This is a genomic window from Deltaproteobacteria bacterium (assembly GCA_016219225.1).
Classification (GTDB): domain Bacteria; phylum Desulfobacterota; class RBG-13-43-22; order RBG-13-43-22; family RBG-13-43-22; genus RBG-13-43-22.
This window is the reverse complement of sequence record JACRBX010000152.1, coordinates 1-57,127: the sequence shown is the minus strand read 5'-3', so window position 1 is coordinate 57,127 and position 57,127 is coordinate 1. Positions and strand designations below refer to the sequence as shown.

The following is a 57,127-nucleotide window of genomic DNA, read 5'->3' as shown; positions in this document are numbered from 1 at the left end:
CCTGTTCCCGGCGAATCCTAATCCTGATTTCAGCGGGGTGGATAGTTGCGCCAAATCGTTTGGCTCGTGGCATCGGTATTCTCCTTAGAGGCACCTTTTCAGGGGTAAAAAGGTTCGTTTAATGCCCTTTTTCTCTATCCGTTTTGATAAGATTTACTGAGAATTCAATCAGTAGGTCTGGTACGGCCCCCGTCTACCCGTCTAGAAGGCAAGCCCCCCTTTTTGAAAGTTTTGTGACATGGATGCTGCCTCTTGCCTCCCTTGCGGCGAATAACAGCTATTTTCGACGCAATAAATGCGGAGAATGTTCTTGATTTTGCGGTGGATAAGCAGCATAATAATCCGCCAGGAGTGCGGAGAATGATGGACTATATCCACGATAGGAAGAATTGGCCAAAACTGACTTGGAGTCCGGAGAGAATTGCAGGGCAGCTTGCCGGTGTACGTCATCGTCAGGGACGGCTCATCGGGCGCATGGAGGGGTTGGGGTTTTCGTTTCGCAACGAAGCCGTTCTACAAACCTTGACTGAGGATGTTCTCAAATCCAGCGAAATCGAAGGTGAAATGTTGGACAGGGACCAGGTGCGCTCTTCTATCGCACGTAGACTGGGACTCGATATCGGCGGACTTTTACCAGTTGACCGGCACGTCGAGGGCGTTGTTGAAATAATGCTCGATGCCACCGGGCATTACGCCAATCCGTTGACTGAAGAACGTCTATTTGCCTGGCACTCCGCTCTGTTCCCAACCGGGCGCAGTGGTATGACGAAAATCGTGGTCGGCGGCTGGCGTGACAATAAATCCGACCCCATGCAGGTGGTTTCCGGCCCAATCGGCCGGGAGAAGGTGCATTATCAAGCCCCTGAGGCTAATCGTGTTCCCAGGGAAATGCGCGCTTTCCTGAAATGGTTTAATGGTTCCCAATCTATAGATCCGGTACTGACGGCAGGTCTGGCGCATCTCTGGTTTGTGACGATCCATCCTTTTGAGGACGGCAACGGCCGGATTGCCCGGGCGATTGCCGATATGGCGCTGGCGCGTTCGGAAAATAGCCGGCAGCGTTTTTATAGCCTGTCGGCGCAAGTTCGCCTGGAGCGAAACGCCTATTACGACCTGCTGGAAAAAACCCAGAAAGGCGGCCTGGACGTAACCCCCTGGCTGGAATGGTTACCCGTTTTACTTTAGATTTGGAGAGTTCTTACGGTTGACATATTTCTCATATTTTTCCGAAAGAGTGTAGACATAATCAAAAATTGCGATGGTAAAATCTATGATATCTTGTGCATTCTCTTTGGTGGTATCCTCTTCGGAGGCATGGGCGCCTATATTCCGTTCCTTTCTCAACGCCTCGGCCCAATCGTAGAGTCGCTGATCAATGACCCCTTTCGCTTTCAACTCCCCAAGCCCCTTACCTATCATGTGATTGCCAGCTTTTGCTTTAATCAGTCTTTCCAAGGCACGACCGCAAAGAACTGCTGCCGCCGAATAGATTCCATGTAAGAGACATTTCTGCGCGTCCTTTATATCACGGCGTGCAGCTTCAGGAATTGCGGGACCCACATCGGCCAGTGATGGCGATGGCCATAGCCGCTCCGCGGTTGTCCAACCCCAATTATTATATTCGTCTTGACACTCGAAGGCAGAACCGAACAGGGCATTCTGACAAGACGGGCATCGGACGAGAAAGTAGGTTTCCCCGTTCTCCCTTCCAACCCAAGTTTTGGCTTCCGCCTTGACTCTTACTGCGCAATGCGGGCAGTCAATCACTATTTCATTTGACACAGGGATCCCCCTTTGTAAGGTTAATAAGAGGATTAGCAAAATTTCGGATTCATCGGCGATTGGCAACATCCAGTTTTTAATCGGTCATTTATAATATTGGCTCTCCCGGATTAACATCCGGATTGCATTGAGGGCATCGTCGCTCATGGGCGTCACAGCCATTGCAACCATACTCATGATTACATCTACTGCAGCGCATCACCCAAATTAATGCGAAAGGATGTGTTGTACTCTTTTGGGGCGTTTTTCGCATCAGTATTTGCTTGTTCTTATTTTGTTCCCCGATCTCAATTTGGTTAAACCTCATCAAAAGACAACTCCTAACTAACACTATCCTTGTTTATTCGGCGAACTAACGGGCGTTTTGCCAGATAAATATGGCTCACCCTTTCTTGTTTGTCTATGTGAAAGGGTTGTCTTCTTAGCCATTTATGAACGAAATCCATCCTCCGGTCCGCTCCAAGCCTCTGGGACCCCCATCATAAGAATTGCATTTCTTGCTTCCTGAAATGCTTGAGTGTCCGCAGAGTTCATTGTGGCCTTTTCAACAAAAATATCATTCCCAATCTTTTCTTGCGTGTCTCGCCGAAAAATGTATGCTCTTGCCCGAAATTGTCGTGCCCCCACTTTTTCTCCATGGATGACGGTCACACCATAATACCCATCGACATTTTTTGTCATTTCTTCCGCTTTTTGGGCTAACATTACTCTAATGCATATGCAATATTTATTTCATGATCTCTGGTCAACTAATTATTATTGTTCATAATTCACACAAACCTCGTCTATAATTTTGACCGCCCTAACTATTTCATTATAAAAATTTTTCATTCGAGACAAAGTAATCCCGACTGAACGGCCATGGGCGATCAGATGCCTGTTGGCTACGACACTGTCGATAGCATCCTTTTGCTCTGATGTCCGAGTTTGGAGATACTTTTCACGCCAATTTGGGTTAAATGATCCAAGCAATTGTGCAATTTTGTCGTCGTTCAAATTAGTTAATCCTTCGATCCGCTTGTCAACAAAGTTAACGACAGGTGAATTTGCATGTCTCTTCACGTAATCCTGAAGAATCATTCGCATTGAGTTTTCTACAAAACCAGACGTTAGGACACAAACATATTTTGCCCAATGGGCAAGAATTTCTTCGTCTAAATTCATTTGTCCCACAAGTGAAAAAATGTGATTTAAACGTTGGTTTTCTTTGGAAACTGAGAGAATCATCAGCGCAATTCGGCAAAGGCCTTGACTGCCTTATCGATTCGTAATGTGACATTGGGTTCATCTGATGTTCCTGCTCGCACCGCAGACATATATTCCTTGGCACCCAACAAGCTTTCGTAGACGGGAATAATTTTCTTTTCGTCTTTAATGCTACTGCGTTGAAGGCGTCGAGCTATTCCAACCATAACAGAGTCAAGGACCGCCGCGTTAAGAGCACGTTCGGGGCGGAATGCTCGTTGCGAAAGTGTGGCAGCAATGAGTCTAACTGTTGGTAAAAAGGCTTCAGTCAGAGATTTCCGTGAAACCTTTTGAAGCATTTTGTTTGAGCCCATGAACGTGTTTAGAAATTCTTTCATGGGTCGGCTGTACTTTTTTTTATCAAAGAAAAGGGCCAAAAATCTCAGGATCAATTCTTGATCCTTTAATCTCTTGCTGGGAGGGCCATAGATTGTTCTCCAATCAGGACAATCATTGAATTCTTTCAGTAACTCTGCAAAAGGGCCATGAAATATACATGCCCTTATTTCCTGAGGTTGCAATAAAGTGCCACCTGTGTTCAAACGTTCAAAAATATGGTAAACGCTGCTTTGGTCATCTGAGGGTTCCTCTTGCTTTATGATTGTTGCGTGGATAACCGAATCGTTGAGGCGAAGTTGGTCTTCTATTCCAAGTTTCTTAAAAGAAAGCCCTTCATACCGTACTTGGACATCTTTCAAAGCAAATTCCTTCCCCATAAACAATCCATCGTAAAAGTATTGAAGTGTCCGTAGTCTTTGTTGGCCGTCTATGATTAGGAGTTTTCCTGTGTCGGCTTCTTTTGCAAAAAAAACCCCAGGAACGGGGAGTCCAAGCAAAAGGGATTCAATAAAACGCGAGGCTTGTTTGAGAGACCAAACGTACTTCCTTTGGAATTCGGGAACAAATATAACTTCCCTTTCAAGCCGATGAACTAAGCTGTCTACCGGGTAATCTGCACCATAACTCAATATAGCATATCGAAAAGGCATTAACTCGTTTTCAGTCTCATCTTGGACTTTCGTCTCTTGCATTATGTCTCCTTTCTCTTCTACCTAACTATCAACCCGAGAAATATAAAAGGAACCCCCAGTCATTCTTAAAAAAATGGAGTCTGGGAGCCAGTACCGGTGATCCTCTAAGTGCCGTTAATGGGTATTTCATTATTCATTTTTTAGCCAGTACCGAAATGATTATTGTAGCAATTGCACTAATAGCCGCTATTATCGCTGCGTATTTGGCCCATCGAGCCGAACGTGCCGCATCAGCAGCCTCTATGCGGGCGATTGAATTAGCTTCGGATGCCAGCCGATTAGCTTCTTTGGCAATTGCAAGGGTCTCTTTTTCTCGTGCATCACGCGCGGATACGTGTGCGGCGTCTGTGGTGACCTGTTTAGACCGCACCCATGCCTCAACACCGTCTCTCGTTCGTGAGCCTGGATCACCATGAAGCCCCCTTGCCGTTTCAGACAAAACAGTTTCAGGCCCTTTGGCCTCAAGGCTTTCGAATTCGGATTTGTTCATATCTTATCCCATAACGGAAGAAGCGGGGCTGGCGCGGCGGAGATCTCGCCGAGTCCAAGTTCACGCGATTGTTATCTCCTCTTCTTTATCACCTATTCGGCGACTGATACAGAAGTTGAAACTATATCAAGATCGACATAAATAACGGCTTCCACCTTGGAGGCGGAATTATCGAGTTTTACTTTTGCAAGCCCTGATGTGTAATCAGTGGAAAAAATATGCCTTTTTCTGCGAAGATACCCTACAGGCTCTCCATCATATGCGTAGTCCATCTCATTTTCGTCTTCATAATCAGCATACACTGTAAAGCTTACTTCGGCTTCAAATGAAACGGTGCACTCTTTGTCAGCAACAGCAACCACATAAAAATCAGTTATTTTTACTTCGTCAACTTGTTGGTCGTTTAAATCACCTTTCCAACCCTCTTCAATTTCAAAGTCGATTTTGACAAATGCATCAGCAATCCATTCATCAAGGGAATCTGGCTTTTCCTCAAACCATGCTTGTACAAGCTTTACTCGTTCAGATTCCCCTTGGTAAACTTGAAGATACGCAGCAAGAGAAGAGAAATATAAAAGGTTTGTTCTTTCTGCACATGCGCGCTCAAAATCTTCGTCTCTCGAGACTACGGCAATCTCGCACTTGTTTGTTTGCGCATAACGATCAAGTATAGCTACAGCTAATGCATCAGGGAACTCTTTGCTTTTCTTACCCTTTCCAAAAGGTGCCCGGCCATGGTCAAACCAAGTCATGACTCTATGCATATCTATCCCGTCATAACCTACTTTGACATGCTTCATTGGTTTGAGAAATTCCTCCAACGACTTGTTGACCAACCGTCGGATTTCCCACTCTCTAATGCTCGACGCTTTCGGCCACTTTTCAAGTTTCGTGATAATAGGAAGGCTCTTCTCTATTTTCTCCAAGGATTTAACAGCTTCTTCAACTCGTTCTCGCAAATGGCGGGCTCGCTCACGAAAAGTGGGATCAGGATCAATAAAAGTCAACTTCATCCCATTTAATGCATCACGGAATGGTTTCAGCTTCGCTGATTCGAAGTTAAAACCTGTTTGCTCAAAAATACACGTGTCTATGAATATGTTGTTTGGAACAGCCACTCCAAGCTCCTATGAGACAACAAATTATTAAACAGTTTCTTGGATAATATCAGAAAGTTTCAGAATTTCAGAATAAAATGGTACGTTGTCCACTTATATTTGTCCCTCCTATATCTCTTTGGTAAAGTTATCTGCCTTTGGAGGGCCTTATTATAGAATTTATTACGTCCAGCAGGTTTTCCCTGGTAGTGACAAGTCTGCAAATTATTTTGTCCCTATTGGATTTATCTTTTGTCATTACTCTCAATAGGATTAATTCACCGTCCTTGAAGTGTCCAGAGGATACTGGTGGGAATTCCAGCCACCGGCAGGATGCCACACAGGGAACGGCCTCTTTACCCAGTCTGTTTTTTGAGCGGGTAAGGTATGAAATCGGAATCCCAATGATTTTGCTTTTCAAGTTCCCCTCTCCAAATCTTTTGAATAAAAAACCCCACCTCTCACTTGAGAAATAGGGTCTATTATTCTTCCATCGACACTCCTTGGTAAAAAGGTTGCCAACAAGAAAACTTCGTAAATTTACTACAGATTTCCTACCCTTAAATTAATAAAAAGTCAATAAATTTTAAATTTTTGGTATGGGCAGGTTGGTGGCCAATTTTAATCGGCCGAATGGGTAAAAAAATCAGATCCAGGTTAAAGGGCGATCTAAAGAAAGATTATTTTCGTGGTCAATGATGATCTTATCGGGGAATTGGCTGTCTCTAAGATGCTTCTCTTTCATTTTCATATGAAAGTCACACTCTTCTTTTAGTTCTTCTGCCCGGCGGCCTATAGGGATTAGAAGCCCGATCTTTTTCATTGGGAAGGTCCTCTTTATGGCTTTGACGGCGGGAATAATATCGCTATCCCCAGTTACTAATATGGCCGTGTCAAAAGTGTCATTGTGGGCATTTTGGAACAATTGGATGGAAATATTTACATCTGTTTGTTTCTCCTCATGTGCTTTATAATTTTTAAAGCAAACCCGGCAGTGTTTATCTCTCAGCTTGAATTTCCCTAATATAATTTTTACTCCTTTCATTTTTAAGGCGTTAATAAAGATACGGTGACGCTCCACCTTACCTTGATCCCAATCCGTATAAGCCGAAAAATAATAAATATCTGCTATCTTATCCTTAGACACAATAAAACATTTAGCCAAAGAGGAATAGTCAAGCCATTTATATTTATGGAAGGATTTCCGGTCTTCGAGAGCATGGTAGACATTAAAACCATCGATAAAAAAAGAAATACGATTTTTGGGGGAGGATTTTTCCATATTTTAAAGTGGGCATAAAAAAACCCGCGTCCACCGGGAGCGCGGGGCCAATGTGGCACGAGACCACAAAGGGATGATATTTAAATTTTAACCTTTCTTTATATCTTGTCAAGCACTATTTTTATCGGCAGTATTTTCTCTTCTTTAATTCCTCTAATAATAATTCCACCAGGCAGGTGGAAAAATGGTTCTCCGGGCTATTTTTTATATATCCTCAGCCATAAATCGTAATATTGCGATATTTTTCTTGACAAGACATCACAATATTGCTATATTGATAAATCAAATCGAGTGTAATATGCCAAAAACTGACGTATTATTATACCAAGAAGATGATGGGAGATGCCCGCTGAGCGATTGGCTGGATGGTTTGCCGCCAAAGGCTCAAGATAAGTGTATAGTCCGCATTGAGCTGTTAGCCGATAACGGCCATGAATTACGACGGCCGTTTGCAGATTATCTCAGAGACAAAATATATGAGCTGCGAGCGGCCTTAAATAGAATCCAATACCGGATGTTATATTTTTTCTATAAAAATCAGTGTATTATAGTAAGCTGATTAACCAAGGAAGGCAATGAAGTACCGCCGAAAGAGATCGATCTTGCCATCCTTCGAAAGGAGAAATTTGAAAGCAATCCCATGAAGCATACAGTGAGGGGGTGAAAATCATGGGGAAAAAGAACCAATCAACGAATGCTGTTGAAATTCTGCACCGGCGCTACATAAGAGACGACGCAGGAAGAAAGGCTTCACTACAAGCCGAAAGGGTCAATGCCGAGGTCGCCCAGATGATCTATGATCTGCGCCAGGAAACCGGTATGACCCAAAAAGAACTTGCCGATTTGGTCGGCACAACGCAGTCGGTAATCAGCCGCCTGGAAGACGCGGATTATAACGGCCATTCATTATCAATGCTGAGCCGTATAGCCAAAGCGCTGAATAAGCACCTTACAGTCCACGTGACATCGGAAGACGAACAGCGGCAGACCATTCAGTACGTGTTTCGTGAAGTCATGAAAGGATTGAGACTCAGGTTCGGTCTGTCACCGGATCAGATCGCCCAAAAGACGGAAATAGACAAAAGAGATATCCTTTCTATGGAACGAAGCATCAATTATCGTCCGACTCCGTTGATCTTACATAAATTAAGCAAATTCTATGGAATATCTCAGCGCAAACTTGCTGCGCTGGCCGGGGCGATCAAAGAAATCCCGCCGGAGTTTCAGGCAGAGGCGTCAAGGTTTGCCGCGAAATCAGAGTCATTTTCCAATCTGACGGATGAGGAGAAAGTGACACTTGATGAATTTGTAAAATTCCTTAAAGATGAGAGAAAAAAAATTGCCTGATGAAGCCACCCGTCTGGAGATTGATAAAGTCATCAACAGGGTTCTCAAAGACGCCGGCCTGAGAAAACCGCCTTTTTTGATAGAAGATGTCTTGGAATACCTTGATATCGATAGAAATTTCTATGACCTTGAAGATGTCACCCTCCTTAGACGCTTTTGGCACAAGGTAAAAGTCAACGGACAAAAACTCGTTAATATTGCAAAGAAAATAGATCTTCACGCCATCTGGCTCCCGGACGAAGCTCAAATCCTTGTTGATTCTTCTCTCCCGCCCCCAAAAAAAGACTGGGCTTCCTTCCACGACTCGGTACATACCTTCTTGAATGGCATCGCCCCTATTTTCTTGGAGATACGGCACAGACCTTGGACCCTGATTTCCAGGAAATGCTGGAAGCCGAAGCAAACTATGGCGCATCAGGCCTTATGTTTGGAGGAAAAAAATTCACGGAAGAAGCTCTCGATACCACACCTGAATGGGAAAGTATTGTTCTGTTAAAAAACAGAAACAAAAAATCGTGGGTCACAACGGGACGTAGGTATGTCCAATTCAGCCATGATCTTCCGATGGCATTGGTCGTAAGCACCCCTTGGTGGATGAATAAGCCTGATGATCAGGAAAACAGATGCCGCCATTTTATAAGATCAGGAAAATTTATGATAAATTTCGCCCTGGTCTCACCGGATATGGTCTTGCAGGAGATTGATAGCAATACGAACAAGAGGAGGGGCGGCCCGGTTGGAGAGTTCGGCCTTGGTCTCCCGGATGTGAACGGCGGAATGCATGAATTTCGTGCTGAATCATTTTTCAATCAACACGACATAATAACTTTTCTTGCCTATCAGAAGAAACTGAACTTTCGACTTTAAAAACTCTGTGACGAATGGCCCTAAAAAACTCCCTCCCGGAAATTATCTATCTAACAATTATCTAACAGAAATTAAGGAATTTATAAATATAAAATCAATAACTTAATGGCGGAGAGGGTGGGATTCGAACCAACAATAGATTCATTATTGAGTATTCTATTAAAGAAAACTTGACATAATGTCAACTTTTCTATTGACAATAGCCGAAGACAAGATTATTTAAATGAAATGGTCGATATAACGGCTGAAGAGCTTGAGTCTAAAATCCGGGAAATTTTGGACCACGGATTATTGATTTATTCCGGCCATGTTAAAGCAAGAATGGTCGAGAGAAATTATACGATGGGCGATGTCCGGCATATACTGAAAAATGGCAAGATTATTAAGTTTAACCAAGAAGGAACCGAAAAGTACCATTGTGAAATTCATGGCGAGGACCTTGAAGGATATATGGGTGGTGTTATTACAATCGTCATTAAGAACACAAAATTGATCATCGTGACCGTCCTTGGAGGAATATAAAATGGAAAGATGCCCTAAATGCGACAATATATTGGGAACTCTTAAAAATCGTCCTTATCATTATAAGGAAAGCGGATTAGATCATATCTGGCTGGCCGGGATTTCTCAATATAAGTGCGAAAAGTGTGGGGAAATTTACGTTGAAATACCACACCTTAATGAGCTTCATCTACTGATCGGAAAAAATATTGTTTGCAGGAAGGAATTATTAACCGGACTGGAGGTCAGGTTTTTACGTAAAGAAATCGGGATGAAGAGCAAGGATATGGCCGCCGCACTGTCCATGGAGCCGGAGACTTATTCGAGGTGGGAGAACGGAAAACAAATAATCGCGGCTCCCCATGATAAAAATTTGCGGATGCTCTATGTTATGAATGCATCAGAAAGCACGGGGAAAGTCCTGTCCCAAAATTCCCGATCTATTCTTCATGATATCGCCGCCAAAAAGGCCCCCAAGAAAGTCAAAAAAGTCGAATTTAAGCTGTCAGAATGGATGAACAGACTGGATGAACCTATATTCGGTATCCAAACCTGCAACGCATAATCATTCCTTAAATTAGGATATCCTCAATCTCCCAAAGCTTTTCCATTACCCCCGCTACCATGGCGGGAGTCACCCTTAAAGTCTGGTGACTTTCGATCCTCTCCACTGAAATCTTTGTATAGCTCCGAATGAGCGATTAAAAAATAGGCCGAAGGGGTGCCTGAATAAGCCCCGGATTCAAATGGGAACAAAATGACCCAGGTATTGTGTCCTAACTGTAGTGACTGGAGGGTCAGGCCGGAAAAGGATCCCGGGGGATCTGAAAATTTTGCTCTTGCGGTTACCGGTGGAAGCCCAGGGGGGATATATGGTTGTACCTGATTTTATGGTGCCCCCGGCGAGACTTGAACTCACGGCCTACAGATTAGGAATCTGCCGCTCTATCCTACTGAGCTACGGGGGCATGAAGGAAAATATACTTAATTTTGGGTAAGAACACAATAAGAATTTAGAATTTAGAATTCAGAATAAAAAAACAGGCGATAGGCAAGAGGCAAAAGGCTATAGGCTATAGGTAAAAGAAATCAGGAGAGCTTTCTAACCTATTGCCCATTGCTCATCGCCTGACTTTTTAAATAGCCCACAAACCCGGCGATACTGTTGGCCATAAAAAAGCGTTCCCTTTCCTGGGAGAAGGGATCCATTTGTTGAAAACAGTTCAACAGGGGATCTTGTTCCAGAAGGACCTCTGTGGCTCGTTCTACCGGGTCCTTGGGATCGGACTTGAGAACCCCGGCGATAAGATCCTTCCAGAAAAAAAGCTGGTCACGATATAGCCTGAGCATTTCATGACTGCTCGGGTGGCTCCCGGCATGGGCGAAATAGAGGGGCAGGTCTTTCAAGGCCAGCATGAGGTCTACACTGGCTACGGCCTGGTCCAGGAAAAACCGGGGCGGGGTAGGGGGGCGAAGATATTTTTTTTCCCCAAAAGGCAGATAGATCCCGGCCGCTTCTCCGGCAAACAAAAGATCATGGTAACAAAAGCTCAGATGAAAGGGGGCATGCCCTGGCGTTTCCAGGATCTTCAAGCCCTCCAATGAAAAGACGTCATTGGGGATAAGACGTTCCGGGGCTACCGGACCTATAGGGCCATAAGCCACCGCCTTATCTTTCAAGGTGGCAAGACTGCCTTCCCAGAGTTTGGCGGGGTTGATCAAATGGGGCAATCCTTTGGCCGGGGCTACGGCCTTGGCGGCCGGAAAATGATCCAAAAAAGGGGCCAGGCCGCCGGCATGATCGATATGGATATGGGTCAGCCAGACATAATCGACCCTGGTAATGCCTTTTTGGTTTAATTGGCCGATCAACAAATCGATCGAAGCCCTGGGCCCCACGTCCACCACTATGGTCGGGTCACCCTGGATCACCCAGGACCGGATAAACTTTTCCCATCCGGGGATTGGTTGGGGAAGTTCAATAAAAAAAGGGGTGGAAAACGTCATGATTTACTCCATTTATTAAATTAGGCCGCAGATTTTCGCCGATACCCGCAGATAATTTCAAATATCTTTCGCCAGGCGTCGATTTAATTGTTTTTGGTTTGCTTTGAGCTTTGAGCCATTTTCGTATTAAGCGCTCATGCCCGGGTCGGGCACTACGAAGAATGAAAATGTCTTTCGCCGACCCCCGATCCCTGACCCCCGATCCCTGAACGTTATTTTCGTACTAAAGCAGCGCTTATCTCGGCACCAAATACCAGCCGGTTAGATTGACAAGGGCCCAGATCACATCCAAAGGCAGAAGCCGACCGATACTGCTGTCGAAATTAATGTTGACCTGGGCCGGGAACTCCTCATCTTCAACATAAAGGATATATTCAACCGGGATGCGCGGCAGAACCAGGAGTTCGAAAGAGGCATCCCCCTTTCCGGTTTCACGCCCCCCCAATCCGAGACCGGCCTGTAGAAACCCTTTAGGGTCTTGCCCGAATTTTTTCCCCAGAGGTTTTTTAACCAAAGCATGGGGGCCGCGAAAAAACAATTCTCCGCCGGGAATTTCCCGTTCGCTGACCTTCTTTCCCTCCAGGGGGCTTTCCTGGGCTTTCAATAAGTACATCAAGATCACCAGGTATTCCTGAAAACCTAATGGTTTATCAGGACGGTCCGCCTGCCAGATCCGGGTTGACTCCGGATGGCATAAGTAAACCCGATTCCAGAAAGGGACCTGGTAGCCGGTTCCGGGTTGAAAGGTGACCAAAGCCCGGCGACAGACGTCTTGAGGGTCCATCAAACCCAGGTCCTGCCAGTAATGCTCAGGGATCTTTTCTTTGTCACGGAATAAAGCGTTATCATTGGGATCGATTGAAGTCATGGCCGTCTATTTGGGGCGATTCTTCCGGCAAAATTCCAGATATTTTGTCAGCTCCCGTTTTAAGTCTTTTCGTTCCGATACCTGGTGAATCCCGCGGATGTCAAAAAAATAATCCAGATGTTGATAAATAAGACCGGATAATTGTTGAAGGGAATTGGAACGTATCAATCCCTCATCCACATCGAACCCCCTGGATTTCATCACCCGGGGTCCGGTAAAGATAACCAGGGCATTGGGTTCAGCCAGGATAACATCTCCCAGGGAGGCATAACTGGCAATAGCGCCACCGGTTGAAGGATCCCCGAGAATGGAAATAAACGGCAGTCCAAGGCGGTTTAAGCGGTTTACGCAAGCGATGGTTTTGACCATTTGCATCAAGGCCAGGATGCCTTCGTACAACCGTGCCCCGCCGGAACAGCAGAGGCTGACAAAAGGGCATTCTTTTTCAATAGCCAAATCTACGTCCCGTATAAATTTTTCTCCATAGGCCACCCCCCTAGAACCGCCGCTGAAGTAGAATTCTGAAACAGCCAGAATGACCGGCTGGCCGAAAATCTGGGCCTCCCCGGTGACCAGGGATTCTTTAAAATGGGAGCGTTGTTTATCTAAAAACTCCCGGTAATAGTTGGTAATCAACTGGTCGTCCAGCAGACTGCCCACCGTCAAATTTCGGTTTATTTCAAAAAAAGTGTCCCGATCGGTGATGCAATCAATCCAGCCGCCGGCATCCAGGATATTCTGGCGGCCGCAAAAAGGGCAGACCTGGAAATTTTTTAAATAATCTTCCAATTTGATTAACCGGCCGCAGCCTCCGGAAGGTTTTGGGCTTCGCTCCTGCCCGCAACGAATATACTCCTGGTTGATTTCCAGGGGCTCGCTGCTGGCATAGTCGTCCGGGATTTGGGTCTGGCTGTTGTAAGTGACCACCTGGATATCCGGCGGCACCTTATAAAAGAACTTTTTAAAGGGTTTTTCCAGGAGTTGTTTTAATTCATGGAGTTTTCCGTGGTGACGGGGTAACCCATAGGCCAGGGCCCTCTTTTCCCGGTGTTCCAGGAGTTTTCGGATCTTGGTACGGGAAAGATCGCGAATGGATTTTTGAAGATAATTTTCAAGGGAGGCCGAAAATCCCTTGACATCTTTTATATCCTCAGGAACAGGAAGGACCTGGTCAATGACTCCTAATCGTTTAAGGTCCTGGGCGGTCGGTTTGGAGATCAGAAGGGCCTCCCGGATCCTTGATGCGTCCCGAAAGATAATGGAGGCCATCGATTCCGGAGGCGCCGTGGCATAGAGGGCATCTTCGAACTGGGCCCGGCGGTCGGTAACCTGCAGGGCCAGGGCCCCTCCGCTTCCCCCTTCGCCGATAACCACGGAGATGGTCCGGATCGGGATGGTTAAAAACTCATAAATCAGATGGCTGATAAAATAGGCCTGAAAACGACGGGCCGAGGTCATGGAGATATCGGCCCCGTAAGTATCGATGAGACACAATATAACCAGTTCATTGGGATCCATGGTCCGGGCTTGTTTCAATATCCCCAGGATCTGGGAATGTTCATCCGCAGAAAGCATGCCGAGGTTGAGTCTGCCGGTATATTCGGGATTGCGTAATTTATCCAGGGTCGGCTTTTCCTGGCCGATGACCAGGAGTCTCTTGTCGCCATATTTGGCTTCGCCACAGATCAGGGAATCCCCGGTGGGCGAGAAAGGCTTAAAATTAGTAAAAAGAGTCTGGATGATTTGGGAAGATCTGGGGCGAAAGGGATTTCTGGTTCGGCGTTTGAATAGTTCAACAATATCTTCTTCTTTCATGGAGACACCTTAATAATATTTTTTAACAGGAATAACAGGATTTATATAGAACTTATAGGGGATATACCCCTTTCAAGTCAAGGATAAAGGAATATGACGGTTTTCTGTGAAATCATAAAAATTTAAACTTGCATGATTTTTGCCATCCGGTTATAATAAAAAATTAAAATATTATGGTGGGTGTAGCTCAGTTGGTTAGAGCACCAGGTTGTGGCCCTGGGGGCCGAGGGTTCAAGTCCCTTCACCCACCCCATTTTTTTTTAAAGGAATGATTTTAAAAAGGAGTTTGGCAGAATCTGTTTTCATCGAGTGGATGAAAAAGAGTATATTAAAGATTGGATGTCTGTTAATCCTGGCCTTGGGCCTTTGGGCCTGTGACCTGGGAAGTTCCAATTCGGGCGGAGGCGGTTCTTCCACTGATTTTCAATACCTTTATAACTACAATGCCAATCAGTTAGATGGGCATACCATCCGGTGGGAATCCAATACCATAAAGGTCTTCACCGGCGGTATCCCCGGGGCCGAAGCGGCCATCAGCCGCTGGGCCGGTCCGGTTAATTTTTCTTTTATGGGTTCCCCGCCTTCAGACGGCGTTTCCTTCAGTTTGACCAGTTCGGGAAGTTCCTGCGGTGTAACGACGACCTATTTTTTTAATTCCGGAAAGATTTCGCAGGCCATTGTGCAGATCCATACCAACCAAACCTCCTGTAAAGGGGGCTTGGACAATACCGTTTCCCATGAAATGGGTCATGCCCTGGGTTTTTTCGGCCATACCGCCGACGGGGGACTGATGGACTTTGATGGGGGAAATTCCAACATCACCACGCCGGTTCGAAATTTTATGAATCTTCTCTATTCCCGTCCTTATGGCTGGGATATCACACCCTATCTTTCTTTACAGGGGAAATTGAAGGGCAGCCGTTATCAACCGAAGGGGACGCAAACTTTCGTCAGGGTTGACTATTAATGAGACCGGCAATCCTTTTTATTTTATTTTCTTTTTTTATTGTCAGCGCAACGGCCTGTAAGGAAGTTCATATGAAGGCCGTCCCGGCCGGTGTTAATGTGATGATCCACGATATCCCCTGTGAGGAAGTTAAAGATCGGCTTATTAAAGAGTGTAAAAGGCAGCACCTTCCCTTCGAAGGGGTGGATCAACATCAAGGGCTTTTATCAATCGGCCCCGTCCTCACCACTCCCTTGCCGGAAGACTCTTTCCTGAAAACGGAAGAAAGGGTGCGGTTGGAAATAAAATGTTCCGACCCCCTGAGCACACGCCTTTCCCTCCGGATACAGCTTAAGGGATTGACCGCGGATAATCAATGGCTGGAAATTAAAGAGGCCGATAAGTTGAATGCCTATGGGAAGCGGTTTTTAGACAGGCTCCTCATCAGGTAGCTCTGGATGAGAGCAATCAGCGTTCAGCTTTCAGCCATCAGGAAAGACCATTGAAAAACCCGGGTTATGCTGACGGATAGGCGCTCCATCCGGAAACCTGGGATTTCCTGATGGAAATCAACTGATCCAGCGGGTCATGGAATGGATATCTTCCCGGTTGGATTTAAACCGGTTGATGGCCGCCGAAAGATCCGGATAGCCCAGGGCCAGTCCCAGAACCACCTCTTTTTCCTCGGGAATATTTAAGTGCTCCTTGATTTCTTCTTCATAAGCCAGGATCAATCCAATAGGGCAGGTGGCCAGTCCTTTTGATTGAGCGGCCAGCAGGAGATACCCCAGAGCCATCCCCAGGCAGAGCTGGCGGGAGGAAGGAAACAGATGGTCCAGACAGACCAGGATGGCCACGGGGGCATCGTAGAAGCGGCAACTCCCCTCGGGGATAAAGGTGGTCAGATCAAGATGACTTTCCAGGGCCGGAGATTTCATGCCGGCGAAAAGTTCCCGTTGCCTCCCGATCCAGGGCTCCGGAAGGGGACGCGAGGTGCCCGGTCCACAAGAGACATTGCGTTCCTTATGGGTTTTTAAAAGCCTTTCCACCAGGCGTTGTTTTTCCTTCCCGGTCACCACTACAAATTCCCATGGCTGAACATTAATGGCCGAAGGGGCCTTCCCGGCCCAAAACAGGATCTCCTGGATTAATTCCCTGGGAACCGGATCAGGCGAAAAGACCCGGCAGCTTTTTCTTTCCTTTATCAAATCAAAAAAATCCATCATGATTCTCCTGTGAGGGGTTAGTTCGAAAATAGATTTTTGGCACGGATTTCACGGATTACACGGTTAAAGCTATGGGGTATCCCTCGATCCCGTTAAGTCTGGATTGAGGGATGACCAACATCCGCCTTCGGTGGAAGCGGGTCTCAAGAAAAGGGATCTCCCTTTTCTTGAGAAATGAAATGGTTTAACCGTGTAATCCGTTTGTCAGGCTTTATGCCTGACCCGTGCCTAAATAAGCCTTTGACTGATCTATTTTCATGCTTCGTGGTGCATCAGAATAGATTATTTTTTACTATAGTCTGGATTCCCTTTCAAGGATATAGTAAAATAATCTCTTTTATTCGTTCGGTGATGGCAGAATGGACTTTTTACGAGATTGTCAGAATTGAGAGAACTATAAAATTTTTTCATGGGTCGGGGAGGAATTCTTGCGTAGCGCAATTTTTTTGGACCGGGATGGGGTCATAAACGAAGATCAGGAGGATTATGTCAAATCCTGGGAGGAATTCCGGTTTATTAAAGGTGTCCGCAAGGCCTTGAAGGAAATACATCAAGCCGGTGTGCCGGTGGTGGTGATTACCAACCAATCGATCATCGGACGGGGAATGGTTACCGAGGCCGAGTTGTCGGGCATTCATGATCGTATGCTCAAAGGCGTTAAAAGGGCCGGTGGTAATATTTTAAAAATTTATTATTGTCCCCATCATCCGGATGCTCACTGCTCGTGCCGAAAGCCCAGGATAGGTTTGTTAAAAAGAGCCGCCCGGGAGTTGGATATCGATCTAAAGAACAGTGTTTTTATCGGAGACACCCTGAAGGACATGCAGGCCGGAAACCGGGCCGGGTGCCGCACCCTCCTGGTTCAGACCGGACAAGGGGAGGAATCTTTAAAAAAAATCCTGACCGGAAAAACCAGGATCAGACCGGATTGGGTGTGTGAATCTCTGGCCACGGCGACACCACTCTTACTGGCCTACCTCAAAAAGGAGAATCCATAACCCATGAGGTGTTGGGGGGATGACCGGTCAAAACAGGAAGGAAAATCCTTCTTGTCCGGAAACAGATATATCGACCTTTTGCTCCTCTTCTCCGCGGCTATTGCCCTCAAGCTCTTCATTTTTTTTACCGTCTCCGACCCGGTTGTTTTTTTCAAATATCCTTTTTTCGCCGACCAATTGAATAAAGGGATGGATATCGGGGAACGGCTCCTGGATTTGAGCCCCCTTTATCTTTATGGGATGGTTTTCCTCCAAAAGATCTATGGTTCCAACTGGGAGGCCATGACCGTTTTCCAGCTTCTGGCCGGGAGCTTCAATGGCATCCTGATTTTTCTGATCGGAGAAAAGATTTTTAACCGGGCCGTAGGTCTGACAGCCGCCGTCATTTTGATGCTCTATGGAAATCTGACGCTTTTCGAACTGACCCTGGAACCCGATTCTTTTGTCCTTCTATTGAATTCCCTCTTTCTATTGACCGTGCTGTGGACAGGGGAAAGAAGTTTAAACACCCATTCCGCATTGATTTGGCTTTGGCCGGGCCTGATTCTCGGCCTGTCGGTCATCACCAAGGCCAACGCCTTGCTTATCTGGCCCGGGGTTATTTTCTGGATTTTTTGGACCTCCCCTGGCGGGAAAAAAATCCGTTATGCCCTCCTGTTTACCTTGGGGGTTTCCTTGCTGATCCTGCCCGTCACTTTGAGAAATTATATCCAATTTCATGATCCTGTTTTAGTTACCGCCGATATGGGCAAAGTCTTTTTCCATGGAAACGGCCCGGGGGCCACAGGAATGGAGAGGGCCGACTTACCCGATCAGGGATTCATTGAAGAAACCGGCGGCGAACCGGATTTTGCCCATACCCTGTTTCGTAGCACTGCCAGGGGCCTGACCCATCGCAACCTCAGCCCATCGGAAAGTTCCCGGTTCTGGGTCTTCCGGACTTTGGATCATATCCGGTCCCATCCCTATTCGGCCTTTAAGTTACTGGCAAAAAAATTTGTATTGTTCTGGCTGAATTATGAGGTCCACGATTTGGATACCAACTATGCCTATTATCAAACCATCCGGGCCTGGCCTCTGGTTCCTTTCGGATTGATCGCCGCCTTGGGGGTCGTTGGGATGTTTTTGAGCCGGAAAAACCTCAAGCAGACCTATCTGCCTTTTCTGATGATTGCGGTTTATCTCCTGACCGTCGTCATCTTTTTTAATGCTTCCCGTTACCGGTTGCCGGCCGTACCCTTTCTTTGCCTTTTCGCCGCCTACACCATTTTATCTCTATACGACCGATTGAAACGGAAACAAGGTAAACCGTTTTTTTTAATAGCCGTACCGACTGTCCTGCTGTTTATTCTTTCGGTCTTTTCTTTAAGAGACGAAGTCGCCGCCCTGGACCGCTGGCAACAGGCCACACGGTTCCATTATAATTTGGGCGGGAATGTTTTTTTTAAGAAAGGGGAATATCAAAAAGCCATTGAAGAATATAAAAGGGCCGTTGCCCTGGCCCCCAATTTTGCCCCGGCCTATAATCAGATGGGCAAGGCCTATGCGATGTTAAATGACCTTTCAAGCAGTAAAAAGAGTTTTCTAAAAGTAATCCAGCTATCACCGGCGGTAGACCAGGGGTATATGAATTTGGGACTGATCCATGCCTTAAAGGGGGAAAAAGAAAAGGCCGCATTTTACCTTGAAAAGGCGGTCGTTTTGAATCCCAAAAATTTTAAAGCCAAAGAACACCTGGAAAAATTGATGTCCCGGTGAACATTTCGGAAACCTATCAATGCTTTCCTTGAAAAATACTGAAAAATTATTTTTGACTTTTTTTATCCTGTCTTTTGTTAGCGTTGTCCTCAGGAATGCCTGGATCTCCGACGATGCTTATATTACATTTAGAACAGTGGATAATTTTGTAAATGGATACGGGATTACCTGGAACATTGGGGAACGGGTCCAGGCCTATACCCACCCCTTATGGATGTTCTCGATGGCTTCTTTGAATCTTTTTACCCGGGAAGTCTATTATACCAGTATCTTTTTTTCTGTTCTGATTTCCCTGGCAACCCTTCTCCTGTTTGTTTTCTGGTTAGCCAAAACCCCTTTTCAGGCTTTCCTGGGCCTGATCGTTTTGATCCTGTCAAAGGCCTATGTCGATTATTCGACCTCGGGGTTAGAGAACCCCTTGAGCCATCTATTATTAGTTCTTTTTTTTCTGATCGGTCTTTCTTCTCCAGCCAAACCTAAAAACCTTTTCTGGGTTACCTTGACGGCATCTTTTGGAATGATAAACCGGCTGGATCTTTTTCTGATTTTCCTGCCGTCCCTTATCCATTTCTTTTTGAAAGTGAAGAAGAGTCTTGCCTGGCCGATGATTTTACTAGGGCTTCTCCCTTTTTTTTTCTGGGAGGTTTTTTCCCTTTTCTATTACGGATTTCCTTTTCCCAACACGGCTTATGCCAAGTTGAATACAGGCCTTCCTCAATATGAACTGGCCAGACAGGGATTGTATTATCTTTTGAATTCATTTTCCCTGGACCCCTTGACCTTAATAACCATATTCGGGGCTATGGTTATTTATATTTTTACGGATGATCGAAGCCATCTTCCCCTTGTTATCGGGATCGCCCTATACCTGGCCTATTTGGTTTCCATCGGAGGGGATTTTATGAGCGGCCGGTTTCTGACCGCTCCCTTATTGTCGGCGGTGATCCTTTTGGGCCGGTTCTCCTTCAGGTCTTTTTCCTGGAAAGAGGCCTCCATGGTGATTCTGGTTGTCTTGATCGGGCTGAGTTCGCCCTATTCCCCGGTCTACAGCGGCACCCATTATGGAATGAAACGGGTGGGGTTGATAGACGAACGTGGCATTGCCGATGAAAGAGCTTTTTATTTTCCCCATACCGGTCTTTTTAATGAAAAGCGGTTTAAGGATAAACCCCATCACTTTATAGCCGACAAGGGAAAGGAAATTCGGGGCAAGGGACATTCAGTGATTTTATGGGGGACCATGGGCGGCGGCTATGCCGGGTTGTTAGGATTTTATGCCGGACCCGGAGTGCATATCATTGATGCCATGGCCCTGTCCGATCCTCTGCTAGCCCATTTGCCCCCTATTGACAATCCCTTCTGGCGTATCGGACATTTTGAAAGGATGATACCCGACGGTTATTTAGAAACCGTTAAAACAGGGAAGAACCAGATTAAAGACCGGAACCTGGCCGATTTTTATGTGAAGCTCTATTGGTTGACTCGCGGGGACCTTTTCAATTGGAGAAGGCTTAAAGAGATCTGGATGTTCAACACCGGGCAATATAATCATCTGGTGGATTTAAACTATTACCGGTTCCCCTTTCGCCTTCAAGTTCCCCTTTCGGAAATCCAGTTGCCCAAAAGAGCGGGGACCCCTTGGAATCAGGCCGGGAATATTATGATTTCCCATAGAGGTCTTCTGGTTGACCTGGAAAGGCCCTATGAAGCCGAAGGTTTGGAAATCAGTTTGGATAATAACGATGATTATCTGCTCATTTTTTTTCAAGAAGGAAAGGAATTAGCCCGCCAAATGGTTCCTGCGCCTCCTGTTCGGAAGGGCGGTTTAGCCATTCATCGGATTTCTGTTCCTCCTGAAGCCTTTATTTCCGGGGGAGTCGATAGAATAAAAATCGTTCCCTTGAAAGGGGACGGGAAATTCAGTATCGGGCACCTGCGTTTTTTGGAGCCTGGATAAGGCTTAACCGTTTTTATTCTTCGTCCTGCCTTGTTAAGGCCACAAAAGCAAAGGGGCGGATCGATAAACTCTTGTCGGTGCTGACTTACGAAGTACCTACAACTTGAGCAGGGCCAAAACCCAAACAAATACCCCCACCACAAATGAGCCCAGGGGGTAAAAGGCATAAGGAATCCGGATTTTTCCTGTCTGGTCAAATCCAATTCTTATTAAGATAAAAATGGATATAATCCAAAATAGAAGGGCCACTCCCAAAATCAAGGACCAAAACCGGGTGGGAAAAATTTCCGGGATCGTCGAACCAGTCCATTTGGGATTGATTTTTTTTATTTTTTCTAAGGCTCTTTGAGCATCTTCCTGAGACAGGTTCCGGTAAACCAGGAGACTTGTCTTGGCAAAAATGACGGACTGATAGGCTTGCAAGGCCAGTGGAACATTTTGCTGCCCCGAAGCCGACCCTCCGATAAGAAATAAAGATTTAACCGCCCGTTCCTGGTAGGAGGACCCCGGATAATAATTTAATAGGGTCTGTTCAAAGGCCAGAACGGCCTTTGCATACTCTTTTTCTTTCAGATAGCGCTCGCCTTCCGAGAAGTTGGTCGAAGCCTGCCAGTAGGTAATTCCGAAGACCATTAAAATCCCGGTCATGATGACTAAAAAGCCATTTGTTAAGAGGTTTTTAATTTTTGTCCCAATAGTGAGAGAGTTTGGGGTTGCTGACAATTTGGGTTTCTCCTATAAGACTGAAAGATTTAGGTATCTTCTCAAAAGGGATTTCATTGAATATTTTTTTATTAAAAAGGGCCAACGAAATAGTATATTCGCCGGGATACAACGTTGGAACGTTTAGATGATAGGTTTCTGCCATAATGCCCTTCGCCTCCCAGCTTTCCGGGGAATCCCATCCGTATCCCAGGGTCAGTTCAACAAAAAAATGATCCAGGGGGGTAAGGACGTTTTCTTTCGTTTTGATTTTGAGTAAGACCAGGGCGGTGACCGGATGAGGCACTTGCCCAATTTTTTGCCAATATAAACTCAGACTAAAGCGTTCACCCTCAACCAGGGGAGCGGGTTCGATGTTAAAGCCTAACAATTTAAGGGAAGAGCCGAAAGACAAATCGGATTTTATCGCCGAATCGGGTAGTTTTCCAATGGGGGACGTAGGCGGTTTCAGTGTGACGGAATAGAAAGATTCAAATATTTTCTTCTGGAAAAATTTGTCTCCGAGAAACCACTCATACCTGCTGAAAAAGACCGGTTTTTTCTTGAGTTCCGAGATCAAGAGTTCTTCCATGAGGGTGGTATCGTTTAGGTGAAGCCTTTGGAAAAAAATCGAATCCTTGTTTTTATGTAAGTCCATCAACCGGGAGCGTTCCTTTAAGAGATTTAATCCATAATCGATGATGGTCACATCCGGCCTGGCGCCGGTCAGGGATTGATACAAACGGAAAATATCTCTTCCGGTATAGGTGGTAAAAAGAGAAAAATTTTCTTGCGGGTAAGAAAGAACCCTTTGGACATACGCCAACGGCCCTTCGTTCAAAGGAACGGGCTTATGAAAATAGAGCAACCCCAAAAGCGGTATGACGATAAGCAGGTAAAGGCTTCGAGAAAAAAAGGGAGATAATCTTTTGTTGACGGAGATGAATTCTTTGAAATACTGGCCGGATTCGTTTAATCCCATAGCGAACCAGGGGGCCCAAAGACCAAAGGACATGATGTAGAATTCATGAATGTCCGGGATCTTATATTGGATGAAAAACAGGGTCTGGGTCAAAAAGAGAATCCCTATAAACAAAGTGGGTCTGGCTTGTTTTTTGACTCCTTTCACCAATCCCAATAGTCCAAAGACCCCGCCCAGCCAATAATAATCCTGAAAAAGTAGATAAAAAAAGAATCCAAAATCTTTTATGAGATGGTCCAGACTGAAAGAAGTCATTTCAACACGAAATATTTTTCCACTGATTAACCAGAACCAGTCTGTCGGCGATGACATGGTGATTCCAAATAGATTGGGATAGGAGAAAGCCGACGGAAGATGGCCGCGGAGAGCAATAAATAAATAAGGCAGGATCCCTATGAAGGCGAACAAGCCGATGCCCATAAAAAGCTTCAAATTCCTGGTTCCCTTAGGAGAAAAAACCAGCAACAAAAGAAATGCCGGAAGATACATGATAGTAGTCAGGTGGTGGCTTATTCCCAAACCCAGGATGAAAGAGATCATCCACAGTTTTCTTATATCCCAATCCCGAATCAGGGATAGCCCGAGCAGGGTCACCAGGAGGCAGATGAAAGCCTGCAAGGTATACACTTCGGCTAATCCCGCCCTGGCTAAAAAATTAGGAGACAGGGCGAAATAAAAGGTGGCGATCCAGGAAGATGCCTGATGACCTGTAATTTGAAGGCAAATCTTGAAAAGGATGGCTATAGCCAGGACCGCCAAAAAGGCTGAAAAAAGGTTATGGAGGAAATACGGTGATCCGACGGGGAGAAAGGAAAAAAGTCTGAGCAGTTGAATATACAAAGGATATCCGGTTGGATGCGGGATGCCCAGGAAGGTGGCCATATAGGAAAATTCGCCGCTGTCTCCCCAGTAAATACTGGGGTATGTCATGAATCCGTAAAATAAAAAAAGGAAAAAAAAGGGTAAATTTTTTAAATAAAATTTAAAAGGGGATAGAATCATCTCATGTTTTCCAAGGACAAGGACCAGGCCATGGCCTTTGCCCCTTGCGGAGACCTTGGGTCCAGGGCAGAAACCCGGTTGAAAAACCGGAGACCCTGCCGGGGGTCTCCATATTTGGTATAGACCATCCCCAGATTCAGCAGGATGTCAAGATCATAGGGTCGGGCCTTGTATGCCCTTTTTAAATTTTGATAGGCCAGATCAAGCCAGGCCTTATCCTTTTGGGGATCCCTGGCGTACCGCATCAGATAGAATATGGCCAGGTTGTTCAGATTGGAAGGATTTGCGGAATGGAGGACGGATTTTTTGAGATAGGGTTCGGCTAAATCCAGACGGCCTCTTCTGGAAAAAATTACCCCCCGGTTTTCAAAATAGGTGGCCTGATGAATGGGATATTGATTGCCCCCGTTCATATAACCCAGGACCAAATGCCTTTCAGCCCGGTCGAGATCCCCTTTTCTTAAATATTCCACTCCTAACTGATGGTCGACCATCCAATAGCCGGTTTGTTTTTTGACCTGATGCCAGAAAACCAGATTGTTTTTCCAGGTGGGAGACCAGACAAAACATACCCAGCCGTTAAAGAAGATCAGGGCGAAAAAGAAGAGATAGATCCAGTTCCGCCGGCGGCCTTTTAAATAGGGATAAACAGAGTGACTAAAAAAGCCGATAAGGAGTCCGATGAAGAGCAAGGAAGGTAGATATAAATATCGTTCGGCTAAAGGGGTGGCTGAAAGGTTGGTAAATACCGGGGGCAGGGCCATGAGGATGGATAAGAAGAAAAGGGTCCCCCCGAACCTGCCCCAGGGGTTGGTTCCCCTAATGAAATAATAAATAATAAAAGAAGAAGAAAAAAATCCTGTTAAAAAAAAGGACCAGGAAACAGGGACTTCCGGAATAACGGGTTGGATTGGAAAAGGATAAACGGTTTTGATGACATAGAATCCCAGGGCGCTGAACAAATGAATGACAAAATCCCAAAGGACTCCTGAAATCTTGGCGCTCAGTGAATAGGAATTCAAGGCCCAGGCCTTTATGATCAGGGGGGGGACCAGGAGGCTAAGGCACAGGAGAAGGCCCTTGCCGATCAGGGGATATTTTTTAAAAAGCCATAAATAAGGTAAAACCAAAAACGGGCAGAGGAGTCCGATTTCTTTGGAAAGGATGGCAAACCAACCGAAAAGGATCATGGGGATGAAAAGGGAATGATCCATCTTTTCCGCCCAAAGATAAAAAGAAAGGAAGAAAAGGAGGATGAAAAAGGTGGCCAGCATATCGGTTCGGCCGGCAATCCAGGCCACATTTTCCAGATGGATGGGATGGGTCAAAAATAAAAGGGCACCGCTCAGGGAGAGCAGGTAAGGTATTCTCAGGATGGATAGAATAATAAAAAAAAGCATCCCTGTGGCGCCATGAATGATCAGATTGGAAAGGTGATACCCTGCCGGATCCTTATACCAGAAGGAATAATCCAAAAGCAGGGACAGGCTGGTGACTGGCCTTGAATAGATCTGGAAAAAAGGATCAAAGAGGTTGGCAAAAGATTGTAAATGGTGAAGATAGTAATTAATGATAAAAGTATCGTCCCAGACCAATCCATTATGAAGGGCAGGATAATAGGCAGTAAAAGAAGTTATGAGTATTAAGAAAAAAGCGGGGAGTATCTTTATCCAATCAAAGATAAACTCATATTCAGGGTACTCCAATTTACTTTGATTGAACAAATGGGAACCCTCTTTCAGAACATCCGTAAAAAATCATCCCTGGACAGAACCCCAGGTCCTGTCCAGGGATGGGTTGGAGGATTTGTAGGGCAGGACTCTGCTACGGTGTTATTGCTCCCTGGTTATCCACGGTATAAGTGGTATCTCCGTTGCTATGGGCAGCGGTCATGGATAAGCCGGCCATGGTTCCGGTGCCGACTGACAGGGTTACGTTGGTTGTGGCTTTGTACCCGTAACCGGTAAGAATTGAAGTATCTACTGTCCCCGCCGGACTGTCCGAGAAATAGGCCTGGGCGGCAGTATAGGCATTTTTAACATCCGACTTGGCGGCTGTATTATAACCCCTTACCCGGTAAGAACTGAACTGAGGAATGGCAATGGCTGCCAGAATACCGATGATGGCGATGACGATCAGGAGTTCTACCAGGGTAAAACCTTTTTGATTTCTCTTTTTATGGAATTTTTTTAACATGATTTTTCTCCTTTAATAATAATTTAATTAAAACAGTTAATGGTTAACGGCTTAATTTCCCCTGTTAAAGTTCTCTCCGATTGTCCCACCTCCTTGTTCATTTAGCTTTGTTAAATTCATTAAATTTTTTTTAATAATTCGTTTGACTTTATATAAATGCAAAAGAGATACCAAAATGAAAGGATGGTCCAAATAAAAAATTAATTAGAAATATTGGATAGTTAAGAATGGTCAAACCAAGAGGGGATCTGGTTGAAGAAATTTTATGACAAAAATTGGTTAAAAAATGACGAAAAATTGTTAACTGTCCTCCTTCCACGTTTTCAAGCATTCGGAACACTTTAGGTTTTTGAAAGGAGAGTTTTTGTTCCCCGCAAAGACGCGAAGAATGCAGAGAGAACCATAGGGAGTCTCTTATTAAGATCGGCAGATCGGCTCCCGGCCGGGAGCCTCTGCAAAAGCTCGACAAAGTCGAGCGGACCGATCGACCATTGCAATCTTTCCGGCTCTGCGGGGAAAGCTGTTTTTCAAAAAGCTAAACTAATACCCTTCTTTTTCATTTTTTAAGGAGCATTTCACCGAGTTCCTTGGATCTCCGGGTGGCGGCCTCTACGGCATCCATCAAAATGCCGTGGAATCCGGCCTTTTCCAGGACATGGAGACCATGTATGGTGGTCCCTCCGGGAGAGGTGACCATTTCCTTCAACTGGCTGAGGGGCCAATCCATCTGACGGGCCATTTGAGTCGAACCCCAGACCGTCTGGACTGCCAATTTTAAGGCGACCGGCCGTGCCAGGCCCATTTTTACCCCGCCCTCAGTCAGCCCCTCCAGGATAGTGAAGACATAGGCCGGTCCGCTGCCGGACAGGCCAGTGACGGCATCCAATTGGGCCTCTTCTACCCGAACGGTTTCTCCTATGGCTTTAAAGATGGATTCTGCCAGGACCAGGTCCTTTTCCACGGCCACTGAATTTTTACATAAGGCACTGATACCCGACAGGACCAGGGCCGGGGTATTGGGCATGACCCGGATGATTTTCGGGGTCTTTGGAAAAAACTGACCCAGAAAGGCGGTAGGCACCCCGGCGCAAATGGAGATAAGGATTTTTTCCGGGGACCAGATAGAGGAAAGGGTGGATAAGGCCTGGGTCACGTTTTGGGGTTTAACCGCCAGGATAATCGCCCGGGATGAGGCAATAACTTTAGGGGACTCTTTGACCGTTTTAACTTTATAGGCTTTTTGTAAATAGGCCAGCCGTTCTTCGATCAGATCGCAGACCGAACAATCGTCCGGCGTTATGGTTTTGCTGCCCAAAAGGCCTTTAATCAAGGCTTCGGCCATATTGCCGCCGCCAATAAAACCCAGAGGAATTTTTTGTTTCATGCGTAGGATCTCCCTTTCAAATTCGGAATTCGGATTTCGGATTTTGGAATTTTAAAAACCCATTTTCATCTTTCGAGGCGTCCGCGCAAACGGGCATAATGGTTTAGTTCGAAAATAGTGTTTCAAGTTGCAAGAGGCAAGTTCCAAGTATATGAAAAATACGGGCAAGAGGCGAACGGCGAGAGGCCAACAAGGAGTGGGAAAAGTGTTAACCTTTTAGCCCTCCGCCGAGCCGGAAGCCTGGCCCATTGCCTATAACCCCCTTCAGTCCGGCGGCTCTATCAAAAATTCTTTTTTATAGATTTCAAACATAGTCATTAAAAAGGAAAGGACGATAGGTCCCAAAATAAAACCCAGAAAGCCGAAATAAATGAGTCCGCCCAGAACGCTCAGAAAGGTGAGCAGGGGATGTAGATTGGCCTCTCCTTTAAGAAGCAGGGGGCGAAGGACATTATCGGCTCCGGAAATAATAAGGGTGCCCCAGAGCGCCAGACCTATGGCCATCCAGAGGGAAGAGGTAAAAGCCAGATAAATGGCTGCCGGAACCCAAAGGATACTGGTCCCCACCAAAGGGATGACGGAACTGAAAACCATACAGACCCCCCAAAAAGCGGATGAGGGGATGCCGAAAATCCAAAACCCGATGCCCCCCAATAACCCCTGGGTCAAGGCGACAATAATAGAGCCCTTTAAGGTCGCCTTTAAGGTTCGTTGTAACTGAAGGACAATCCTTTCATGATGGGTGACCTCCAGGGGACTGAATACCTTTATTTCGCGCAGAAATTTTTCTCCGTCGATCAACAGGAAAAAAGTGATAAACAGCACGATAATCAGATCAAATAATATGCCGACCACGCCTTTGGCCAGGGCGGTCATTTCGGTATAAATAAATTCCGAAAAGGTCTTGAGAAATTTCCCTACATATTCTTCCACACGGAGTGACTGAAAATCTATCTGCCATCGCTCGAAAAGAAGGTTGAAAGAGAGCAACTTTAAATCGATTATTTTTTTCAGGGACCCGTCCTTGAGTCCGTCGGAGATCTTTTGATAAAAGTCTAGGGATTGACTGGTGATCAGCCCGGATAATAAAGAAAAAGGAATAAGAAAGACCAGGATTAACAAAAAGATCGTCAATAAGGCCGATAAGATTTTCTTTCCCCTGAAAACCCTTTGAAGCATCGAATAGAAGGGATATAAAACCATGGCCATGACGATGGCAATAAAGATGTCTGAAAGGAAAGGGCGGATGATCAGATAAAAAAGGTAAAGGACTCCGATCAGGAAGGCGATGAAGACGTAATTCGAAACCGGATTTGCCGTGTCGCCTTTCCTTCTAAAATAGGGTCGGCTCATATTATTATCCTAATCCAATGGATCTGTTTAGCTTTTCGAAATTTTAAATACTTTTTTGAGACAGGATTTACAAGATTAACCTGAACTATAACTTATTTAGCTTCGTTAATGCAACCAAGAAGATAAGCAAAAGGCATCTCTTTTAATCCTTCTCCCCGGCCAAACTCCGTATGGAAAAAAAGGAAGAGATGATTTATAGTTATTTCCATGACCCCCTTATTCCATCCCCATCTGGTGAACGGTCCCCTGGGAGATCCGGCCCTTTACATCGATTTTAAGTTCGACAAAAGAGCCCTCCTGTTTGATCTGGGAGAGATCCGGTCTTTGTCTCCACGTAAGCTTTTAAAAGTATCCCATGTTTTTATTTCCCATACTCACATGGACCATTTTATCGGCTTTGACCACCTCCTGAGGGTTTGTCTGGGACGGGACAAGGTGATCCATTTGTTCGGCCCTCCGAATTTTCTGGATCATTTAAAAAATAAGATCGCCGCCTATACCTGGAATTTAGTGGAAACCTATTCCAGTCCCCTGGAATTGATAGTCGGGGAGGTCCATCCGGATCATATTATTTCGGCGCGGTTGAGCTCTTCCTCGGGGTTTAAAATCGAAACCGACCGGGAGACCAGACCCTTTAACGGTTGTCTTTATGAGGAGATGTCGCTCATGGTCCGGGCCGCTTTTTTGGATCATAAGATCCCTTGCCTGGGGTTCGCCCTTGAGGAAAAATCGCATCTCAATATTATTAAAACGGAGCTTGATAAGATGGGATTGTCGAAAGGTCCCTGGCTCCGGGTCTTAAAAGAGGCCGTCTGGAAAGGGGAAGAGGATGATTTTACGATCCAGGGCTATGAAAAGGGGAGTGGGCAGGCCCATCGATTTCCATTAGGGGTCTTGAGGGAAAGATTGATCAAAATTGCCCCGGGCCAAAAGATCGCTTATATCGTCGATACCGTTTTAAACGACGCAACCCAAAAGGCCATAGAACAGTTGGTAAACGAGGCCGACACTCTTTTTATAGAAACGGCCTTTTTGGAGGAAGACGGGAAAAGGGCTCAGGAAAAATACCATCTTACCGCCAGGCAGGCAGGGACATTGGCCGCAAAGGCCGGAGTGAAGCGTTTAATCCCCTTTCACTTTTCCCCTAAATATAGTACCAATCCGGAACGGGTTGTTGCGGAGGCCCTTGCGGCTTTTCAGGAAAACAGGCGATAGGGATGAGGACGAGGCGCGAGGGAGGGCTTAGTACGAAAATAAGTTCGGAGTTTAGAGTTCGGAGTAAACCATTTCCATGATTCGTCGGTGCCTGCTTCAGGCAGGCATGAGGGTTTAGTTCGAAAATAGGGCTCAGCGCTTACCGAGTTCTATTGTCATACTTCGTGGTGCCATGCCCCAAAAGGCGGGGCATGGCGGTTTAATACGAAAATAAGAAAATACTTTTTCTGGCCCTCTGATTTTGTTATAAAAAAAGAAAAGGAGAAAACTACCATGGAAGAAGATCACCGCCCCTGGGGATTTTATCAAGTCCTGGCCGATGAATCGGACCATAAAGTCAAACGAATTGTTGTTTATCCCGGAAAACGACTGAGTCTTCAAAGACATCAGTATCGAAAAGAACACTGGTATCTGCTCTCCGGTCATGCCCTGGTAACTAAGGGGGAGGAGCAATTCCCTTTAACACAAGGGGATTCCATCGATATTCCCAAAGGGGTCCTGCACCGGATCGAAAATGTCGGGTCAGGGGACGTGACCTTCATCGAGGTCCAGTCCGGGGAGTATTTCGGGGAAGAAGATATCGAGCGTGTCGAAGATGATTTCGGACGGGATTAGATCCATTACTTATTGTAATGTTTAGAATCCAGGAGCCAGAATTCAGAATAAGGATCAATCCTTTAAGGATTGGGGTTTATAGAACCGGATTACCGGAATAAACAAAAACTATCAAAAGGAGGAAAGGGTATGGGAAAGCATTTCGTTTTGATTCACGGCGCATGGCATGGAGGCTGGTGCTGGGACGGCGTTATTCGCTCATTAGAAGCGGCCGGCCATAGGGCAGAAGCACCGACCCTGCCGGGACAAAACCCCGGAGAGGATAAATCCCGGATTACTTTTGAATCCTATGTCCGGGCCGTTCAGGACGTCCTGGAACGCCAATCGGGCCCGGTGGTTCTGGTCGGTCATTCCAGCGCCGGCTTTCTTCTTCAGGCAGCCGCCCCCAAAGTGAAGGAAAAAATTGAACGCCTTATTTTTTTAAATGCCTTTATCCTGCCCGATGGAATGGCCCAGTTCGATCTTGTCCCCCCGGAAGTAGCCCAGGGTATGACGCAAATGGCTGAGGCCTCACCTGACCGGAGTGTCCCGGTGAATGAGGACTTTGTACGACATGTGCTCATGGCCGGTGAACCCGTGGAAGTCCAGGATGGCTTGATTCGAATGCTCTCACCTCAGCCGCTGGCCCTTTTTACCACCAAGGTGGACACTGCCGCATTCAACCAACTCACGATTCCCAAAACCGTCTTGTTTTGCAAAGAGGACGTTTCCCTGCCCCCGGGCGCTTATCTGGGGATGGCTCAAAGTCTGGGCCCATTCAATCTCATTGAGATCGAAGGCGGTCATGAGACCTTGTTTACCAAACCAGAGATTGTTGCCCGGGGTTTGATCCAGTCGATTGGGTCCTGACCAAAGGAATTTTTAAAATCATCACCCTTCCCAAACGCCAACGGGGCGATCTGAAGATGTTCCGGCTCGACTGGCAGTCAGGATATTTCAGCAGCGCCCTTGTTGGCACTGCTTGGATATCGGAGTACTGGCCTTCTCCTGCTCCTGGAGCAACCGCCATTGGACCTTCCCGGACCCGGACTTGGGCAGCGCCTCAGCGAATTCAACAAGGCGTGGATATTTGTAGGCCGCCATCCTTTCTTTACACCAGAGGATGATGTCCTGGGCGGTGGTTTTCCCCTTGGCTGTCTCTTTAAGGACGACGATCGCTTTGACGGTCTCGCCGCGGTGGGCATCCTCGGAACAGATAACGCAAGCCTCCTGGATATCGGGATGAGCGAACATCATGGATTCCACCTCGGCCGGCCAGACCTTGAAACCGGAGGCATTGATCATACGCTTCAACCGGTCGACGATGAAAAAGTATCCCTCGTCGTCATAGTATCCCAGATCACCGGTGAGGAAGAACGTTTTGCCGCCTATCCCGGCAAAACATTCCCGGGTGGCCTGGGGGTTGTTCCAGTAGCCTTTGAACACCTGCGGGCCCCGCGAGACGATTTCGCCGGTCTGGTTGGGACCAAGGGGCTCTAAAGTATCGGGATTGACGATCAGAGATTCGGTGTTGCAGATCGGTATGCCGAGACACTGACGCTTCGGTCTGGAGTCGTGGTTGCTGTGGGTCGGGGCCGCTGTCTCGGTGAGCCCGTACCCCTCGATATAGGAGAGCCCGGTGAGGTCAAAGAGCCTCTTGGCTACCGCCTCGGGCATGGCCGCACCGCCGCCGCCGATGAGTCGCAGGCTTTTCAGGCTATCGCCTTTGAAATTAGGGCTGGCGAAGAGGTCGATGACCATGGTCGGGATATTGATCCAGTTGGTCACCTGGTATCGTTCCATCAAGATCAGCGCCAGTTCGCGATCCCACCTTGTCATGACAACGATCTCGGCGCCGATAGAAATCGGCATGTTCATGAGGACCTGCATACCGGTGACGTGAAAGAAAGGCACCACGCCAAGGAAGACTTCCTCGCACGAGGTGTTATGCCAAATGCCGGTTATTGAGGTTGTGGCCATGAGTGTGTTGTGGGTGTGCATACAGCCCTTTGGTTTTCCGGTCGTGCCGGAGGTATAGCAAATGGCCGCCAGATCATCGGGGCCTGCCAGATGGGGGCCGGGCTTGCAGTCGGCAGCCAACACCTCTTTCCAACTTGTGACCCCCTGAAGGTCCATCTCGGGAACGGCGGAAGGGTGGATAAAATCCGGTATCGGGACATCGGTGGCTTCAGTGACATATTCGCCGTAATCGGCCACGACTACCTGCTCGAGTCTCCCCTGACCCATCAACGGCTCCAGGCGGGGGAAAAGCTCGACCCCGCAGATCGCCACCGAACTCCCGGAATCTTCAATATAGTGCTTCATTTCCTCGGTGAGATTCATGGGATTGGCTGGAACCAGGACGGCGTCGGCACGGAGCACGGCATAGTAGGCTATGATGAACTGGGGGCTGTTCTGCATGTACAATAGGACCCGGTCTCCCTTCTTCACCCCAAACTGCTGCTGCAGATACCCGGCCAGGGCGTCCGCTTCCGATTTGAGTCTGGCGTAGGAAAGGCCTGATCCATAATAGGAGATGGCCGTTTTCTCCGGGTAGCGGGTAGCCGAGACCTCGAGGTTGTAGGTGAGCGTGGTCCTCGGCAAGGTGAAGGACCGGGGGACGCCCTTTGGCCAATGTTTGTAATATAAGGATTCCATGGCTCTCCTCATCAATCGATGAATTATCAACGGGTGAAAAGAATATAAGGAAAGCTGAAAGGTGGGTCAAGGAGAAAAATAGAAAGAGAAAAGGGGAGATAACAGACTGATTGGATAAGAAGTTGCTTTTTGGAGGGGAAAAGGTTAAATAGAACTGACTGAATCAAGAAGAAAAATAGAGCGAAAGGTACTCCCTGAGGGTAAAATGAATCCATGGAATTTGTAGAGCAAGTTTATTTAAAACCGACCTCGATTATCGATAGCGATCACCCTGATATCATAGCTTATGCCCGGGAAGCGTCAGGAGAAAGCCAAAACCTTCTCGAAAAAGCGGTAAGGATCTATTATGCCGTTCGCGATGATATCCGTTATGATCCTTATTGTCCCTTTTATCTCCCCGAACACTACCGGGCCAGCAATGTCCTTAAAAGCGGCCGGGGGTATTGTGTCTGCAAGGCCTCCTTGCTCTGCGCCCTGGGCCGCTCTTTGGGAATTCCCTCCCGGGTCGGTTTTGCCACGGTCCGAAATCACTTGGCCACTAAACAAATGCTGGAGTTTATGGGGTCCGATCTATTCGTTTATCATGGCTATACGGACTTTTTTTTAAATGGAAAATGGGTCAAGGCCACGCCGGCCTTTAATAAGGAATTGTGCGAACGCCATAAGGTGGCCCCTCTGGAATTCAATGGTCTGGAGGATTCGGTCTTTCAGCCCTATAATTCCGAGAACCATCTTTTTATGGAATATACCGAATTTTCTGGAACTTATGCCGATATCCCGGTTGAAGTCATCGTCGCTGCCTGGGAAAAGGCCTATGGCAGGGAACGGGTACAGGGCTGGATCAAAGGCTTGGAAGATGCCCAGGGGATAGTCAGGAATTTTTATCAAGAGGAAGTAGTCTGATGGTTTCATTGATCCCCATATTATTGGGTGGATTTGATTGGAAATATTTCTAATTGACAAGGATAAAGTAAGACAGTAAAATAATTAATCAAACTTATTTTATCGGGTAAGACTATGAAGACTTTGGTAAGTGGAAAAGGACAAATTGTTATTCCCAAGCCGATCCGCCAGGCCATCCATATTCAAAAGGGTGATGAATTCGAGATCGAAGTGAAAGGCAAAGTTATTATCTTAAAACCCATTAAGCGTTTTCAGGCTGAAAAATGGCAGGATTATATCGGGGTAGGGGAGGGGCTGATCGATAACTTTCTCAAAGATAAGAAAAAAGAGAGAAGGAAAGAGGATGTTTGTCCTTGACAGCTATGCCCTGTTATGCCTTTTCGATAAAAAGAGACCCAAGGAGAAAAAGACCATCATTAGCTATCTCGAAAAGGCCGAAAAAGGAGAAATCCGGTTATATCTGAGTAAAATCAATGAAGGAGAAATCTACTATAAGTTAGTTAAATACGTCGGCGAACCCATTGCACGGGGGGTTCGAGAAGATCTAAGAAAAGGGGTCTTTCCCATCAACATAATATCCGTCAATGATAAGAGGGCGGAAAGGGCCTCGGAGATCAAGGCCAATTATCCGGTATCCTATGCCGATGCTTTTTGTATCGGATTGGCCGGAGAGATGAACAGCCCTATCCTTACAGGAGACCCGGAGTTTGAAGGGGTTAAAAATATTGTCGATGTACTGTGGATGTAATTAAGGAAAGCAGGAGGATTCATGGCGAAGAGTGGATTGTTGGAAACCGACTTTGAAGGATTGAAACTGATAAACCGGGGAAAGGTCCGGGATATTTATGACCTGGGAGAGCACCTCCTGATCGTAGCCACGGACCGGATTTCGGCCTTTGACGTCGTTATGCCCAACCCTATACCGGGGAAGGGGGTTATTTTGACTCAGATATCCAAATTCTGGTTCAAGGTCCTGGAATCGATTACCCCCCATCATCTGATTTCTACTGAGGTAAAGGACTTTCCCAAAGAGTGCCGGCCCTATGAAGCCGAATTAAAAGACCGGAGCATGTTAGTCAAAAAAACCAAACCCCTCCCGGTAGAATGCATTGTTCGGGGGTATCTCTCCGGTTCCGGGTGGAAGGACTATCAGACCACTGGAGGGATCTGCGGTATTACCCTCCCCGCAGGGTTAAAGGAATCGGACCGCCTGAATACGCCGATTTTCACCCCATCCACCAAAGCGGAACTCGGTACCCATGACGAAAATGTCCCCATGGAAGAAGTCCGAAAACTTCTGGGGGATGAATTGTCCGATTACCTGGCCCGGACCAGTCTGGCTATTTATGAAAAGGCCAGGCTGTTGGGAGAAAAAAAGGGGATTATCATAGCCGATACCAAATTTGAATTCGGTATGTTGGAAGGGAAATGCATTTTGATCGATGAGGTTTTGACCCCGGACTCTTCGCGGTTTTGGCCCCAGGATCAGTATAAGCCCGGCGGCCCCCAAGCCAGTTTCGATAAACAGTTCTTAAGGGACTATCTCGAATCCCTTCATTGGGACAAAAAACCACCGGCCCCCGAATTGCCGCAGGAGATTATCGAAAAGACCCGGGCCAAGTATGAAGAGGCTTTACGAATATTGACGGGTTGAATAAGGCGTGAGGTTATAGGCAATAGGCTATAGGTGAAGAAAAACAGGAAAATCCTTTAACCTGTTGCCCATTGCCCTTTCGTATTCTCCGGTGATTAAAAGCATGACCGGCGCCCGGTGAGAGAGTCAACGGAAAACGGTCACGGGAAACGGATACCGACCTTTATCCCTTCATTCGATTGATGCCGAGTTTCTTCATGCGGGTGTTGAGGCTGGTTCTCCTCATTCCCAGGATTTTTGCCGCCCCCTGCGGGCCGGCAATCCGGCCGCCGGTCTGATCCAGGACATGGCTGATATAACGACGCTGAAGATCATCGAGGGTCGGTTGGGAACTGAATAAACTTATGGCCGGTGATTTTGAGGAAGTGGGGAGGGTTAATTCCAGATGGTCTCCGTTCGACAGAATAGCCGTCCCCTCGATGATATTCTTCAATTCACGGACATTACCCGGCCAGTTGTAGTGGAGCAGCTTTTCTTCGTCGCCGCGTGAAAGTTTAAGGCTGGATCGATTATATCTTTTGGCGAAACGGGACAGGAAGGCATGGGCTAATAAAATAATGTCTTCCGGACATTCCCGCAAGGATGGCAAACTGATATTGATGGTATTAAGCCGGTAATAAAGGTCTTCCCGAAAACGGCCTGCGGCAACCTCTTCCCTCAGGTTCCGGTTGGTTGCCGCCACCAGCCGAAAATCCGACTCCAGTTGACAAACGCCCCCAATCCGGGTGAAGGTTCTTTCCTGTAAAACCCGGAGCAGTTTAACCTGTAATGATTTCGGCACTTCACCGATTTCGTCGATGAATAACGTCCCTTCATGGGCCTGCTCCACCCGGCCGATTTTCCGGGTATTGGCACCGGTAAAGGCCCCTTTTTCATAACCGAAAAGTTCACTTTCAATGAGATTTTCGGGAATGGTGGTCATGTCCAATATGACGAGAGGTTTAGTGGCGCGGGAACTCCTGTCGTGAATCCGTCTGGCGATCAGCTCTTTCCCGACGCCGGTTTCCCCCTCGACCAATACCGGACTGTCCGTTCGGGCAACCCGGTCGACCTTTTCCATGGTTTTGGCCATCACCTGGCTTTTTCTTATAATAAATTCCGTTCCTCCCGATAATTCCCGCTGAACCGATTCTTCCTTCGTCACCCTGATCTTTTGTTCCATCAGTTTGGAGACGTTCTCTACCTGCTCGACCCAGAGGCTCAATTTATCCGAAAGCAGGGTCAGCAGTTTTTCATTGAGACTGTCGAAACAGTCGACCAGATAAGAATTGTCGAAATAAAGGACCCCTTGCACCTTTGCCTCGATCTTCAACGGCAGGCACAACATATGGCAGGCAATCCGGCTGGTGAGATTGAAATTGGGATATTCGGATTTTTCTTTTTGCGGCTGTCCCGTTCGAAAGGTTTTCATAATCAGCTTCAGGCCGGAATTGAAATTAGGAGAAGTGATCTCATTTTTATGTAAATTCCGGGAGGCCCGCAAATCGGCGTCTTTTGATTTTCCCTTGCTCAACCAAAATAGACCGCACCGTTCCGCCCCGAGAATCCGGGTGAGGTGAGACACCAGGGAATCCAGGGTCTCATCAAACACAGGCGAGATGGGGGACTTGATGATCATGTCGATCTGAGATAACAATGACTCCAGATAGATATCCTGGGTTTTCCTTTGGGAGTTCGTTTCTTCTAAAAGAAACCGCATGCCGCTTGGAAAGAGATCATCGGAAATCCCGGATAGACCCTTACGGGCTTCCTGGGACAATTTTCGGGCTTCCCGCTCATTACCTTCTTTCAGTCTCAATTTGGCCATTTCCGTTTTTGTTTTTGCCAATTGAATGGGGTCACCAGAAAGCTGTAAATAATGTAAACTGTCATTAAGGGTGGATTCGATGATTTCGATATTTTCGCCGTATAAAGAAGCTTCCTGAGCCTTCAGACGCAAGGCCACGCCGCGAAGATGCACACTGGGTTCCCGCATTATTTTTTCGGATTGTTCCCTGAAACTGTACCCCGGAATGGGATCAAACCCCAGGATTCCGAATTCGTATATTAATTCAAGAATATATGGAGACGCAAACTGCTGCCTGATACCGGAACGGGCCCCTTCGCTGAAGGTATGGGCCAGAATTTCCCGGGCTTCTTTATAATCTTTGTTCAGATAATTGTAGTAGGCCAGGGCGCCATAGGTCATATATTGGGCCAAGGCATTTTGACTATTGATGGCATCCCGCAGGGTGCCTTCAAAGTGCCAAAAGGCCTCCTGCTTCTTACCCATCATTAATAACACGGTCCCCAGGACGGCGCGGTATAAACAGGCCGGACCGATGTTCTTCTCGGAAACGGCCCGGCGCCAGAAATAATCCAATATGCCAATGGCCCGGTGAAATTCACCCAGATAGGCCGTAGAGTAGCCGAAAAGAAACAGCGCCACCGGAACGATCAAGCGCACGCCGGCATTATTCTCATAAGTTCGAATGGCTTTGTCCAAGTATTCGACGGCTTCTTTATGCAACCCTCTCATGAAATAATAAAGTCCGATGAACTCATAGGACTGGGTCCAAATATCCTCATCGGCCAGCGATTCAACGATTTCCTGTCCCGAGGCAAAGTGTTCCATGGCTTCAAGCCTGCGGTTGCCGAAGTAAAAGAGTCGACCGATGTGCAGTTCGATCATGGCTTGCGAACGCCGGTCTCCCAAATATTTTGAAACCTCCAGAGCCTTTTCCAGGTACTGGTAGGCCTCATCAAACCCTTTTCCGAGATAGAAACAAAGGTCTGAAAAAAGAAGGACCGAAGGAATGAGGAGACCGTTAACGGCATATCGGTCGTGCTGCAAGCAGGGGGTTAAGAGGGGCAGACCTTCCGCCAATAAATGATATCCGTCGTCTATGAGGCCTTCATCAACGGCCTTGTGGGCTGTTTTGATTTTGAGAAATCCCGCCTGTCTATTACGGCCGGCCCCCATCATTAAATAAGATAAAATGTTCGGGCCAATTTCATTTTTCAGCTTCAATGCATCGATTCGGTCCAGAAGGGCATTGAACTTTTTTTTATTATTGATCAGGCCTAATCTTTTTTGAATGGATTCGGGAATTTTTTTTTGGAGGGTGATCCGGTTGCCTTCCGACTGATCGATCAGATTCAATTTGGCGGTACTTTTCAGGCAATCGCCCAAATGGCTGTCCGAAAGGCCGGCCAGGGACTGGATGATCGGAAGTGGTGTCGGTTCTTTAAAAGCCTGAAGTACGGATAGAAAATTCCATTGGTCGGCAGGGAGATGAATCGGATTTCTTTCCATGACTTTGTCCTCAGTCGAAAAAACGGTTCAAGGTTCAGGGTTCAAGATCCAGGAAAACCCATTTTCATGATTCATGGTGCCCCATAGGGATATGATTCGAAATGGCCTATTTTTAGAGGCTTCCCCGTTTTCGGCTAAAACCAAGCTTCAGAAATTACCGCCATATTTTATTTTACAAAAAAATTGCGAGTTAATCAATGGTCTCGAATACTTCTAATACTACAGCGACACTTTTCCCGTCATTCCCGAATTTCTTTATCGGGAATCCAGGTTTTTCGGAAAAATGGGAAATCAAAATCCCTGGATTCCGGCTTAAAGCATGCCGGAATGACGGTTAAGGGGCGCATTAGCAAAAAAATACGCTGTAGTACTAATTCGTAAGACTGTAAATGTAAAAAAATAACTACGTTAAAATCTCTGCCTGCACGGGAATGACAAGTTTCCATGAATTCAGTAATAATTATTAAACTTAATTTTTTATTCATTGTCAATAGGAAATGACGCAATGAAGTCTAAAAATATCGGTCTTATTTATTTAAAATATACCGGAGAAGAATAAATGACAGGGTTGTTAAAAAAAGAATGGCAGGACTTTTACAATATTAATCGTATTATTTTAATTAGTTACATTTCAAATGGTTTATCGTCGGCGTTCGGCGGGCTTAAGAGGAGAGCGAATCATTTCCTTCCTGATCCAAAACCGATTACCATTTTCTTCTTAAGAAGACCTCGTTTTTCCTTATTTGCATAAAATGACGCAATAAAGGCATTCAGTGTGACCTTATAAAGTCATTTAAATTCAGACCTTGTTTTAATGAAAAATAAAATAACGATTTTAAATGGTTACATGAATGAAGGCTTGGCATATTCCATGCAATCCCAATCATCAACTATTTTACAAAATATTCCGGAGATAAAATGACCATAAATAATGAAAAATTTATCGAAGAACGATGGTTTAAAAAACAAGGTGATGAATGGTCTTTAATGGCCACACGATGTATCGACTGCAATAAGGTTTTTTTTCCGCCCAAAACAGTCTGTCCCCGATGTTTTGATGGGAAACTGGAGGAAGTCCCTTTGAGTAAAAAAGGGATTTTGTATACCTATGCTCTGTCGGTCATGGGGCCCACCGACCTTACGAAGCCCTTCATCATGGGATTTATCGACCTACCCGAACAGATCAAGCTTTATACCTTGATTACCGGTTGTCAATACGAAGACCTGAAAGTGGATATGCCCATGGAGATGGTCATTGAAGAGATCAAAAAGGATTCGGACGGAAACAGCATCGCCGGGTATAAATTCCGGCCCGTAAAAAAAGAGGGAGAACAATCGTGAGAGAGGTAGCCATCATCGGTATCGGGGGAACAAAATTCGGTAAATACCCCCATTTGTCGCTCCGGGAATTGGGAGAGGAGGCCTGTTTAAAGGCCATCAGGGACGCCAATATAAAACCCAAAGACATCCAACTGGCTTATGTCGGAAACGCCATGCAATGGGAGTGGGGACAGGGTTTATTGATAGGCCATGACGTGCTGCGGGAATTAGGCATTACCAGGATACCTATAAGCCGGGTCGAGAATGGCTGTGCTACCGGTACGAATGCCTTCCGGGAGGCCTGGTACAAGGTCGCTACCGGATATTGTGATATCGCCATTGCCTTTGGGGTCGAGCAGATGACCGTGGCCGATTCCAGTATGATGCTCAATATATTTACGGGGAGGCAGCATGCCGAACGGGAAGGGGACATGGGCTATTCCGCTCCGGGACTGTTTGCCATGATTGCCCGAAGACACATGAGTCAGTTCGGCACCACCAGGGAACAGATCGCTCTGGTGGCTGTTAAAAATCGCAAATTCGGGGCCATGAACCCCGAAGCGCAACTCACCAAAGCGGTTACCCTGGAAGAAGTATTAAACGATCGCATCATTTGTGATCCCCTGACCCTTCCCCAATGTTGTCCCCGTGGGGATGGTGCCGCTGCGGTTATTCTGGCCTCCAAAAAAACGGCCAAGAAGTACACCTCAACCCCGATTCTGGTCGCGGCCTCGGTGCAGGTTTCCGGATCGTATCTGGATGAAGGCAGATTGATCTCGGTCTCTTTTGATTCGGATGTCCGGGGGGCCCAGGCGGCCTATGAAACGGCCGGCCTGGGTCCGGAAGATATGGATCTGGCCGAGGTCCATGATTGTTTCAGCTCAGCCGAAATCCTTCATTATGAAGACCTGGGATTTTGTCCCAAAGGGGAAGGGGGGCACTTCATAGAAGAAGGTCATTCGGATCTGGGAGGAAAGATCCCGGTGAATACCAGCGGGGGTCTGCTGTCCAAAGGCCATATCATCGGGGCCACGGGCATATCCCAGATCATCGAATTGGTGAGGCAGCTCAGAGGCCAGGCCGGACCGAGACAGGTCAAGGGGGCCAAAGTGGCCTTGCAGCATAACGGCGGCGGTTTCATCCACACCGATACGGCCAGTTGCTTTATAAATATATTGAAAAAATAGTGACAGCTTTAGCTTTTTGAAATTCAAATACTTTTTTTTGTTGACAGGATTTACAGGATTACCTGGATTTTGAGCAAAGTAATTGTAAATCCTGTTAATCCTGTCAAAGAAAAATTTTTCATGTCTAAAATTATTGAATAAAACCGGGGGCAGGAACAATGACAAAGCAGAAATATCGCGACATGCAGATGGAATCCATACTCAATACGGAGCAGATGAGAGAAATCCAACTGGCCAAGGTCAAGACCCTGGTAAAACGCCTCTATGATCACAAACCATTTTGGCGGGGAAGGATGGTCAAAGCCGGGGTCAAACCGGAAGATATAAAAACCCTGGATGATTTCAGCCGGCGGATTCCGGTTTTTGACAAGGCCCAACGCCGGCAGTTGAGCGAGGCCTGCGAAATGGACATGGTCAAGGTGGTTGATCAGGTTATCGGGGTGCCCATAGAAAATCTGGTCCTCATGGCGGCGACCTCAGGTACCTCCGGGGAGCCTACGCCTTACCCGATGACGGCCAATGACATTGAATGGCTGTCAGAGGCCCTGGCCAGAATGTTGTGGCGCATGGGTGTCGGTCCAGGGGACCGGCTGATCCATGCCTTCGGACTCAGTATGTTTCTGGCCGGTGTGCCTTATCTCCAGTTTTTTGAGAAAAGCGGGGCCTGCATTTTTCCGGTCGGGGCCGAAGGGGGAACGGAGAGAACGCTCCGATACGCCAAGCTCTTTAAGGCCAATGTCCTGGCCTGTACCCCTTCATTGGCCGAGCATTTAATTGAAAAGGCCCCGGATATTCTGGGCTATGGGGTGGAAAAGTTGGGATTCAAGAGCCTTTTTTGCGGTGGGGAGCCCGGTGCCGGTATTCCGGAGATTCGAAAAAAATTGGAGACCGCCTACGGCGCCAAATTGTATGACTCCGGCGGAGGCCTGGGCCTTTCCTGTGATTGCCCGGAGTATCAGGGGATGCACCATGTGGCGGATGACAAGATCCTGTTTGAATTAACCGATCCGGATACCTATGAACCGATCCCTTTTGAAAACGGCGCCAAAGGCATGCCGACCCAGACGACTTTGGAGGGAGAGGGCTTCCTGTGGTTCCGGGAAGTCATGGGAGATATCTGCCAGGTATTCACCGATCCCTGTCCCTGCGGGGCCACCGGCTTCCGATACCGGATCGTTGGCCGGGCCGATGATATGTTGAAAATAAAAGGCGTCATTGTCTATCCGGCGGCCATCGATGGGGTCATTGCCGGTTTTATCCCCAAAGTAACGGGTGAGTTCAGGATTGTTTTGGATGAGCCTCCCCCCCGTGTCGTCCCCCCCCTGAAACTTAAGATCGAATATGGCGAAAATTTGAATAAAGAAGCGCTTTTGGGCCTGGAGGAAGCAATAAAAGGAAAGATGCAGGGCAAATTACGATTCACCCCGCAGATTGAGTGGCTGCAGCCCATGAGCCTGGAGAGGTCCACCCACAAGACCAAGTTCTTCGAAAAAACTTACAAAGGTAAATAAGGATCATCTGATTTCTGATTTCGGAGAAAACCATTTTCATGCTGACCTCTATGTATACTGAAACAATTGGATTCTGTCGAAAGGAGGGTGTAAATTAAGAAGGGACTTGCGCCGAACGCGTTTGGGATGGAAGGAGATGGATGGCAGGATCTTAAGTGAATCAGGCGGGAGTAACGGTTTTGATGCTTTTTAAAAATAAAGGAGGGGGTTATGGCAAATATTTATGATCCGATTATGATTGGGAAGGTTGAAGTCAAGAACAGATTGTATGCAACACCGATGATTTCCAATATTGCCCGGGAGGACTGTGTCGCCTCGGAAAGCCTCATCCAGGTCGCCTACCAGAGATCGAAAGGCGGCTGGGGGATATACTGTACAGAAGGGGCTATCCCGAATTGGAACAGTAAACTCTTTCCCCGCATGCTGGGCTTGTTTGATATCAACCAGATTGTCGCACTTTACGAACTGGTTGAGGCCATTCATGGCGGGGGGGCCAAGGCTATGGTCCAGGTGACCCATATCGGGCGAATGGCCGACCCCAATCAGATGCCCAAGGATACACCGCCTGAAAAAAGGGTCTGCCTGGCCCCATCGGACACCACGCCGCCTTCTCCCTTTCAGCCGACCATGAAGCCCAGAGGCATGTCCGAAGAAGAGATCCAGGAGGTCATGGGGGAACTGGTCAACACCATGACCATGGCCAAGGCCTCCGGGTGGGACCTTTTCAATTTCCATTGTTCCCATGGAACATTGGTTCAACAATTCCTTTCCCCCTACACCAACCACCGAACGGATAAGTGGGGGGGCAGTTGGGACCGCCGCCTTGAATTCATGCGCCAGACCCTGACCAGGATGAAAGAGGCCACCGGCGGTACTATTCCGATCATTTGTCGGGTAGCGGCGGATGAATTTATGGAAGGGGGCTACACGGTCGATGACTTTTGTAAATACATCGCCCCGGCCATGGAAGAGGCCGGTTGTGATGCTTTTGATGTGACCTGTGGGATTTTTGAGCATTTTACCTGTATTATTCCGGAAATGTACGAACCCCGGGGGACCTGGGTCCATCTGGCGGCGGCAGTCAAAAAAGTCGTTAAGGTGCCGGTGATCGGTGTCAGCCGGATCAATGACGGCCGCCTGGCTGCCAAATTGATTGAAGACGGGGTCTGCGATATCGTCGGCATAGGGCGTGGATCTTTAAGCGATGCCTATTTTGCCAAGAAGACGATAGCCGGGAAATATGATGATATCCGGCAGTGCATCGCCTGCAATACTTGCCTGGAGGATGATTTTACCAACAGACCGAGTCGCTGTGCGGTCAACTTCGGGTACAACCGGTCGGCGGTTTGGCAGGAAGATTATATGCTGCCCACCAGAGAACCCAAAAATATTTTGGTCGTAGGCGGCGGACCGGCCGGAATGGAGTTCGCCAGGGTGGCCACCCTTCGGGGGAACAAGGTCACTATCTATGAAAAAGGGAGTAAACTCGGTGGTTATGTCCCCCTGGCTTCCAGCTACCCCAGACTTTATACGAGGGAACTGATGAATATCGTTCGCTGGCTGACCAGAGAGATTAAACGACTCAATATTCAGATCGAATTGAACACGGAAGTTACGGAGGATCTCATTAAAGCCCAAAAGCCGGATATCGTTGTCCTGGCCACCGGTTCAAAGGAGATTATTCCTGAAATTCCCGGCGTAAAAGAAGACAGGGTCATTACATTGGACCAATTTTTATCCGGAAAAAGGGCGGTCGGGAAAAAGGTGGCCGTTATTGGAGGACAATACGGGGCCGAGGTGGCTGTATCCTTGAGCCGGGAAGGAAAGGCCAAACCGGAAGGGTATACCAAATATCATAAAGCCCCTGCCGAAAGGGCCCTGGCCGTGACGGACCCGGAAAAAGTGAAAGAGGTCTATTTGCTGGAAGAAGGGCCCATGGTCGGGTGGCCGCCGTACTCGCAGATATTCCGTTATATGGTGTTGAACGAGTTTTTGGCCGAGGGCGGGGTTAAATGCCTGACCGGTGTGAAAGTGTCGGATCTGACCAATGGCCTGGTTAAGTATACCGATCCGGAAGGAAAGGAAGAAAGCTTCCCGGTGGATACGGTGATCCTGGCTCTGTCGAGAAATCCGAACAAGGATCTTTATCAAAAGCTCCTGAGAACAGGGGTCGATCTCTATGAAATCGGGGATTGTACCGGCCCGGAAAAGATCGAACGGGCCATACACACGGCAAACTATGCGGCCCGGCAGGTTTAGTGCGAAAATACGGTTCAAGGTTCAGGGTTCAAGGTTCGGAAAAACCCATTTTTATTGTTCATGGTGCCCGCTTCAGACGGGCATGAGGGTTTAATTCCGAAATCCGAAATCCAAAATCCAAAATTGATAAGGGGTTTAAATGGTTCAGATCGAAGTCGATGAAATCTTATGCACCGGGTGCGGAACCTGTGCCGAGGCCTGTCCTATGGAGGTCCTGGTCATAGAAAATGAGAAGGCCAAACCCAAAAATCCGGATGATTGCATGATCTGCCAGCTTTGTGAGACCGAATGTCCAAGCCAGGCCATTAAGGTTTGCGAATTTATTTAGAAATTTAAAACAAGGAACGAAGAGGTCCCAATAGATCCTGACATATTGCCCAGTGCCAGATTTTTGGTCTAACTTATCCGGTGGAAAGAGAAAAAGGCATGATCAGGCAATTTCTTTAAAAGAAGGAATTACCACCACTCGAAGGGGATCGCTAATTTTTTTATGTAAAATCTCCAACCCTCGATTGACATCGTCTAAGTCGATTCTAAGAGAAATGGACCGGGAAAGATCAAGGAGGCCTTCATCTGCCATTTGAACCAGATCTTGGATTTCGGCCACAGAAAAGGCATAAGAGCCGATGAGTTCGATTTCTCCTCGAACGAATTCCGATAGGGACAGGGAGGAAATTTCTTCCCGGCCTAATCCGGCTACCACGGCCCGGCCACCCACCCGTAAGGAAGCAACCGCCTGGGCAATGGTTTGCTTAAGTCCGACAAGTTCCAGGGAAAGATCCACTCCGAGTCCGTGAGTGACTTCTTTTATGGCTTTCACCGGGTCTTCCTGATCGGAGCGGCAGGTCCAATCCGCTCCCTGGGCAATGGCCCGCTTCAGGGCAACATCGGAAACATCCACGGCAATAATCAGGCCCGCTCCCGAAATTTTGGCCAATTGCACTGCATGAATACCGAGACCCCCGCAGCCGAATATGGCTACTGTTTCCCCGGGAGTCAACCTCCCCCTTCGAATCAGAGCATGATAGGGGGTTGCTACGGCATCGGTCAATAGGGCACCCTGATCGAAGGGGATCCCTCCCGGCAATCTGATTAGATTAGTAAAGGGACTTTTTACATATTCCGCCAGCCCGCCGTCCAGATGGATTCCAAGGAGTTTCCTTTCCAGACAAATCTGCTCCCTGCCGGACAGACAGTTCAGACAATGGCCACAGGAAACAATGCAGGATACCGCCACGCGATCCCCGACCTTCCAGCCTTCCACCCCAACCCCGATCTCGACGATTTCTCCGCTGAACTCATGGCCAAGGGTGGTCGGTGGAAAGGGGATTCGCGTGCTTCCTTCATAAACGACATGAATATCGGAACCGCAGATACCGCAGGCGCAGACCCTGATTAAAACCTCCCGGGGTTCGGGATGGAGCATGGGAACCTCTTCCAGCACCAAGGGCTGTCCAACCTGGTAAAAACGAGCGGCTTTCATGAGTATTTCTTTCTGGAATTTATTTTTTTTCCCGCAGGGCCCGGCGCAATATTTTTCCAGTAGGTCCCTTGGGCAAGGCACTCAAAAACTCCACTGCCCTCAACTTTTTATAGGCAGCCAACCTTTCCTTTACAAAATCCATAATCTCTTGTTCCGTAGCCGTTTGGTCCGGTTTAAGCGCTACATAGGCCTTGGGAATCTCACCCATTCTTTCATCGGGAATGCCTACTACCGAGGCTTCCAGAATTTTGGGATGTTCATAGAGCAAATTTTCGATTTCTATGGGATAAATATTATAACCGCCGCAGATGATCATGTCCTTTTTACGGTCAAAAATATAAAGGTAACCTTCTTCATCCACCATCCCGATATCTCCGGTATGCAGCCAACCGTCTTTTAAAGCGGCTTTCGTGCCCGCCGGATTCCTCCAGTATCCCTTCATGACACAATGCCCCCGGGCGCAAATCTCGCCATGGGAATTGGGGGGAAGAGGGCGATCCTCTTCATCGACGGTCTTCACCTCAACATAAGGCAACGGAAATCCAACACTTTTAAATTTCCTGGGCCGGTCTATCCGATCCATGGTGATGACCGGGGAACTTTCCACCTGTCCGTAGGCCTGGATGGTTTTGCAATCAAACTTTTCCTCAAATTTTTTTCTAAGATCAAGAGGAGTCAGCATCCCTGTGGTGATACAAATTTCCAAGGAATGTAAATCATATTGCGGCTCATCGGGAAGGGCCAGGAGCATGGCGTAAACCGTCGGCACGGCAAAGGTATAGGTTATTTTATTTTTGGCGATAAGCTTGGCGGCTTCTTCGGCTATGAATCGTTCCATGATATGCAGAGTTCCTCCTCGCCCCAGAAGAACGAACTGGCCGGCCGCCAGGGATAGTAGATGTGACAGAGGAAGGACACATAAGCCTACCCAATTTTCATTGGCCCCCAGCCCTTCGGCATAAAACTCGGAATTCATAAAGAGGTTACGATGGGTAAGCATGGCCCCCTTAGGGAAACCGGTGGTGCCGGAGGTGTACAAAATGGTGGCCGTATGGTCCGGACCGACATCGACGCTGAAGAATTCTGGAGAAGCCTTCAGAATAATATTTTGAAAAGAGAGAATGTGATCCTCGTCCTTGTCCATCCCTAAAGCAACCACGGTTTCCAGATCCGGAAGATGGTCTTTAATCTCTTGGAGAATATCCAAGCACGAGGTCGTGGTTACCAAAACTTTGCTTCCAGAATTGGAGAGGAGATATTCAATCTCCCTGGCCTTGAAAAGGATGTTTAAGGGGACAACGACCGCCCCGGTCTTAATAATGCCGAAAAAGGTGGTGATAAATTCCGGGCAGTTGGGCAGCCACATGGCCACCCGATCCCCTTTTTGAACGCCCAACGATATCAAGGCGTTTGCCATCCGATTCGCTTCTTCATTCAAATGGGCATAGGTGTATCCTTTCACACCGAACAGGACGGCGGTTTTTTCAGGTCTTTTGACGGCTTGAAGTTCCAGGATATTGGCCAGGTTCATAGGGGTCCCTCCATTTAGAAAAATTTTTTATATACTATAATTTTTTTCTTGACATTAATTTTTTTTTCTTTTATTAGACTATCGAACACTCGTTAGGTCGTTAAGTAACATGATGAGAAAACCAAGTCAAGAAAAAATATTATTAGGTGCCAAAATATTTTGGGGAGATTCACATGCGAAATAAATCGATTATCCAATCCCTGACCCGGGAAAAAGAGAGGGAAGTTTATCGGATTGCAGCCACCCTTTTTAATAAGCATGGCTATGCGGCTACTTCGATCAGGCAGATCTGCAAAACCATAGGGATCAGGGAGAGTAGTCTTTATCATTACATCCAAAGCAAAGAAGATCTTTTGTATCTTATTTGTAAAAGCGCCATGACTCAAAGTTTGGAGGTGGTTGAACCTATTTCAAAATCTGCCAATCTCCCGGAGAGCAAGTTAATGAAGATGATCGAGGCCCACATCATCACCATTGCCGATAATGTTCATGAACACTCCACCCTGCTGAAGGAACTTAGATCGTTGGGCGATGAAAAACAAAAAGACATCATCAAACTCAGAGATCGGTATGAAATGATTTTCCGCAAGGCAGTTGAGGAGTATATGAAGGAAAGCCCCGCCTGCAAAAAAAATATTAAGATAGTAACGTTGGGTCTCTTGGGAATGATGAACTGGCTCATTTATTGGTATTCTGAAGGGGGAGAGATGAAAAGCGATAAAATTTCCAAGGTATTCTGGAATCTATTTGCCCATGGAGTCTGTCAATAGTTTAGTACGAAAATACGGTTCAAGGTTCAGGGTTCAGGGTTCAAGGTTCGAAAAAATTCTTTAAATCTTTTTTATCCGAGTGGCTTCCCAAGGGGAATGAGGGCTTGATATGGACAAAAAAATGAGGACCGCCAAATGAATTTATTGAAGACTGCCGGGGTAACTAAAACGTTTGGGGCATTGCTGGTCTTGAATAAGATCGATATCGAGGTGCGGGAGGGCAGTTTGCATTCCGTGGTAGGCCCGAACGGTGCTGGGAAAACGACTTTATTTAATGTCATCTCCGGTTTTTTGAAGCCTTCAGAAGGTCGGGTGGAGTTTAAAGGAATGGACATCACCAACCTCCCACCCCATAAAATGGCCCACTTGGGATTACGACGGTCCTTTCAGGTTATCAACCTTTTCCCGGAACTCACGGCCCTGGAAAATGTTCGACTGGCAATCCAGGGTACGATGAAAGAACGATTCAGTTTATTTAAAAAATCTTCTGATTTAAGAGAGTCCATTGAAAAGTCTCATGAAATTTTATCGACCATCGGATTATCCGGAAAGGCAGAATATAAGGCCTTTGAACTGTCACACGGAGAGCAACGGCTATTGGATATCGGGATGGCCATAGCCGGAGACAGTGTTTTATTGCTCCTGGATGAACCGACCAGCGGGTTGGTCTATGACGAAATTCCTTCCATGGGGGAGACGATTAAGAAATTAATTCCAGCCCATACGGTTATGTTGATTGAGCATCGGATGGAAATGGTTTTATCCATCTCGGATACTATAACGGTATTGGATTACGGTCAGGTCATTGCTCAGGGTCCGCCAGGGGTCATCAAAAATGACCCCAAGGTTGCCAAGGCCTATTTGGGGGTGATGTGATGTTGAAATTGAATCAGATACACGCCTATTACGGGAAGAGCCATATTCTCAACGGGGTGAATCTTGAAGTCAAAAAGGGTGAATTGGTCACCCTATTAGGCCGAAACGGAATGGGTAAGACGACTACTCTGAAGAGTATAATGGGGATGGTTTCGATTCGATCCGGTTCCGTTTTATTTAATGAGAAAAGGATAGCCAACCTTCCATCATACCAGATCTATCGACAAGGTATTGGATATGTTCCCCAAGGTCGTCATATTTTTAGTACCCTCACCGTCGAAGAAAATCTTCGATTGCCTTCGTCCAACAGAAACGAAAAAAATCTGGATTGGGTTTTTGAATATTTCCCCTCTCTCAAAAGGAGAATGGATCACATGGGTAATGAGTTGAGCGGCGGGGAACAACAAATGCTGGCTATCGCCCGGGTGCTGATCAGCAGGCCGGAAATGCTCCTCTTAGATGAGCCATCCGAGGGGATTGCCCCGCTAATGGTCCAGGCGATTATGGAAACATTACAAGAATTGAACAGAACCGGACTGACCATATTATTGGTGGATGCTAACTTGAAAATGGCCTCCCAGGTAGGAACCCGTCATTATATTATGGCCAGCGGCCTGGTTACCCGTGAAGCCACTTCACAGGAGATCATGGAAGATGAAGAACTGCAGAATAAATATTTTAAAATTTAGAAAGGAGAAAGACGATGAAAGGGTATCACGGTAAATGGGTTGTTTTATCTGCGTTCCTGATTTTAATGGTTTTAGGTCTTCCGGGAGGAGCATCTCAAGCAGCAGAAACCGAAATCGTTTGGGCCTCTGTGGATGATTTCAGTGGTCCTTATGCTGCCACGGCCGAAGAGGCCAATCGAGCCATCAGGCTGTTTCTTGAAGAACGGGGGTATAAAGTCGGACCCTACAAGGTCAAGTATATCACCCGGGATACCGAACTCAAACCCGCGGTTGGAGTCCGGAGACTCCAGGAGGTTATCGCCGAGGCAAAACCCATGGTCATTTTTTCCGCCTGCAGTAGTGCCGTCCAGTTAGCCATGTGCGATATTGTGGGCAAGAATCGGAAGGTGATCTTCTGGACCGATGGCTGGGATACCCGGCTTACCGGTGAAAACGGCAACCGAAATACCTTCAGATGGGCCAGTCCCAATTATACGATCGCCAGGGCCTCCCTGAGTGCTTTTTTGGACAAATACCCCAGTGTCAAAAAGGTCATTATTATTTCCCTGGATTATGCCTGGGGGTATGACATCGTAGATAATATGAAACCCATTTTAGAAAAAAGAGGCGTAAAAATTCTCAAAACCCAATTCATCCCCGTGAATGCCACCGATGCCAGCGTGTATATGACCGAGGCCAAAGGGTCGGGGGCGGATGCCTACTTGATTTGTCTCTACGGCAAACTTTTTGGAATCGGTTTGAGGCAGGCCCATGAATTCGGATTAAAAAAAACCATGAAAATATTTTCTACCACCGGAACTTTCAATATGCTTCGCGGCGTGGGCTCGGAGGCGCTGGAAAGTATGTATCTGGGCGATCACTGGAATCATGCCATGAATAATGAATGGTCCAGGAAATTTTCAGAAGGTTTTAAAAAGAAGTGGGGCGTTTTCCCCGGGGACTATGCGGCTGCCGTCTATCTGGAATGCCAACTCATGGAAAGGGTCATTAAGCAAACCGGGAGTGCCGATATCAAGGTCCTTATCCCGGCCCTGGAAAAAATAGGGGAGTTCGCCGGTCCCACCGGTAAAGAAACAATGGTCGGCTGGCAGCATCAAATCGCCCATGATTTTTTGTTACTCCGAGGGAAAGCGACTAAGGAAAAGAAGTATGAGGATGATTTCGTTGAGGTGATAGGGGGGAGCAAGGTTTACCCTAAACAGGGGGAAACCGGATTTAGCTTTGATCGAACCAAAGAGGACATCTACTGATTGTTAAAATATCTGTGCGGTGAATCGGGAGGGGGAGCCCTTAACGGGATACCTGCTTAATAAACATCACGGAGACGGTATCGTTCCGGATCGTCCTGGGTCGGGAAGGGGCTCCCTCACCAAAAAAAGGTGGAAATTCCATGATAACTATGAACGCACTATTATCTCAGATATTTAACGGGCTGCAATTCGGGGTCTTGATCGCCCTTTTGTCCACCGGTCTTTCCCTTATTTTCGGAATGTTGGGGATTATCAATTTTGCCCATGGCTCGTTGTACATGTTGGGGTCTTATCTGCTGTGGGTTTTCATTCAATGGTTGGACATTCCGGGAAAATTTTGGATAGGGCTTTCCTTGACCTTCCCGGTGATGGGACTCATCGGATTGGTGGTAGAGAAATTTCTGTTGCACCGGATGTATGGACAGCAGGTAGTTTATCAAATTTTGATTACCTTTGGGCTCCTTTTGGTCATTCAGCAGGGGGTGGGGTTGGTTTTCGGGACAACCCCGCTTCCGCTGGCCGTCCCTCCTTATTTTTCGGGAGAAATCAATCTGGGTTTTTTTCAGTACCCGGTGTATCGCTTGTTTACCATGATTTTAGGTTTGATCATCATTTTCGGATTATGGTTCTTCATAGAACGCAGTTCTTTGGGTGCCATCATCCGGGCCAGCGCGGAAGATCCGGAAACGGCCAATGCCCTTGGCATCAACACCCGTACAGTCTACACCTGGACCTTTGCTTTGGGCGCCGCCTTGGCCGGTTTGGGCGGCGGTCTCCACGCCCCACTCATAGGGGGGTTGCAACACACCTCCGGCGCGGAAATCCTTCTGATCTGTTTTATTGTCGTGGTGATTGGAGGCATGGGCAGTATTCGAGGAGCCCTCTTGGGGGGAATAATTCTGGGTTGCATACGAGGTCTGGCCGGGATTTTTTGGGCCCCCGCCTCAGACTTCGTTATGTTTGCCACCATGGGCCTTATTCTATTGGTTCGGCCTGAGGGGTTGCTGAAAAAAAGGGGGACCCGATGAAAAAGAATTCCGGCCTTTCCCGGTCTATTATTGCAAGTAAAGATCATCCTATCCTCATTATTGCAGTGGCCATGATTTTTCTTTACTTTATACTTCCATCCAAGATGATGGCCTCGGAAATTCTGATTATGGCCATCCCTACGGTGACTTTTATCCTGTTGCTGGGTTACACCGGTCTTTTAAATTTCGCTACGGGAAGTCTCTTTGCCGCCGGGGCCTACACCACAGGAATTCTTTTGGCCCGCTTTCATGCCCCCATTATATTGGCCCTGTTTTCCAGTTTAATCGTCAGCGGCCTTTTGGCCCTGATCATGGGCTATTTATGCATTAAAAGAGGGGGCCTGATTTTTGCCTTACTCACCTTGGCCTTTAATCAACTGGTCTGGTTTACCATCTGGCATTGGAGGAGTGTTACCGGCGGATCGGATGGAATATGGGGTATCCAACGCGCGTCCTTACATTTAGGCCTTTTTGCCGTTAATTTAAAGCCGACCTTTAATTTCTTTATCTTTGTCCTCATTATATTTTTAATCATTTATATTTTTGTGCAGCGTTTGACCGAGGCCCCTTTCGGGAAGACCCTCCTGAGTATGCGGGAAAATGAATTAAGGGCTACGGCCCTTGGCTATAATCCGGAAGTCTATAAATGGATAGCCTTTATCCTGGGGGGAATGATCTGTGGATTGGGCGGAGCCCTTTTTTCTCTCCATCAGGAATATGTGGGGGAACACCTGGCCTATTGGTCCACATCCGGAGAAATCGTTATCATGGCCCTTCTGGGCGGGGCCTTTACCCTTTCCGGGGCATTAGTCGGCGCAGGGGTTTTTATTTTTATTGCCGATGCTTTGAATAAATTTAATTTTCTTTCCAAATCCGGCGCCTGGTTGCTGGTATTGGGAATAGTTTTTATCGTCGTGGTCATGTTTTTTAAAGAAGGAATTGCCGGGGGAACGGGAAAACTTTACGAGACTCTCAGAAAAAGAAATTAACGAATCGATGATCCGGTTAACCCGTAAGATATGATGGAAGACAAGTTGTCCGGGAGGAATTTTTTAAATGGAATATAAATATCTGCTCACCTGCACCGAGGATCGGATCGCCTGGATTACCCTCAATCGTCCTGAAAAACTCAATGCCTTGAATATTCCACTTTGGAAGGAACTACAAAGGGCCTTGCAAGAGGCCGACGGAATGGAAGATGTTTCGGTCATCGTCTTAACCGGAAAGGGAAAGGCCTTTTGTGCCGGGGATGATATCGCCGAGCTTACCCGGGTACAAGATCCCAAAATGGCCGAAGATCTTTTTCTTAATTGTATCTACGGGCTGGTGCATCGAATTTGGTTGCTTCAAAAACCCATTATTGCCGCGGTGAACGGCCTGGCCTATGGAGGCGGTTGTGAGCTGGTCCTGTTGACGGATATGGCTGTAGCTTCGGAAAAGGCGCGGTTTGCCCAGCCCGAGGCCCGCATCGGGGCCTGGCCTCCCATATTTGCTGTATTCGGTCCGGTGATGGTGGGATTCAAGGCCACACAGGAGATGCTTTTGACCACTGAGCCTATCAGCGCACAGCGGGCCTTGGAGATCGGGCTTATTAATAAGGTTGTCCATCCAGAGAAGGTCCAGGAAGCGGCCCGGGAGATGGCCCTTCATATCATAAAATCCGCTCCGGCCTCTTTGCGAATCACCAAAGAGACGGTCAACCGCACTCTGGGGCGGTATATGCATGAATTCTGGATCGCCTGCCAGAGATTTAATCATGAAGTGGCTAAAACCGAGGATTTTGTGGAAGGGGCCTCGGCCTTTATGGAGAAAAGGTCTCCGGTCTATTGCGGACGTTGAACCATGAGAGCACATAAGCCAAACAGGCAAAAGGAATGAGCGTTCAAATGGATTTATTTTCGCTTCAAGGTAAAAAGGCCTTTATTTCAGGGGCCGGTCAGGGATTGGGAAGGGAGATGGCCTTGACCCTGGCCGAGGCCGGTGCTGATGTCGCCCTGGCCTCCCGGAACAGGGAAACCCTCAGTCATACGGCCGACCTGATTAGAAAGATGGGACGGGAAGTTCTGGTTTGTCCTATGGATCTGACCCGGATAGAAGACATTGACCAGGCCGTTAACGATACAATCGCTACCTTCGGACGCATTGACATATTGATTAATAACTCCGGTATTTCGAAAGAGTCTCCGGTGATCGACATGACCCCGGAGAAGTGGGATCCGGTGATGGATGTGAACCTGAGGGGCCATGTTTTTTGCTCCAAAGCCGTTGGGCGCCATATGATGAAAAATAATTGCGGGAAGATCATCAATATCGCCTCAATTATGGGGCTGATCCCGCTTACCCATAACAGTTCCTATGGGGCCGCTAAGGCCGGGCTGATTTTGTTTACCAAGACCCTGGCCCTGGAGTGGGCCCGTTATAATATCCAGGTCAACGCTATTTGTCCCGGGTACTTCCTGACCGACCTGAACCGCGAATTTTTTGAGTCTCCCATGGGGCAAAAAGTTATCAAAAAAATTCCCATGAGACGCATCGCCGATGCGAAAGAACTCCGGGGGGTGACCCTTCTGTTGGCCTCCGAGGCCTCCAGTTTTATGACCGGAACCGTAATCGTGGTGGATGGAGGGCATATCCTTGGATGATAAGGGGCGGTGTAAATCTTAAAATAGCCGAACAAATTAATAATGTGCTGATTGAAAGATATAATCATAACGCAGGAGAAAAAAATGGCCTTAAAAACATCTGGTGAATATGTAGAACGACTGAAAAAAATGAAGCCAAACATTTATGCTCACGGGAAACAGATGATGAGGGACGATCCCCTTTTAGAGAAACCCATCAATGTGCTCAGATTGACCTTTGATTTGGCCCAGGATCCGGAATACAAGGATCTTATGGTGACCCATTCCCATCTTATCGGTGAACCCATCAGCCGATTTACCTCTTTGAATTTGAGCATCGAAGATCTCTATAAACAACAGGAGATGAAGCGCAAACTCTGTCACAAGGTGGGGGGGTGTATCCAGAGATGTATGGCTACCGACACCTTAAATGCCATCGGAGTTGTTACAAAAGAGATCGATGATGCCAAAGGGACGGACTATCATGCTCATTTTCTGGAGTTTCTAAAATATTACCAGGCCAATGATTTGGTCGGGAGCACCTCGCAAACGGATTCCAAAGGCGATCGTAAAGCCAGACCCCATCAACAAAAGGACCCCGATCAATATTTACGCATCATCAAGAAGGACAAGAAAGGGATCGTGGTCCGGGGCGCAAAAAATCATATCACCATGGGACCTTATGTGGATGAGCATTTGGTCATCCCCACCCGGGCCCTGACGGAAGTGGAAGGGGAGTGGGCCGTATCTTTTGCCATCCCGGCCGATACCGATGGGGTGAAGTTGATCTCCCGCATTACCAGTTCACGACCCCGGATAAACCTTCAAGCTCCCTATAACGATTATGGGGTAGCCGAATCCTTTCTGGTTTTTGACGATGTTTTTGTTCCCTGGGAGAGGGTTTTCCTGTGCGGCGAGACGGAATTTGCCGGATTGATGGCCCTGACCTTTGCCGGTTTTCATCGACATTCCTATTGCGGCTGCAAACCGGCCCTGACCGATATCATCATGGGGGCCACGGCCCTGGTGGCAGAATATAACGGGGTCGGGAAGGCCCCTCACATCCAGGATGAGTTGACCGAATTGATGATTATTGCCGAACTTGTCTACGCTTCCGGAATAGCAGCAGCGGCCAGGGCCGATCGAACGGCATCGGGAATCTTTCGGCCTAAATTCCTGTATTCCAATACCGGGAGATACCTGGCGGGCATTAATGTTTATCACGAATATGATATTTTGGTGGCCACAGCCGGAGGGCTTCCCTCAACCCTTCCCCCTGAGGAAGAATGGTTGAATCCGGAGATAGGTCCCTATTTGGAAAAGTATATAAAACGAAATCCTGAGATCTCTTCGGAAAAACAGCACCGGTTATATCGTTTCATTTCCGATTTTACCTGTTCATCTACTTGCGGTTGGGCCCAGCATGCCGGGATTCATGGAGGCGGTT

Annotated in this window: 54 protein-coding genes, 2 tRNA genes and 1 pseudogene; 33 read left to right on the top strand and 24 right to left on the bottom strand. The window is 47.2% G+C overall.

Annotated elements, in window-relative coordinates; translation table 11 throughout:
* Positions 1-360 precede the first annotated feature (360 nt).
* On the top strand, positions 361-1,185 hold the full coding sequence (locus HY879_13110) for a Fic family protein (GenBank protein MBI5604281.1): 825 nt from the start codon (positions 361-363) through the stop codon (positions 1,183-1,185).
* Here the strand turns inward: HY879_13110 and HY879_13105 are convergent.
* The 8 genes from HY879_13105 to HY879_13070 all read right to left on the bottom strand — a co-directional run bounded on the left by HY879_13105 (position 1,177) and on the right by HY879_13070 (position 6,927).
* Positions 1,177-1,851, bottom strand: a complete 675-nt coding sequence (locus HY879_13105) for a DUF4145 domain-containing protein (protein ID MBI5604280.1) — start codon at positions 1,849-1,851, stop codon at positions 1,177-1,179. The genes HY879_13110 and HY879_13105 overlap by 9 nt on opposite strands.
* A 360-nt stretch (positions 1,852-2,211) precedes the next feature.
* A complete protein-coding gene (locus tag HY879_13100) occupies positions 2,212-2,487 on the bottom strand; it encodes a hypothetical protein (GenBank protein ID MBI5604279.1) in 276 nt (91 codons plus the stop codon).
* A 51-nt stretch (positions 2,488-2,538) separates the two neighbouring features.
* Entirely contained in the window at positions 2,539-2,946 is a 408-nt protein-coding gene (locus HY879_13095) for a hypothetical protein (GenBank protein ID MBI5604278.1), read from the bottom strand.
* A gap of 62 nt (positions 2,947-3,008) precedes the next feature.
* Positions 3,009-4,058, bottom strand: a complete 1,050-nt coding sequence (locus HY879_13090; GenBank protein MBI5604277.1) for a DUF262 domain-containing protein — start codon at positions 4,056-4,058, stop codon at positions 3,009-3,011.
* 133 nt (positions 4,059-4,191) lie between these two features.
* A complete protein-coding gene (locus HY879_13085) occupies positions 4,192-4,548 on the bottom strand; it encodes a hypothetical protein (GenBank protein ID MBI5604276.1) in 357 nt (118 codons plus the stop codon).
* Between the two features lie 92 nt (positions 4,549-4,640).
* Positions 4,641-5,666 (bottom strand): DUF4935 domain-containing protein, encoded by a 1,026-nt coding sequence (locus tag HY879_13080; GenBank protein MBI5604275.1) that lies wholly within the window; start codon positions 5,664-5,666, stop codon positions 4,641-4,643.
* A 127-nt stretch (positions 5,667-5,793) separates the two neighbouring features.
* Positions 5,794-6,066, bottom strand: a complete 273-nt coding sequence (locus HY879_13075) for a hypothetical protein (GenBank protein ID MBI5604274.1) — start codon at positions 6,064-6,066, stop codon at positions 5,794-5,796.
* Between the two features lie 225 nt (positions 6,067-6,291).
* Entirely contained in the window at positions 6,292-6,927 is a 636-nt protein-coding gene (locus tag HY879_13070) for an NYN domain-containing protein (protein MBI5604273.1), read from the bottom strand.
* A 298-nt stretch (positions 6,928-7,225) separates the two neighbouring features.
* Here HY879_13070 and HY879_13065 point away from each other — a divergent pair.
* Together HY879_13065 and HY879_13060 are read left to right on the top strand one after the other, a co-directional pair.
* Positions 7,226-7,591 (top strand): annotated as a pseudogene (locus HY879_13065) (type II toxin-antitoxin system RelE/ParE family toxin).
* 5 nt (positions 7,592-7,596) lie between these two features.
* Positions 7,597-8,274 (top strand): helix-turn-helix domain-containing protein, encoded by a 678-nt coding sequence (locus HY879_13060; protein MBI5604272.1) that lies wholly within the window; start codon positions 7,597-7,599, stop codon positions 8,272-8,274.
* Here HY879_13060 and HY879_13055 read toward each other — a convergent pair.
* A complete protein-coding gene (locus tag HY879_13055; GenBank protein MBI5604271.1) occupies positions 8,246-8,632 on the bottom strand; it encodes a hypothetical protein in 387 nt (128 codons plus the stop codon). The genes HY879_13060 and HY879_13055 overlap by 29 nt on opposite strands.
* 5 nt (positions 8,633-8,637) lie before the next feature.
* Between HY879_13055 and HY879_13050 the strand changes: the two genes are divergently transcribed.
* The 3 genes from HY879_13050 (at position 8,638) to HY879_13040 (ending at position 10,207) form a co-directional block, all read left to right on the top strand.
* Entirely contained in the window at positions 8,638-9,141 is a 504-nt protein-coding gene (locus HY879_13050) for a hypothetical protein (protein MBI5604270.1), read from the top strand.
* Between the two features lie 228 nt (positions 9,142-9,369).
* Positions 9,370-9,663 carry a DUF4258 domain-containing protein gene (locus HY879_13045; GenBank protein ID MBI5604269.1) on the top strand — a complete coding sequence of 98 codons (294 nt, stop codon included), beginning with the start codon at positions 9,370-9,372 and terminating at the stop codon, positions 9,661-9,663.
* A gap of 1 nt (position 9,664) precedes the next feature.
* On the top strand, positions 9,665-10,207 hold the full coding sequence (locus tag HY879_13040) for a helix-turn-helix domain-containing protein (protein ID MBI5604268.1): 543 nt from the start codon (positions 9,665-9,667) through the stop codon (positions 10,205-10,207).
* Between the two features lie 326 nt (positions 10,208-10,533).
* Here the strand turns inward: HY879_13040 and HY879_13035 are convergent.
* The 4 genes from HY879_13035 to HY879_13020 form a co-directional block, all read right to left on the bottom strand.
* Positions 10,534-10,610 (bottom strand) — tRNA-Arg (locus HY879_13035).
* A 139-nt stretch (positions 10,611-10,749) separates the two neighbouring features.
* On the bottom strand, positions 10,750-11,649 hold the full coding sequence (locus HY879_13030; protein MBI5604267.1) for an MBL fold metallo-hydrolase: 900 nt from the start codon (positions 11,647-11,649) through the stop codon (positions 10,750-10,752).
* A 235-nt stretch (positions 11,650-11,884) separates the two neighbouring features.
* Positions 11,885-12,517: a DUF3786 domain-containing protein gene (locus HY879_13025; protein ID MBI5604266.1), complete on the bottom strand. Its 633-nt coding sequence runs from the start codon at positions 12,515-12,517 to the stop codon at positions 11,885-11,887.
* A 6-nt stretch (positions 12,518-12,523) separates the two neighbouring features.
* Positions 12,524-14,332 carry an acetyl-CoA carboxylase carboxyl transferase subunit alpha/beta gene (locus HY879_13020; protein MBI5604265.1) on the bottom strand — a complete coding sequence of 603 codons (1,809 nt, stop codon included), beginning with the start codon at positions 14,330-14,332 and terminating at the stop codon, positions 12,524-12,526.
* A 176-nt stretch (positions 14,333-14,508) separates the two neighbouring features.
* On the opposite strand from HY879_13020, the gene HY879_13015 reads away from it, so the two are divergent.
* The 3 genes from HY879_13015 to HY879_13005 all read left to right on the top strand — a co-directional run bounded on the left by HY879_13015 (position 14,509) and on the right by HY879_13005 (position 15,730).
* Positions 14,509-14,585, top strand: a tRNA-His gene (locus tag HY879_13015).
* A gap of 33 nt (positions 14,586-14,618) precedes the next feature.
* Positions 14,619-15,299 (top strand): hypothetical protein, encoded by a 681-nt coding sequence (locus HY879_13010; GenBank protein ID MBI5604264.1) that lies wholly within the window; start codon positions 14,619-14,621, stop codon positions 15,297-15,299.
* Positions 15,299-15,730: a hypothetical protein gene (locus HY879_13005; protein ID MBI5604263.1), complete on the top strand. Its 432-nt coding sequence runs from the start codon at positions 15,299-15,301 to the stop codon at positions 15,728-15,730. Before HY879_13010 ends, HY879_13005 begins: the two co-directional genes overlap by 1 nt.
* A 117-nt stretch (positions 15,731-15,847) precedes the next feature.
* On the opposite strand, the gene HY879_13000 is transcribed toward HY879_13005, so the two are convergent.
* Complete coding sequence (locus HY879_13000; protein ID MBI5604262.1) at positions 15,848-16,501, bottom strand: nitroreductase; 654 nt, start codon at positions 16,499-16,501, stop codon at positions 15,848-15,850.
* A 431-nt stretch (positions 16,502-16,932) separates the two neighbouring features.
* On the opposite strand from HY879_13000, the gene gmhB reads away from it, so the two are divergent.
* Genes gmhB through HY879_12985 form a run of 3 tightly spaced genes read left to right on the top strand, consistent with a single transcriptional unit; the run spans position 16,933 to position 21,217 of the window.
* On the top strand, positions 16,933-17,502 hold the full coding sequence (gmhB, locus tag HY879_12995) for a D-glycero-beta-D-manno-heptose 1,7-bisphosphate 7-phosphatase (protein MBI5604261.1): 570 nt from the start codon (positions 16,933-16,935) through the stop codon (positions 17,500-17,502).
* A 51-nt stretch (positions 17,503-17,553) separates the two neighbouring features.
* Positions 17,554-19,260, top strand: a complete 1,707-nt coding sequence (locus HY879_12990) for a tetratricopeptide repeat protein (GenBank protein MBI5604260.1) — start codon at positions 17,554-17,556, stop codon at positions 19,258-19,260.
* Positions 19,261-19,279: 19 nt separating this feature from the next.
* A complete protein-coding gene (locus tag HY879_12985; GenBank protein ID MBI5604259.1) occupies positions 19,280-21,217 on the top strand; it encodes a hypothetical protein in 1,938 nt (645 codons plus the stop codon).
* Between the two features lie 96 nt (positions 21,218-21,313).
* Here HY879_12985 and HY879_12980 read toward each other — a convergent pair whose 3' ends face one another.
* From HY879_12980 to HY879_12955, 6 genes are all read right to left on the bottom strand, one after another.
* Positions 21,314-21,865: a hypothetical protein gene (locus tag HY879_12980; protein MBI5604258.1), complete on the bottom strand. Its 552-nt coding sequence runs from the start codon at positions 21,863-21,865 to the stop codon at positions 21,314-21,316.
* Between the two features lie 31 nt (positions 21,866-21,896).
* The gene (locus HY879_12975) at positions 21,897-23,831 is read right to left on the bottom strand and encodes a DUF2723 domain-containing protein (GenBank protein MBI5604257.1); all 1,935 of its coding nucleotides are present in this window, start codon (positions 23,829-23,831) and stop codon (positions 21,897-21,899) included.
* 68 nt (positions 23,832-23,899) lie between these two features.
* On the bottom strand, positions 23,900-25,627 hold the full coding sequence (locus HY879_12970) for a hypothetical protein (protein ID MBI5604256.1): 1,728 nt from the start codon (positions 25,625-25,627) through the stop codon (positions 23,900-23,902).
* 100 nt (positions 25,628-25,727) lie between these two features.
* Positions 25,728-26,099, bottom strand: a complete 372-nt coding sequence (locus HY879_12965) for a prepilin-type N-terminal cleavage/methylation domain-containing protein (protein MBI5604255.1) — start codon at positions 26,097-26,099, stop codon at positions 25,728-25,730.
* A 556-nt stretch (positions 26,100-26,655) separates the two neighbouring features.
* A complete protein-coding gene (proC, locus tag HY879_12960; GenBank protein MBI5604254.1) occupies positions 26,656-27,483 on the bottom strand; it encodes a pyrroline-5-carboxylate reductase in 828 nt (275 codons plus the stop codon).
* A 264-nt stretch (positions 27,484-27,747) separates the two neighbouring features.
* Positions 27,748-28,836, bottom strand: coding sequence for an AI-2E family transporter (locus tag HY879_12955; GenBank protein ID MBI5604253.1), 1,089 nt, complete (start codon positions 28,834-28,836; stop codon positions 27,748-27,750).
* A 207-nt stretch (positions 28,837-29,043) separates the two neighbouring features.
* Here HY879_12955 and HY879_12950 point away from each other — a divergent pair, with 207 nt between their 5' ends.
* The 3 genes from HY879_12950 (at position 29,044) to HY879_12940 (ending at position 31,515) form a co-directional block, all read left to right on the top strand.
* Complete coding sequence (locus tag HY879_12950) at positions 29,044-30,051, top strand: ribonuclease Z (protein ID MBI5604252.1); 1,008 nt, start codon at positions 29,044-29,046, stop codon at positions 30,049-30,051.
* 273 nt (positions 30,052-30,324) lie between these two features.
* Entirely contained in the window at positions 30,325-30,666 is a 342-nt protein-coding gene (locus tag HY879_12945; GenBank protein ID MBI5604251.1) for a phosphomannose isomerase type II C-terminal cupin domain, read from the top strand.
* Between the two features lie 129 nt (positions 30,667-30,795).
* Positions 30,796-31,515, top strand: a complete 720-nt coding sequence (locus HY879_12940) for an alpha/beta fold hydrolase (GenBank protein ID MBI5604250.1) — start codon at positions 30,796-30,798, stop codon at positions 31,513-31,515.
* An 87-nt stretch (positions 31,516-31,602) separates the two neighbouring features.
* On the opposite strand, the gene HY879_12935 is transcribed toward HY879_12940, so the two are convergent.
* Positions 31,603-33,303, bottom strand: a complete 1,701-nt coding sequence (locus tag HY879_12935; protein ID MBI5604249.1) for a long-chain fatty acid--CoA ligase — start codon at positions 33,301-33,303, stop codon at positions 31,603-31,605.
* A 213-nt stretch (positions 33,304-33,516) separates the two neighbouring features.
* Here HY879_12935 and HY879_12930 point away from each other — a divergent pair, with 213 nt between their 5' ends.
* The 4 genes from HY879_12930 to HY879_12915 all read left to right on the top strand — a co-directional run bounded on the left by HY879_12930 (position 33,517) and on the right by HY879_12915 (position 35,860).
* On the top strand, positions 33,517-34,206 hold the full coding sequence (locus HY879_12930; protein ID MBI5604248.1) for a transglutaminase domain-containing protein: 690 nt from the start codon (positions 33,517-33,519) through the stop codon (positions 34,204-34,206).
* 114 nt (positions 34,207-34,320) lie between these two features.
* On the top strand, positions 34,321-34,563 hold the full coding sequence (locus HY879_12925) for an AbrB/MazE/SpoVT family DNA-binding domain-containing protein (GenBank protein ID MBI5604247.1): 243 nt from the start codon (positions 34,321-34,323) through the stop codon (positions 34,561-34,563).
* Entirely contained in the window at positions 34,550-34,954 is a 405-nt protein-coding gene (locus tag HY879_12920) for a type II toxin-antitoxin system VapC family toxin (protein MBI5604246.1), read from the top strand. Before HY879_12925 ends, HY879_12920 begins: the two co-directional genes overlap by 14 nt.
* Positions 34,955-34,975: 21 nt before the next feature.
* Positions 34,976-35,860 carry a phosphoribosylaminoimidazolesuccinocarboxamide synthase gene (locus tag HY879_12915; protein ID MBI5604245.1) on the top strand — a complete coding sequence of 295 codons (885 nt, stop codon included), beginning with the start codon at positions 34,976-34,978 and terminating at the stop codon, positions 35,858-35,860.
* Positions 35,861-36,023: 163 nt separating this feature from the next.
* On the opposite strand, the gene HY879_12910 is transcribed toward HY879_12915, so the two are convergent.
* Entirely contained in the window at positions 36,024-39,155 is a 3,132-nt protein-coding gene (locus HY879_12910) for a sigma 54-interacting transcriptional regulator (GenBank protein ID MBI5604244.1), read from the bottom strand.
* Positions 39,156-40,073: 918 nt separating this feature from the next.
* Here HY879_12910 and HY879_12905 point away from each other — a divergent pair.
* The 5 genes from HY879_12905 (at position 40,074) to HY879_12885 (ending at position 45,760) form a co-directional block, all read left to right on the top strand.
* Complete coding sequence (locus tag HY879_12905; protein MBI5604243.1) at positions 40,074-40,496, top strand: OB-fold domain-containing protein; 423 nt, start codon at positions 40,074-40,076, stop codon at positions 40,494-40,496.
* A complete protein-coding gene (locus tag HY879_12900) occupies positions 40,493-41,662 on the top strand; it encodes a thiolase family protein (protein ID MBI5604242.1) in 1,170 nt (389 codons plus the stop codon). Before HY879_12905 ends, HY879_12900 begins: the two co-directional genes overlap by 4 nt.
* A gap of 158 nt (positions 41,663-41,820) precedes the next feature.
* Positions 41,821-43,173, top strand: coding sequence for a phenylacetate--CoA ligase family protein (locus tag HY879_12895; protein MBI5604241.1), 1,353 nt, complete (start codon positions 41,821-41,823; stop codon positions 43,171-43,173).
* A 210-nt stretch (positions 43,174-43,383) separates the two neighbouring features.
* Entirely contained in the window at positions 43,384-45,432 is a 2,049-nt protein-coding gene (locus HY879_12890; GenBank protein MBI5604240.1) for an FAD-dependent oxidoreductase, read from the top strand.
* A 139-nt stretch (positions 45,433-45,571) separates the two neighbouring features.
* Positions 45,572-45,760: a 4Fe-4S binding protein gene (locus tag HY879_12885; GenBank protein ID MBI5604239.1), complete on the top strand. Its 189-nt coding sequence runs from the start codon at positions 45,572-45,574 to the stop codon at positions 45,758-45,760.
* Between the two features lie 102 nt (positions 45,761-45,862).
* On the opposite strand, the gene HY879_12880 is transcribed toward HY879_12885, so the two are convergent.
* Together HY879_12880 and HY879_12875 are read right to left on the bottom strand one after the other, a co-directional pair.
* A complete protein-coding gene (locus HY879_12880) occupies positions 45,863-46,915 on the bottom strand; it encodes a zinc-binding dehydrogenase (GenBank protein ID MBI5604238.1) in 1,053 nt (350 codons plus the stop codon).
* A gap of 19 nt (positions 46,916-46,934) precedes the next feature.
* Complete coding sequence (locus HY879_12875) at positions 46,935-48,446, bottom strand: long-chain-fatty-acid--CoA ligase (GenBank protein MBI5604237.1); 1,512 nt, start codon at positions 48,444-48,446, stop codon at positions 46,935-46,937.
* Positions 48,447-48,619: 173 nt separating this feature from the next.
* On the opposite strand from HY879_12875, the gene HY879_12870 reads away from it, so the two are divergent.
* From HY879_12870 to HY879_12830, 9 genes are all read left to right on the top strand, one after another.
* Positions 48,620-49,216, top strand: a complete 597-nt coding sequence (locus tag HY879_12870; protein ID MBI5604236.1) for a TetR/AcrR family transcriptional regulator — start codon at positions 48,620-48,622, stop codon at positions 49,214-49,216.
* Between the two features lie 135 nt (positions 49,217-49,351).
* Positions 49,352-50,092, top strand: a complete 741-nt coding sequence (locus HY879_12865) for an ABC transporter ATP-binding protein (protein MBI5604235.1) — start codon at positions 49,352-49,354, stop codon at positions 50,090-50,092.
* Complete coding sequence (locus HY879_12860) at positions 50,092-50,781, top strand: ABC transporter ATP-binding protein (GenBank protein ID MBI5604234.1); 690 nt, start codon at positions 50,092-50,094, stop codon at positions 50,779-50,781. The genes HY879_12865 and HY879_12860 overlap by 1 nt, the downstream gene beginning before the upstream one ends.
* Positions 50,782-50,795: 14 nt before the next feature.
* Complete coding sequence (locus tag HY879_12855; protein MBI5604233.1) at positions 50,796-52,031, top strand: ABC transporter substrate-binding protein; 1,236 nt, start codon at positions 50,796-50,798, stop codon at positions 52,029-52,031.
* A 140-nt stretch (positions 52,032-52,171) separates the two neighbouring features.
* Positions 52,172-53,059, top strand: coding sequence for a branched-chain amino acid ABC transporter permease (locus HY879_12850; GenBank protein ID MBI5604232.1), 888 nt, complete (start codon positions 52,172-52,174; stop codon positions 53,057-53,059).
* Positions 53,056-54,048 carry a branched-chain amino acid ABC transporter permease gene (locus HY879_12845; protein MBI5604231.1) on the top strand — a complete coding sequence of 331 codons (993 nt, stop codon included), beginning with the start codon at positions 53,056-53,058 and terminating at the stop codon, positions 54,046-54,048. The genes HY879_12850 and HY879_12845 overlap by 4 nt, the downstream gene beginning before the upstream one ends.
* A 67-nt stretch (positions 54,049-54,115) precedes the next feature.
* Complete coding sequence (locus tag HY879_12840; GenBank protein ID MBI5604230.1) at positions 54,116-54,898, top strand: enoyl-CoA hydratase/isomerase family protein; 783 nt, start codon at positions 54,116-54,118, stop codon at positions 54,896-54,898.
* Positions 54,899-54,945: 47 nt separating this feature from the next.
* On the top strand, positions 54,946-55,701 hold the full coding sequence (locus tag HY879_12835) for an SDR family oxidoreductase (protein ID MBI5604229.1): 756 nt from the start codon (positions 54,946-54,948) through the stop codon (positions 55,699-55,701).
* Positions 55,702-55,785: 84 nt separating this feature from the next.
* On the top strand, positions 55,786-57,127 hold a 1,342-nt coding region (locus HY879_12830), incomplete at its 3' end, for an aromatic ring hydroxylase (protein ID MBI5604228.1).

Excerpts from the sequence above, each read along its gene's own strand:
- HY879_12965 (MBI5604255.1), bottom strand. The coding sequence starts at position 26,099 with ATGTTAAAAAAATTCCATAAAAAGAGAAATCAAAAAGGTTTTACCCTG.
- HY879_13070 (MBI5604273.1), bottom strand. The coding sequence starts at position 6,927 with ATGGAAAAATCCTCCCCCAAAAATCGTATTTCTTTTTTTATCGATGGT.
- HY879_13005 (MBI5604263.1), top strand. The coding sequence starts at position 15,299 with ATGAGACCGGCAATCCTTTTTATTTTATTTTCTTTTTTTATTGTCAGC.
- HY879_13020 (MBI5604265.1), bottom strand. The coding sequence starts at position 14,332 with ATGAAAGAAGAAGATATTGTTGAACTATTCAAACGCCGAACCAGAAAT.
- HY879_13105 (MBI5604280.1), bottom strand. The coding sequence starts at position 1,851 with ATGTTGCCAATCGCCGATGAATCCGAAATTTTGCTAATCCTCTTATTA.
- HY879_12875 (MBI5604237.1), bottom strand. The coding sequence starts at position 48,446 with ATGAACCTGGCCAATATCCTGGAACTTCAAGCCGTCAAAAGACCTGAA.
- HY879_12870 (MBI5604236.1), top strand. The coding sequence starts at position 48,620 with ATGCGAAATAAATCGATTATCCAATCCCTGACCCGGGAAAAAGAGAGG.
- HY879_12835 (MBI5604229.1), top strand. The coding sequence starts at position 54,946 with ATGGATTTATTTTCGCTTCAAGGTAAAAAGGCCTTTATTTCAGGGGCC.
- HY879_12905 (MBI5604243.1), top strand. The coding sequence starts at position 40,074 with ATGACCATAAATAATGAAAAATTTATCGAAGAACGATGGTTTAAAAAA.
- HY879_12950 (MBI5604252.1), top strand. The coding sequence starts at position 29,044 with ATGACCCCCTTATTCCATCCCCATCTGGTGAACGGTCCCCTGGGAGAT.
- HY879_13040 (MBI5604268.1), top strand. The coding sequence starts at position 9,665 with ATGGAAAGATGCCCTAAATGCGACAATATATTGGGAACTCTTAAAAAT.
- HY879_13060 (MBI5604272.1), top strand. The coding sequence starts at position 7,597 with ATGGGGAAAAAGAACCAATCAACGAATGCTGTTGAAATTCTGCACCGG.
- HY879_12930 (MBI5604248.1), top strand. The coding sequence starts at position 33,517 with ATGGAATTTGTAGAGCAAGTTTATTTAAAACCGACCTCGATTATCGAT.
- HY879_12940 (MBI5604250.1), top strand. The coding sequence starts at position 30,796 with ATGGGAAAGCATTTCGTTTTGATTCACGGCGCATGGCATGGAGGCTGG.
- proC (MBI5604254.1), bottom strand. The coding sequence starts at position 27,483 with ATGAAACAAAAAATTCCTCTGGGTTTTATTGGCGGCGGCAATATGGCC.
- HY879_13045 (MBI5604269.1), top strand. The coding sequence starts at position 9,370 with ATGGTCGATATAACGGCTGAAGAGCTTGAGTCTAAAATCCGGGAAATT.
- HY879_13025 (MBI5604266.1), bottom strand. The coding sequence starts at position 12,517 with ATGACTTCAATCGATCCCAATGATAACGCTTTATTCCGTGACAAAGAA.
- HY879_12980 (MBI5604258.1), bottom strand. The coding sequence starts at position 21,865 with ATGACCGGGATTTTAATGGTCTTCGGAATTACCTACTGGCAGGCTTCG.
- HY879_12945 (MBI5604251.1), top strand. The coding sequence starts at position 30,325 with ATGGAAGAAGATCACCGCCCCTGGGGATTTTATCAAGTCCTGGCCGAT.
- HY879_12850 (MBI5604232.1), top strand. The coding sequence starts at position 52,172 with ATGATAACTATGAACGCACTATTATCTCAGATATTTAACGGGCTGCAA.
- HY879_12925 (MBI5604247.1), top strand. The coding sequence starts at position 34,321 with ATGAAGACTTTGGTAAGTGGAAAAGGACAAATTGTTATTCCCAAGCCG.
- HY879_12845 (MBI5604231.1), top strand. The coding sequence starts at position 53,056 with ATGAAAAAGAATTCCGGCCTTTCCCGGTCTATTATTGCAAGTAAAGAT.
- HY879_13000 (MBI5604262.1), bottom strand. The coding sequence starts at position 16,501 with ATGGATTTTTTTGATTTGATAAAGGAAAGAAAAAGCTGCCGGGTCTTT.
- HY879_13090 (MBI5604277.1), bottom strand. The coding sequence starts at position 4,058 with ATGCAAGAGACGAAAGTCCAAGATGAGACTGAAAACGAGTTAATGCCT.
- HY879_12855 (MBI5604233.1), top strand. The coding sequence starts at position 50,796 with ATGAAAGGGTATCACGGTAAATGGGTTGTTTTATCTGCGTTCCTGATT.
- HY879_12885 (MBI5604239.1), top strand. The coding sequence starts at position 45,572 with ATGGTTCAGATCGAAGTCGATGAAATCTTATGCACCGGGTGCGGAACC.
- HY879_12860 (MBI5604234.1), top strand. The coding sequence starts at position 50,092 with ATGTTGAAATTGAATCAGATACACGCCTATTACGGGAAGAGCCATATT.
- HY879_12915 (MBI5604245.1), top strand. The coding sequence starts at position 34,976 with ATGGCGAAGAGTGGATTGTTGGAAACCGACTTTGAAGGATTGAAACTG.
- HY879_13085 (MBI5604276.1), bottom strand. The coding sequence starts at position 4,548 with ATGAACAAATCCGAATTCGAAAGCCTTGAGGCCAAAGGGCCTGAAACT.
- HY879_13030 (MBI5604267.1), bottom strand. The coding sequence starts at position 11,649 with ATGACGTTTTCCACCCCTTTTTTTATTGAACTTCCCCAACCAATCCCC.
- HY879_12955 (MBI5604253.1), bottom strand. The coding sequence starts at position 28,836 with ATGAGCCGACCCTATTTTAGAAGGAAAGGCGACACGGCAAATCCGGTT.
- HY879_12865 (MBI5604235.1), top strand. The coding sequence starts at position 49,352 with ATGAATTTATTGAAGACTGCCGGGGTAACTAAAACGTTTGGGGCATTG.
- HY879_12890 (MBI5604240.1), top strand. The coding sequence starts at position 43,384 with ATGGCAAATATTTATGATCCGATTATGATTGGGAAGGTTGAAGTCAAG.
- HY879_12975 (MBI5604257.1), bottom strand. The coding sequence starts at position 23,831 with ATGACATACCCCAGTATTTACTGGGGAGACAGCGGCGAATTTTCCTAT.
- HY879_13110 (MBI5604281.1), top strand. The coding sequence starts at position 361 with ATGATGGACTATATCCACGATAGGAAGAATTGGCCAAAACTGACTTGG.
- HY879_12985 (MBI5604259.1), top strand. The coding sequence starts at position 19,280 with ATGCTTTCCTTGAAAAATACTGAAAAATTATTTTTGACTTTTTTTATC.
- HY879_13095 (MBI5604278.1), bottom strand. The coding sequence starts at position 2,946 with ATGAATTTAGACGAAGAAATTCTTGCCCATTGGGCAAAATATGTTTGT.
- HY879_12920 (MBI5604246.1), top strand. The coding sequence starts at position 34,550 with ATGTTTGTCCTTGACAGCTATGCCCTGTTATGCCTTTTCGATAAAAAG.
- HY879_12910 (MBI5604244.1), bottom strand. The coding sequence starts at position 39,155 with ATGGAAAGAAATCCGATTCATCTCCCTGCCGACCAATGGAATTTTCTA.
- HY879_12935 (MBI5604249.1), bottom strand. The coding sequence starts at position 33,303 with ATGGAATCCTTATATTACAAACATTGGCCAAAGGGCGTCCCCCGGTCC.
- HY879_13100 (MBI5604279.1), bottom strand. The coding sequence starts at position 2,487 with ATGTTAGCCCAAAAAGCGGAAGAAATGACAAAAAATGTCGATGGGTAT.
- HY879_12895 (MBI5604241.1), top strand. The coding sequence starts at position 41,821 with ATGACAAAGCAGAAATATCGCGACATGCAGATGGAATCCATACTCAAT.
- HY879_12880 (MBI5604238.1), bottom strand. The coding sequence starts at position 46,915 with ATGAAAGCCGCTCGTTTTTACCAGGTTGGACAGCCCTTGGTGCTGGAA.
- HY879_12840 (MBI5604230.1), top strand. The coding sequence starts at position 54,116 with ATGGAATATAAATATCTGCTCACCTGCACCGAGGATCGGATCGCCTGG.